Raw genomic sequence first — 57671 nt, 5'->3', positions numbered from 1 at the left:
TGGAGCTGGACTATGATATCATCACGGAGATCGATATCCTGCAACAAACCCATCGCCCGGTTTCATGTGACGAAAGGTGTAAGGATACGGTGCCAAACCCGGGAATATTCCAAAAAGAAATACGTATTGTCGCAGACCGGTTTATGGACGATAAGGCCAGAAACGAATACTTACATAAGCTGGATTTTGATTATATGCAAAAGCGGTTAGCTGACGATGACACTTATTCCTTTATTGTGGAAATGAAAAATACGAAAGACGAATTGAGGGTAAAGCGGTATCAGCTTTTTTATATCAGCAAAGAACTGAAGCGGGTGTGCCTGGCAAGGAACGATGTGACTGATGTGGTACACAAGGAACAACGGCAGAAGGATGAACTGGCTGCGGCGCTGATTGCCGCGGAACAGGCCAACGCAGCCAAATCGGATTTTCTTTCACGCATGAGCCACGAAATCCGTACGCCCATGAACGCCATCATTGGTATGAGCGCGATTGCCGCACAATCGATTGGGGATGACGCCCAGGTGCAGGATTGTATTTCAAAAATTGGGATTTCTTCAAGGTTCCTGCTGTCGCTTATCAATGACATTCTTGATATGAGCCGGATTGAAAGTGGAAAGATGCTACTGAAAAATGAAGAAATTCCGACCGAAGAATTCCTTAACGGCATTAATTCGATCTGCTTTGGACAGGCGGCGGCAAAGGATGTGGAATTTGAATGTATTGTCGATCCGATGCTGGATGATTGTTATATCGGAGATGCAATGAAGCTGCAGCAGGTGCTTATCAATATCCTGAGCAACGCAATCAAATTTACGGGCGAAGGCGGAAAGGTCACCTTCTCTGCGGAGCAGCGCAATAAGAACAAAAAAGACGCTTCCTTGCGTTTTATTATAAACGATACGGGCGTGGGGATGAGCGAAGATTTCCTGCCTCATATTTTTGAGCCGTTTTCACAGGAATCGGACGGTGCGACGGCTGTGTTTGGAGGAACGGGCCTTGGGCTTGCGATTTCTAAAAACATCGTTGATTTGATGGATGGTAAAATTTCGGCGCGTTCCATCAAGGGAATCGGAACGGAATTTACCGTGGACGTAAAGCTTGGCATTACAAAAGAGGCACAGCTGCGCCATAACCAAAGAAAGCAAAATTATAATTTTACGCATTTGAAAACGCTGGTAGTGGACGACGATGTGGCGATTTGTGAAAGCGCAGTCGTCACGCTTCATGAGATAGGGATTAAGGCCGAATGGGTTGACAGCGGGCATAAAGCCGTTGGCCTGGTACAAAAAATGTTTGCAGAGGGCAAATATTTTGATATGATACTGATTGACTGGAAGATGCCGGAAATGGACGGAATTGAAACAGCCCGGAGAATCCGTAGTATTGTGGGACCGGAGGTTACCATTATTATTATGACGGCATATGACTGGGCGGCAATCGAGCATGAGGCGAAGCTTGCGGGAGTCAACCTTCTGATGAGTAAGCCGATGTTTAAAACGTCGATTATCTCGGCGCTGACAAAAGCGCTGGGAGAAAAAGAAGAACAAATAAAAAAAGCAGAAGAAATCGATTATGACTTTACAGGAAAGCGGTTGCTGTTGGTGGAAGATAACTTTATGAATACGGAAGTGGCAAAAAAGCTTCTGGAAGGAAAAGGCTTTACAGTGGACACTGCGGAAAACGGCCTGCGCGCGATGGAAATTTTTGGAAAATCTGCAAACGGATATTACGATGGGATTTTGATGGATATCCGAATGCCGGTGATGGACGGCCTGACCGCTGCTGCCAATATCCGGCATCTGAGCAATGACGATGCTAGGACAATCCCTATTATTGCAATGACGGCAAATGCGTTTGACGACGACATTGAGAAGAGCAAAGCCGCAGGAATGAACGCCCACCTGACAAAGCCAATCGATCCCAAAAGGATGTACCAGACACTTTATGATTTTATATTTGAAAACGAGGCCTGAGACGATGCAAACTTTCAAAGAAATATTTGAAGCCTATGGCGCAGATTATGAGACCACGATGGAACGTTTTATGGGGAGCGAGGAGACATACCGGGAATTTCTCGATATGTTGTTTGACGACGACAACCTTGCCAATTTGGGTGAAGCGATTGAATCCGGAAATCTTGATATGGCTTTTGAAGCGGCGCACACGCTCAAGGGCGTGGCGGGGAATATGGGGTTAAAGCGTCTTTATGAGGCGGTTTGTGATATGGTTGATCCGCTTCGCAGGCGGGAACAGCGTAATGATTACGACGTATTGTATGAATCGGTCAAAACGGAATTTCATGAAGTGGATAAGCTTCGGCAGTCTTTGAAAAAAGGGGAGCGGATATGACACAGGGCGATAGACTTCGTGCGTTTTGCGCGGAGCAAATCACAGATATGCTGGATGGTGCGCCGGTTGCGGTTTTTATCAGTGAGGCGGACGGCGGGAAGCTTCTGTATGCAAACAGGCTGGCAAAAGAAGTTTTCCTGAAAAACAGGGAGGAAGACGATTGTTTTTGTTACAATGTGGCAGGCTATGACAAGCCATGCGGTTTTTGTAATGCCGGGCAAATGACCGATAAAAAATCTGCAACCTGCGATTTTTTATTTTGCGGCGGGAAGCAAACTTTTCGTCTCAACGGAAAGCTGATCGACTGGAACGGAAAGCCTGCGCGCATTGAATATATGTTTGCTGTACCGGACGGCGAAAAAGAAAACGAGTCGTTAAAAATACCGGAAGAAGCGAGGTTATTCAGGGAAATTGCAAATGATTCTGCAGATGGGATTTATGTGATTGGAAAAGAGAATTACAATTTACTTTATGTCAATGAATCCAGAAACATGTCTCGGGTGGGGAACATCCGGAAGGGAGAAAAATGTTATGCTGTACTGCACGGCAAAGACGCGCCGTGTTCATTTTGCACTTTGAAGGATCACCAGCCTGACGGCAAAGAACATGAAATGAGTATTCCCGGCACCAATCAGTTCTATGCTACGCGGTTCAGGGAAACTGTCTGGGATGGAGTTCCGGCATACATCAAGTATATCAGGGATATTACGGAAGAGGTGAATACCCGAAGGGAAAAGGAACGTCTGGAGCAATATTTCCAAACGATTGTAAAGCATCTTCCAAGCGGGATTGCAGTTGTCCGTTTTGAAGAAGACGGTAAGATGACACCGGAATATTTATCTGACGGATTTGCCGCTATGACGCATATGACAATCGATGAAGCATGGCGGTTATATGAAGGAAACGCAATGGACGGCGTGCATCCGGACGATAAGGAAACCGTTGCGTCGAAAATCGCTGAGTATATTGCAAGCGGAGAAAATCAGTACCAGATTACATATCGGCTGAAAAGAGGCGACGAAGGCTACATATGGGTTAAGAATACTTTGACGATGATTGAAAGCAGGGATGGGGAGCGCAAGTTTTACGCCGTATACCACGATATGACAAAAGAGCTGCAGGAGCAGGAACGTATCCGGCAGAAATACAACGAATTGATTGTCCAGCACTACCGTACGCCGGGGGCTAACGCGGTGGTGATTGGGCATTGTAATATCACAGAAAACAGGATATACGAGATTATTGACCATACAGGCTCCGATTTACTGGAAACCTTTGGGATGGTCCGGGAGGATTTTTTCAAGGGGATTGCAAGCCTTATCGTCGAGGAAGAAGAGCGGCAGATGTTTTTAAGCAAATATCTGAATGCGCCGGCGCTGGCTGCGTTTGAACGGGGTGATACGGAGCAGGTTTTGAACTGCTTTGTGAAGCTGCCGAAGGAAACCCGCGGACGTTATATCCGCTTTGAGATGAATCTCGTTGAGACGCCTGATACCGGCGACATTACGGGTATTTTGACAGTAACGGATATTACGGAGCAGACGATTACCGATAGAATCCTGCACCAGCTATCCGTTGCCAGCTGCGATCTGGTTGTGGATGTTGATTTGGCGGAGGACCGGTATACGATTCTTAACAGCGGCAAAGATGCTACGGACCTTCCGGAGAAGAGCGGAAGGCATTCTGAAAAGATTGAGCATATGCTCAAGGAACAGGTGATTTCAAAAGATAAAAAACGCGCAGAGCAAATGCTGAGTGAGGAATATATGCTTGCCCGTCTCGAAAAAGAGGGCACATACTCCTTTCCGTATTCTATTGTAAGTGAGAAAGGGGATATCCTTACCAAAAATATGACGGTCTCGGCGGTTGATCTCCGGCTTGGCCGTATTTGCCTCATGCGCTCGGATATTACAGATTCTGTCAGGGAGCAGCAGGGGTTGCTTAATATGATTGCCTATACCTTTGAGCTTGCGGCATTCATCGACAGAAACGGCGGTAATCTGACAATTTATACCAGACAGACGGTTCTGGAAAACCTGGCGCCTTTTTCGGCTGAGGATTTTGATGTTTCGGTTGAAAGCTTTTCAGAGTATTATGGGCTGGAGGAAGAAAAAGACGAAGTAAAGAAGCAATTCAGTTTGGAAACGATGCTTAGCCGGCTGGAAGAAAGGCCGGCGGGATATGACTTTGTATTTCCATACTGTAAGGACGGAGATCTTCGGTATAAGCAGGTTAACGTACTGTGGGGAGACGAGAACCACAGGACGGTGTGCATAGTACGGGCGGATGTAACCGATATGCTGGCTACGGAGCGGGAAACAAAGGATGCTCTGGAAAAAGCTCTGGTGCTCGCTAAAAAAGCAAACCGCGCAAAGAGTGATTTTCTTTCTGCCATGAGCCATGATATCCGTACGCCAATGAATGCGATCATGGGAATGACGACGCTTGCGACAGCGCATCTTGACGATAAGGAAAAGGTTGCGGATTGCCTGAAAAAAATATCGGTTTCATCCAACCATCTGCTGAGCCTCATCAATGATATTCTGGACATGAGCAAGATAGAGCGTTCGCAAATCACATTGAACAAAACGGCGATCGTGCTTCCGGAATTATTGGAGCAGATTTCCGGTATGATAGGCCCGCAGGCGGAGCAGGCGGGGATAAGGCTTGATATCCACGCGGAAGGCATCGAGCACAAGTATTTTTGCGGAGACGCTTTGCGTATCAATCAAATATTGATCAATATACTGAGCAATGCCGTTAAATTCACGCCGGAGGGAGGGCGGATCGATTTTCTGGCGGAGGAAGCAGGGTTCGATCCTGATAAAAAAAGATTTCGTTACAGGTTCACGGTCAGCGACACAGGGATTGGCATGGAAGAGGAAACGCTTCTGCATATATTTGATCCCTTTACACGCGGAGACAAGGTGGAGGAGATTGAGGGGACAGGCCTTGGACTCAGTATTACAAAAGGGCTGGTGGAGCTCATGGGTGGAACGATTTCTGTTGAAAGCCGGATTGGGGAAGGTTCTTCTTTCTGTGTGGAGCTGGAATTTGAGGAGGCTCAAAAGGGGTGCGGAGCAGAAGATAAAAAAGAAACGTTAAGTGCCTCGGCACGAGCGGAAGAAAGCCTGGCGGGACGGCGCTTCCTTATTGCGGAGGACAATAAACTCAATACGGAAATTGTATGCGGGATACTCAGGATGTTTGGGGCAGAAGCAGTGGCAAAGGCGAACGGCCTGCAGGCGGTAGAGGAATTCGGCAAAGCGCAGCCGGGAACCTATGACGCTATTTTGATGGATATCCGTATGCCGGAAATGAACGGCTATGAAGCAACCCGGACGATACGAAGGATGCAGCGTAATGACGCGGGCACAATACCAATCATAGCGATGACTGCAAACGCTTTTGCCGAGGATGTGCAGGAATCCGTTGACGCAGGTATGACGGCACATATCGCAAAACCAATCGATGTAAAACTGTTGCATGCAACATTATGTGAGGCGATTGACGGGAATAAAAGCAAATAAGGCGGCATGGTCAATATTTGAAAAAATATGATTGCAGCTTTGAGTCAAGAGTAGTATAATGATGACTCCGGGGAGGCGATAGCGATGGTGGAACAGATGAAATTTAAATTGAAATCAGGCGAGGACGGCGCAGACAGACAAAACGAGATGGATGAGAGAAGCGCTGTTTTGAAAAGGATTGCACGCGGAATACCTGTCGCCTGTGCGGATGAATGCGGGAACGCATATTTAAGATATTTGGACGGCAGCAGGAAATATGTAAACTAACGGCAATTATTTTATAGGATAGCATACGGGCCATGACCGCCAGGAATCGGCGGTTATGGCTTTTTTGTATACAGTAGATAAAAGAGGAACAAATCGTTATTTTAGTGCGGGGCTTCGGGAGGCCCGGGCAATATCAAACCGCCGTCTACGCGCAGCGTGACGCCCGTCACATAGGAGGCTTTATCCGATGCAAGCCACACGACGGCCTGACCGATATCCTCAGGCATCCCCGGCCTTCGCAGTGGAATCTCTTTGGATAATTCTTCAAGATAGTCTGGCTGTCCTTTTGCTTCAATTTCCGCTTTGCTGTTTACACGCGTCGCCCCGGGCGCAACGCCGTTTACCCTGATGCCATATGGGGCTGCGTCAAGTGCAACTGACTGGAGGGCGCGGTTAAGAGCGGCCTTTACGCCCCCATAGACCGCATCTTTCGGATAGGCGCGTTCCCCGCGTGTGGAAGTAATATTGACAATGCTTCCGCAAACGCCTTTTTTACGCATAAAAAGGCAGGCCTCGCGCATGAGTATCATATAATTACGAAAATCAACCTTCAGGACCGTGTCCATCGTTTCTTCCGTAAGGTCAAATATGCTTTCGAACCGTGTGATCCCGGCATTATTTACCAAGAGATCGATGTTGCCAAGAGCTGTTACGGCTTGGGCAAAAAAACGTTTTCCGGCTCCATCCTCCACGTAATTGGCCTGCATGATATGGCATTCGCGTCCATAATGCTCCCGAACCTCGGACTGAATCGCTTCGGCGCCTTCGCGATATGAATGATAGCTGAGCGCAATATCATACCCGCTTTCCGCAAGGCAACGCACAATGCCCAGACCGATTCCATTGCTCCCACCCGTTACAACTGCTTTCTTATTCATCATTGATTTCTTCGATTTCCTTTGGTTTATATTATCGTATATATAAAACAGATTCGAGACATCTAATCATAGAGTTTGCATTGGAGGATAGGAATGGACATCCTGATCGGATTGATACCGGCGGTCAGTTGGGGATTGCTGCCCCTTGCAGTGAGCAAGCTGGGGGGAAAGCCCATTAACCAGATACTTGGCACGACGCTGGGCGCGTTGCTCGTCGCCCTGATTGTGCAGGCTGCCAGCGGTCAGTCGGCTTCCGGCACCGTTTTTTTATTTTGTTTTATTTCCGGTGCGTTCTGGGCGTTTGGACAAATGCTGCAATATACTGCATATACGGAAATAGGCGTCTCAAAAGCAATGCCGCTTTCTACCGGGATGCAGCTTCTTGGCACATCCCTGCTTGGCGTAATCGCGTTTGGCGAGTGGGCATCGGCACAATCAAAGCTGATCGGCTTCGCTTCTGTTACGATTGTAATCGTCGGCGTAATTATCACATCTTATCAGGAAAACAAGAAAAAGAACGACAACGCCAACATGAAAAAGGCGGTTATCGTCTTGCTGGTTTCGGCGGTCGGATACGTAGGGTATTCCGGTTTTCCCCGTTTTGTCAGCGCAAATGGCTGGGCGGAATTTTTGCCTCAGGCAGTCGGTATGTTTTCCGCATCCGTTATTTTTTCGCTTTTTATGACAAGGGGCAGTGCGCTTGGGCAAAAATCGTCTTACAAAAATATATTGCCAGGGCTTGTTTTTTCTATTGGGGCGCTCACTTACCTGCTGTCAACCGCCCGCAACGGTGTTGCGATCGGTTTCACCCTGTCGCAAATGAATGTAGTAATCGCAACGCTCGGGAGCATATTCCTGCTCGGTGAGAAAAAAACGAAAAAAGAGATGAAGGCTGTTGTGGGTGGATTGGCGCTTGTGGTAACAGGGGGGATATTGATCAATCTTGCAGGAACGTAACGCAATAACAACACAACCTGTATTCATGGTATAATAATGCTGTAAAGCATGGATGATATCGCTTTACAAACGTGAGGCCTGTCTTGAAAAGGAGTAAAAAGCATGGACATTGAAATCAAATACACAACTATGATTGTGAAAGACATGGATGAGTCGGTTGGTTTTTACAGGGATATTATGGGCTTTGAAGTAGACAGCCAGTATAATCCTCCACCGGGAGGGAGAATTACCCTCATGCGCGGAAAAGGGGATGCAATGGTTGAGCTGATCGAAAACAGCGCGTATGAAACCGGGCTTTATTCTGTGGGCATGAATGTGGACGATTTGCCGCAAACGTTGGACGAGCTTCGAAACAGGGGAGTAACGGTTACGATGGAGCCTGTCAGGACACTTGTGGGCAGTATGGCTTTTATTGCAGATCCAAACGGAGTCCGCATTGCACTCATACAGCATGACAAATAAAAATAACAGGTAAGGCCGTTTTTATTCCGCAGGATATTCCACCAGCTTTTTGGCGGTATATTCATCTGTGATGAGAATGTTGAACAGCTTTGCGCGTGCCGCGCCGATGATGGATGGAACTTTATATTCTCCTCCTGCCGCGCCGATGACTGTCGGGGTATTCCGAAGGTTTTCCGGGGAGACGGCAATAATGTTCTCCTCAAGGCTGAGCGTTGCAAGCTCCCCTTTTAGATTGTAAAAACGGGAACAGATATTTCCCACATATTGCTTTTGCTGCAATTCATAGTAAATAGACTGCAGGTTTTTTTCAAGCTTTACAGTTGTGGAATGAGCGGGATCTCCGTCAATTCCCACGATTGCGATATCCAGATGTTTCATTTTATCAAATATGGAGGTTACATCCTCGGAGGCGAGAAGCGTTTTCGCAATTTTACGGTCCTGGGCGATGAGAGGCGTATACAGCATGGAAACGGAGGCGTCCTGAAAACGGGAAGCTACGGTTTCGCACAGGGAATTGGCAAACATGGTGTAGCTGTCGCTGCCGGTGCTGCGCAATCCGCCGAGGAGGGGAATAATGTCCAGGCCTTTGACCGAAAGATCGGGACGCATAAAGTTTGCCATGGTTTGCAGGGTATTGCCCCAGCCAATGCCAATGGTCATGCCGGAGCTGAGCGCATTCACAAAATAAGCCGCCGCCGCTTCGCCGATACTGCTGTTAACCGCTTCCTGTGAAGCGCTTCCCACGCCTACGATTTTAACATCCTTCAAACCCAGCTTTTTACATAACTCCTGCTCCAGCTCGATATATTGGCTGCCCATACGGATATCATGGATTTCAATCGTTACGATGCCTTCTTTGCGTGCATCATTGAGCAGCTTTATGAGCGTTGGTCTGGAAATATGGAACAGCTCGGCGATTTCCGCCTGCGTTTTGTTTTCTTTATAGTATAAATACGAAGCCTTCAGCTTGATATAATACCGTTCTTCAGAAGAAAGTGGCATATTTATGTGCTCTCCTAATTTTTACATAATAAAAGTAATATAATTTTTGTAAACTACTACTATAATCATAATTGTTTTTGATTGGAATGTCAAATCCTTTGTAAATTTTCCGTCCTCCGTCATTCGGTTTTGCAATACGGAGGAATTTTTATTTGCATTTTTTCCTGTATAAAAGCTTTTATCAATGATTTATCACACAACAAACGAGAGGATTCCAAAAAAGGTTATTGACAGAAAACCTGCTTGGCGTTATAGTAGCAGTAAAGGTTACAAAAGATAAAATAGTTTACAAATGTAAACAAACGAAATGCAACCAATCATTTTTGAGAAGCAGGTGAAAAAATGGAATTAACAAGAGAGCAAATGCAAAAGATCTATTATCAGATGTATAGTGCGCGTACGTTCGAAGAACGCGTAAACGAGATGTTTATGAAGGGGTTGATCCACGGTACAACGCATCTTTCCGTGGGGCAGGAAGCCACGGCGGCGGGAGCGGTTAACGCGATCCGCCCGGATGATTACATCATGAGCTGCCACAGGGGGCATTCGCACTGTATTGCAAAGGGAGCGGACTTGAAGCGTATGATGTGCGAGCTGCTTGGAAAAAAGGACGGCTTTTGCAAGGGCCTCGGCGGTTCGATGCACATTGTGGATATATCGGTGGGCAATTTTGGCGCGAATGGAATCATTGGACCGGCAATACCGATTGCAACGGGTATTGCGCTTGCAATCAAAAAAGATAAGAGCAACAAGGTAATCCTGGATTTCTTTGGGGACGGAACGACAAATTCAGGGATGTTCCACGAGGCGCTCAATATGGCGGCGCTTTGGAAATTACCGATTGTCTATTTTTGCGAAAATAATCTGTATGGAATGTCCACGCCGGTTTCAAAGAGCGTATCGGTTGAAGATATTGCAACACGGGCAAAAGCTTATGGCATCCCGGGCGTAATCGTAGACGGAATGGATGTGCTTGCTGTGATGGACGCTGTGGCCGAAGCGGCGGAGCGTGCGCGCAGAGGGGAAGGGCCTACGCTGATCGAAGCAAAAACGTACCGCTACCTTGGACACTCCAAGAGCGATAAACGCGCATACCGGACACGTGAAGAGGAAGCGGAATGGAAGGCGAGGGACGCGATCAAATCCTTTGGAGCTTATATGCTGGAAAACGGCTTCACGGAAGAGGAACTGGCGGCAATCCGCAGCGGGATCGAGCAGGAATGTGAAGAGGCTGTGGAATACGCACAGAATGCGGAAACACTGAGCCTTGACGAAGCAAAAGAACTGATTTTTGCATGAACGGGAGGAATACGATGGAAATGACATTTTTACAAAGCGTATCCGACGCTTTGCGGGAAGAAATGCGCAGGGATGAAAAGGTATTTCTGCTGGGCGAAGATATGGGCGTATATGGCGGGTGCTTTGGCGTGACACGCGGGTTTCTGGATGAGTTTGGGGAAGAGCGGGTGATGGATACGCCGATTTCCGAAGGCGGGTTTACCTCTGTCGCGGTGGGCGCAGCGATGGCGGGCTACAGGCCGGTTGTGGAATATATGTTTTCTGACTTTGTAACAGTGGCGATGGATCCTATTTGCAACCAGGCTGCAAAGCAGCGGTTTATGCTTGGCGGGCAGGTAAAGATGCCGCTTGTGGTGCGTACGCCTGCGGGCAGCGGAACCGGAGCTGCGGCACAACACTCACAGTCTCTGGAAGCATGGTTTTGCCACGTGCCGGGGCTTAAGGTTGTAATGCCTTCCACCCCATATGACGTGAAGGGACTGCTGAAGGCGGCAATCCGTGAAGACAATCCGGTGCTGTTTTACGAGCATAAGCTGTTATATGGCACGAAGGGTGAAGTACCTGAGGAAGAATATACGCTTCCCATTGGAAAAGCAGACGTCAAGCGCGAAGGCGGGGATATTACGATGATCAGCTATTCGCTGACATTACTGAAAACGCTCGAAGCGGCAAAAATGCTCGAGAAGGACGGGATAGATGCGGAGGTTATAGACCTGCGGACGCTCTCGCCAATCGATCGGGATACGCTGATTGCATCGGCGAAAAAAACAGGAAGGGTGCTGGTTACGCACGAAAGCGTAGAAAAATTTGGCGTAGGAGCTGAAATTTCCGCTATGCTGTCGGACAGTGACGCGTTCTTTTACCTCGACAGGCCCATCAGGCGGTTTGGCGGCGCAGATATGCCGATTCCGTATTCGCCGCAGCTTGAGTCTATGGTGGTGCCGCAGGCAGATACGATTTACCAAGCTGCAAAAGAGTTATTGAAATAGGGGGACGCGAATATGGCAAGCATCAAGTCCACGCCTGCGGCGCGAAGGGCGGCGCGGGAAAGAAAAATAGACCTTGCGAAAGTCAGGGGTACGGGAATTGGCGGATATGTGCAGCTATCCGATGTGCTGGCAATGAAAGGCGGAAGGGTTACATTCCTTGCCCGCGCGGTTGCGGGGCATTTGGGGATGGATATCGAAGCTGTGGAAACGGCAGAAGGCATAGTTCGCAAGGAAGATGTACTGGCGTATAAAGCGCGGCTGGGCGAAGACAGGATCATTCCTCTCGATGGTATGCGCAAAACGATAGCGGCGCGCATGTGCGAAAGTCTTTCAACGGCGGCGCAGTATACCATTATGGGCGAGGCAGAGTGTTCCAGCCTGAAAGCGCTGATGCGCGAATACACTGCGGAGTGCGTGGAGAGCACTGGAATTAAGCCAACGTTTTCCGATTTGTTTATCAGGGCCTGTGCGCTTTCCTTGCAGAAAAATCCATTGCTGAACGCATACTTTATGGACGACCACGTTCTAGTGAAGGGCGAGATCAATATTGGGCTTGCGGTTTCGCTTGGAGAGAATGGGCTTATTGTTCCCAATATCAAAAACGCGCATATGCTGTCGCTCGAGGAAATTACAAGGCAGCGTGACGACCTTGTGGCGCGTGCCCGGGCAGGAAAGCTGAAGCCGGATGAATATACGGGAGGAACATTTTCGATATCGAATTACGGACGAACGCCCGTACAGTATTTTACGCCGATTATCAACCAGCCGGAAAGCGCGATACTAGGGGTTGGGAATATGACCAATAAACCTGTTGCAATCGGTACGGATATCGGTATCCGTCCAATGCTGGGGCTGAGCCTGACGCTGGATCACAGGCATATCGACGGAACGACGGGCGAACGGTTTTTGAGGGGCCTGAAAGAAATTTTGGAGCATCCTGAAGGATTGAAGGAAAGGAACTGACATGGGAAATTTTGTTGCAATGCCAAAGCTTGGTATGACGATGACGGAAGGAAAGATTATTCGTTGGTTGGCGCAGGAGGGCGCACAGGTAGAAAAAGGGGATTACATTTTTGAGACGGAAACGGATAAAACTTCGCTTGAGGTGGACAGCCTGTATTCCGGAACATTGCTGAAAATATATTATGGGGAAGGAAGTACGGTTCCGGTAAACGAGCCGGTTGCGTTTATCGGCGCGGAAGGGGAAGAAATTCCGGAGCGTCCTGCCCCGCAGGAACCGGCGAAACAGGCTGAGAAAGCAAAAGAGATACCTGTTGTTACGGAAACGCCCAAGCCAAAACCTGCAAATAAAACTGGGAAAACAGAGCGCCCGGCGGGAAACTTTGATTTTGACCTGATCGTTGTGGGGGCCGGGCCGGGCGGCTATGTGGCTGCAATTCGGGCAGCGCAGCTTGGGGCAAAGGTTGCGGTAGTGGAAAAAGATTCTGTCGGGGGAACCTGCCTTAATCGTGGCTGTATCCCTACCAAGGCATATTATGCAAGCGCCAAACGGTATGAGGACATGAAGCGGGCGGAAGAATTCGGGCTGAAAGGGGATCACATCGGCTTTAGCTGGCAGGCGATCCGTGCCCGCAAAAACGAAATTGTCAGTAAGCTTGTCGCAGGCGTAGCCGGACTCCTGAAAAAAAATAGCATCACGCTTTTAAAGGGCAACGCGAGTGTGAAACACCCTAACGAGGTGTTGGTGGACGAAAAAGCGTATACATGCGCTTATATCCTGCTCGCAACAGGGGCGAAACCCGCATCTGTGCTGAAAACACAGGTGAAACCCATGAACACAAACGACGTGCTCGATCTGGAAGCACTTCCGGAATCCATGGTAATCATAGGAGGCGGGGTGATTGGCTGCGAGATGGCAGGAATTATGAATTCATTTGGTGTAGAGGTGACGATTGTAGAGCTTCTGCCGCAAATACTGCCGATGACCGACGAGGAAGTAGCGGCTGAACTTCACAGGAAAATGGAGGCTAAAGGCGTAAGGATACTGACAGGGACAACCTGCGAGGATATTACGCAGGAAAACAAAGATTACATAGTCCGGCTGTCAAACGGAGAAACGATCCGTTGTAATGCGGTGCTTGAAGCGGTAGGAAGAAAACCGGAGACAGGCGCAGTTGAAGGGCTTAAGCTGGAACGGAACCGGAAAGGCTATGTGGTTGTGGACGATATGATGCGTACGAGCGCGGACTACATTTACGCAATCGGCGATATCAACGGGAAATTCCAACTGGCCCATGCCGCATCCGTGCAGGGAATCCTGGCGGCGGAGCATATGTTTGCAGACAGGCAGGACACGGAAGACCAGGCAATCCCGTCGTGTATTTTTACGGACCTTGAAATTGCGTACATTGGACTGACGGAAGCACAGGCAAGGGAAAAGGGGCTGCCCGTAAGAACATTTAAATTCCCGTATTCGGCAAATGGGAAAGCGTTGACGCTGGGCGAGACGGAAGGATTCGTGAAGGTGATCACAGACGAGCGGTGGGGCGAAATACTGGGCGTTCACATCATTGGCGCGGAAGCGTCCAGCCTGATCGAGGAGGCTGTGATGGCAATGCGCTGCGAGGCGACTGCGCAAGCAGCGGGAAGCACGATCCATGCGCATCCGACGCTTTCGGAAACCCTGATGGAGGCCTTTTTGGGCGCAAGCAGCGGGGCGATCCATTTTTAGAACAGGCAGGAAGGGAGATATGGCAATGAAAGAGCGGAAAACCTGTTTGCTTGGAATCGATATGGGAACCTCCAGCGTGAAAGCCGGATTGTTTGACATATATGGTAATCCGCTCGGTTTTGCGGATGGGGTTTACTCGCTTTATACTCCTCAGTCCGGATGGGCGGAACAAAAAGCAGACGAATGGTGGAATACGGTAGCTGCTACAGTCCGCAGACTCATTGCGGGCAGCGGCGTCTGTACTACGGACATTATTGGCATGAGCGTAGATACTACCTGTTGCACAGTTGTGTTGATGGACGAACATATGAATGTGCTGCGTCCGGCAATTATGTGGATGGATGTGCGCGCATCCGGCCAGGCGAAACGGATTACGGCAACCGGGCACGATATGCTGAAATTCAACGGATACGGAAACGTATCGGCTGAGACCATGCCTGCAAAGGCCTTGTGGCTTAAGGAGAACGAACGGGAAACCTACGACAAAGCCCGCTATGTTGTGGAATGTACGGATTGGCTGATGTACAGGCTGACCGGCGAGATGAACGCAAGCATATCCTGCGCGGCAGCGCGGTGGTATTACGACCGTCCGGGCGGAGGATTCCGGGAGGATTTTTACGGTGCGTTTGGCCTTGAGGATGTTCTTGAAAAATTCCCACCGCAGGTCGTTGATATGGGCGTACGCGCCGGGACGCTGAACAAAGAAGCGGCAGTGGACCTCGGGCTGCCGGAAGGGCTTCCGGTGGGCGAAGGCGGCGCAGACGCATTTGTGGGCATGATAGGCCTTGACGTTGTATCCCCCGGAAAAATCGCTATGATCACGGGATCGTCGCACCTGCATCTTGGTTTGGTGGAAAATGAACTCCATTCACAGGGTATGTGGGGCTCTTATCCGGATGCGATCGTACCGGGACTGCAGCTCATCGAAGGAGGGCAAACCTCTACAGGCTCAATGGTCAGCTGGTTTCAATCCAACTTTTGCAGCGGCGTAGAGAAGGAGGCGCGAGAGCAGGGAAAATCTGTGTATGATTTACTGAACGAAGGCGCGCAAAAGCTGCCGATAGGCGCGGAAGGACTTTTACTGCTGGACTATTTTCAGGGGAACCGCACACCCCACGCCGATCCGGATGTGAGGGGAATGCTTTACGGGCTATCCCTAAAGCATACGCCATACCATATTTACCGCGCAATGATCGAAGGAATTTGTTTTGGTACGGAAAACGTGATGCAGGCATTCCGCAAAAGCGGAACAGGGCTGAAAGGAATTTATACCTGCGGCGGCGCTGCGGCAAGCCGGTTCTGGATGCAAACACACGCAGACGTGTGCAACCTGCCGATTTATGTGCCGGCAGTGACGCAAGCGCCCTGCCTGGGAGCCGCAATCCTCGGTGCGGTGGCTGCAGGGGTATATCCGGACATCAAAAAAGCCTCCGCGCAAATGGTAAAGATCAAAGAAACAATCGAGCCGGATTCAGGCAGGCATGAGGAATATCGGTTTTATTTTGAAAAATATATCGAGGCATATGACACATCGAAAAACTGGATGCACAAAATGACTGAAAAGGCGTCAAATATCGTTTAAAAAACTGACGACGGCTTTGGCTGTATTTTCATCTGTGATAAAGTGGTTGATGATGCCCGTCCGCAGGCCCGCAATGATAGAAAGGATTTTGTGCCTGCCGGCGGCGATGCAAAAAACGTCCTTGATGCGTGTCAGTTGCTCTGGCGTTGCCGCGACAAGGCGGTTATTGAAGCTTGAGGACAAAAATTCCCCGTTCAGGTTGAACCGTCGTGCAATGATATCTCCTACAGGTTTGGCTGGATTATCCTTATACTGCTGGAGCACCTCGTAAGGATTCTCAATATCATTGTTGATGTAGTAGTCCGGCGGAGCACCGATACTGACAATGGCAACATCCAGATGATCCCAGAGGTTTACAATGTTTTTCATGCCTGCGCTGTTCATATAGAGCTTTTTATCCTCTTCGGAATCGGCATAAGCAGGGGCATAAATAAACGAAGGGATACCGTTGGTCTTTTCAGAAAACATACGCACCATTTCGTTAAGCTGATATTCGAAGGCGGCTGACGCGCTTCCACCAACAAGCGGCACTACGGTGATATTGGAAATCATGGAAGAGGCGGGAAATATGTGCATAAACTCATAACAGGTTGTTCCCCACGCAACGCCCACTGATTTGTGGGGACGAAAATAGCCCTTCACAAGATTTGCGGCCTGTGAAGAAACAATACGGTTGAGGATTTTGAGGGAGGTCGCCATGGTTGGCACGACAACGCAGTTTTTTAAGCCAAAATGCTTTTTGAGCACATCAGAAAGCTCTGAAACGTTTCCGGCCGGGTTTTTGATCTTGATTTCGATGAGCCCCTTTTCCTTCGCCTCGGAAAGCATAACGGAAATCATCGAGCGGGAACAGGAAAGCATCTTGGAAATTTCAAGCTGGCTCATGTCTTCCAGATAATACATTTCCGCGACCTGGGCGAGAATTTGTATGTCGTATTTGGCGTTTCTGATATCCATATTAATGTTTCCTTTATCTGCCGGGGTGGTAAAATAATGTATATGTTTCTTGATTACTATCACTATAATACGGAGCGAAAATTTCGTCAAGACAAAATTCATAAAATATGTCTTGACAAATTTTACAAACAAAACTACAATAAGATTATACAAGCATGATACCATGCTCATCATTTTATAACATCGGTCTGAAAAAAAGAATCCAAATGTAATTTTAATCTGAATAAGCGCCGGAATGGTTGAAAAATCATAGCAGGGATATACATTGCGGGCGCAATCCTTATATCCAAAAACGGGAAAATCTGCAGGAGGTAAAAAATGAGATTTGTAGATGAAGTAACTGGCAAATTTGTTGACACGGGAATCACGGTAGGAGGCAAAAAAATTTACAGGAGCAAACGAATAGAAGAGCTCCGTAATTATTTGCTTGGCTTTGAGCCGGTGCTGTGCCCGCAGCGAATGGAAGCCTACACACAAAGCTATCAGGAAACGGAAGAGCAGCCTGTTTGTATCAGACGGGCGCTCGCCTTTAAAAAGACTGTGGAAACGATGACGATCATGATACTTGACCACGAATTGCTTGTGGGAAACCTGGCTTCTTCGCCAAGAGGCGTGCCGCTGTTCCCGGAATTTTCTGTCAACTGGCTCATCGAAGAGCTTGACGGGAATCCGGTCCGCCCGCCGGACAGGCCGGGGGATTCCTTTGATATTTCGGCGGAGGATGAAAAAAAGGTGCGTGAGCTTACAGAGTACTGGAAGGGCCGCACTCACGAGGACAGGTGCCTTGCGCGTATGCCGGAGGAAGCGTGGAAGGCGCATGAGCAGGGCGCGTTTAGCTCCTATTGGCTCATGACCGGCGGGGAAGGACATCTTACGGTAGGCCTCAAACGCGTTGCATACGAAGGGCTAGAATCCTTCCGCAAACAGGCGGAGGAAAAGATCGCGTCCCTCGATCTGCAGGACAGGGAGGAATCCCAGAAGCTGTATTTCCTGCAATCTGTGCTGATTTATATTGAAGCAATCGTAAATTTTGCTCACCGCTATGCTGCGCTTGCACGTGAGAAGGCAGAAAAAACACAGGATGAGCAACGTAAAAAAGAGCTTTTGCTGATTGCGGATATTTGTGAACGGGTACCGGAAAAACCTGCGCGCAGCTTTCATGAGGCGCTGCATGCTTATTGGTTTACGAATCTGTGCCTGGAGCTTGAAAACAACGGTTTCGCGGTATCCCTTGGCAGGATGGATAAAAACCTTTATCCGTTCTACAAGAAGGATATAGAATCCGGAGTGCTCACGGAAGAGGATGCGAATGAACTGTTAAGCTCCTTCTTCCTGAAAATTTTCCAGTTGAACCGAATCCAGAACTGGGACAGCACGCAGTATTTCGGCGGTTATCAAACCTTCCAGAACATCACGATCGGCGGACAGGACGAGAACGGGGCGGACTGCACGAACGACCTGACGTTCCGGCTGCTTGAAACACAGGCAAAAATCAACCTGCACCAGCCCTCGCTTTCCCTGCGCTATCACGACAGGATGGGAAACAAGGTGCTGATGGCTGCCATTGACTGTATCCAGCTTGGCGGCGGACAACCTGCGATTTATTCGGATGAAAGCTACATTCCCGCACTTGTAAACAGGGGAATTTCTTTGGAAGACGCTTCGGATTATTCAATCGTTGGCTGTGCGGAGGCGATTGTGGAAGGAAAGCAGGGTAATCGTCCAAGCGGAAGCGCGTTTGTCAATCTTGGAAAGATTATGGAGATTGCCGTGAACGGCGGAACCGATCCGGCGACAGGAACCCGGTTGATTTCGCAGAAGGGGCTTTTGAAGAGCAAAACGTTTGAGGAATTCTATGAGGATTTCAAAGAGGTGTTTGCTTATTATACCAAACAGCAAATGATCGTTGACACGTTTCACGACGTTGCTACAGAGGAAGGAATTGCCGATCCGCTCGTATCCATGCTGGTAGAGGATTGCATCGGACGGGGTAAAACGATCAAACAGGGCGGCGCTAAATATGACTTCCTTGCCCCACAGTTTGTAGGCGTTGCAAACATAGGAAACAGCCTTGCGGCGATTAAAAAGGTGATTTTTGAGGAAAAATCACTCACAAAGGACCAGCTGTTACATGCGCTTAAAACCAATTTTGAGGATGAAACGACAAACCCGACAGGAAAAGAGATCAACAAAATGCTGTCGGAAGCGCCAAAATACGGTAATGACGAGGATTATGTAGACTCGCTGATGACAGCTTCCTTCCGGTTTATGTGCGACGAGGTATGCAAATACAAAACCACGCGCTACGGCAGGGGGCCGATTGGCGGCGTATGGCAGCCGTCGGTCAGTTCGGTATCCTCAAACGTACCGCACGGCATGAAAGTGGGCGCGCTTCCGGACGGAAGATATGCGAACAGTCCGCTTGCGGATACCACTTCGCCCATGCACGGTACGGATCGCAACGGGCCTACGGCGGCGCTGAAATCGGTCAGCAAGCTTCCCTCCATGCTGGTGGCGGGCGGACAGCTCCTGAATATGCGTTTGAACCCAACCTCCATCCAAAAGGAGGGCGGAAAGGAAAAGCTGGTGTATATGCTCAGGACATTCCTTGGAGACCTGAAAGGAATGCACATCCAGTTTAATATGATCAACAGTGAAACGCTGCGCGACGCACAGCAGCATCCAGACGAATATAAAGACCTGATGGTGCGTGTGGCAGGGTACAGCGCGCTCTTTACGCCGCTCGATCCGGAGCTGCAGAACGATATCATAGCGCGCACGGAGCATGTGCTGTAGCAACCGGTACTTGCAGGAAGGCTGCTTTTCGGGGAATCCCAAAGCGGCCTGAGAAGCAGATGCTTTGCGGGGAAACAGGCAGTAGGTGAGACAATGAACAAGAACGAAACGACTGGTATGGTTTTTAATATTGAGCGCTACCGGATCCACGACGGCACGGGAATCCGTACCGCTTTGTTCCTCAAGGGCTGCAATCTGGTATGCCCGTGGTGCTGCAACCCGGAATCCCAGCATGGCACGGGAGAGGTCGCAATCCATAAAAACCTTTGCAGGGAATGCGGAAGTTGCATCGGCGTTTGCCCGCAGAAGGCGATTTCGCCTTCCGTACGGGGAAATGTAATAGACAGGCAGGCGTGCATCCTGTGCGGCGCCTGCAAGGAGAAATGCACATACGGGGCGATCGAGATTTACGGTGAACAAAAGACGGTTTCCGAAGTGATGGAGCCACTTACAAAGGATATGGCGTTTTTCATGCGCTCGCAGGGAGGCGTTACGGTGAGCGGAGGCGAACCGACGTTGCAGGCGGATTTTGTAAACGCGGTGATGCGCGAATGCAAAAACGAGTGTTTGTATACGGCGCTTGAAACGTGCGGGCTTGCTACATGGGAAAATATGTGGAAGTGTTGTGAATATTGCGATGAAATACTGTTTGACATCAAAACGCTGATACCGCAGCAGTTTGCAGAAATAGTTGCGGGTGGTATCGATATGAAGGCGAATGCGCTTGAAATGGTAAAAAACAATGTGCGCGAACTGTGCAGGCTTGGCAAAAAAGTGGTGTTCCGGTGCGTGATTATTCCGGGCTTTAACGATAATGCGGAGCATATTGCGCGGGTGGTGGCATTTGCAAAGGAAAACGGGGTAAAGCAGATCGATTTGCTGCCGTTCCACCAGTATGGCAAGCATAAATATGCGTCGCTGGGGATGGACTACCGTTACAGGGACGAGCAGGCCATAAAAGATGAAGAAGTGGAAGGATTTGTACGGCAAATTGAGGAGAACGGAATCCTTTGCACGATTGGCGGGTAGGAAAAGCGGGGAAAATGGAATGAAGGATTATTTACTAGGAATAGATAACGGCGGATCAAACGTGAAAGCCGCGCTATATGACCGGGAAGGCCACGAAATCGCCGTTGCGGGAAAACCCCACGCAAGCACGGAAAAGACCGCTAAGGGATTTACGGAACGCAGCGGGGAAAACGTATGGAAGAATAACTGCGAAGTTATCTGCGAGGTATTGGAAAAAGCGGGAATCACCGGAGAGCAGGTTCGTGGGATTGGCGTGAGCGGATACGGGAACGGGCTTCATCTGGTGGACGGAGGAAACAACAGCACGTATCCGCATATCGTATCCACGGATTCAAGAGCGGCGGAATATGTCCGGTGGGCATATGAAACAGGAAAAAGCGAGCAGATATACAGGGAAACCTACCAGTCCACCTGGGCAGCGCAGCCGCTCCTGCTCCTCAAATGGATGCAGGACAACAAGCCGGAGGTACTGGAAAAAAGCACGGCGTTTTTGAACATCAAGGACTATATCAGGATGAAGCTGACAGGCGTTCAGTGTATGGAACAAACGGACGCGTCGGCTGACGGGTTTACGAACATCAGGGATGGCAAAGCAGAAAAGAAGGTGTTTGAAATTCTTGGGATCGGGGATTTGTTCCGGTTGGTGCCTGAAATTAAATTGAGCTCGGATATCTGTGGTTATGTGACTCGAGAAGCTGCCCGGGAAACAGGACTTTCGGAGGGCACTCCCGTCGCGGGGGGCATGATCGACATTGAAGCGTGCGCGTTTTCGAACGGGCTTCAGGACGGCAGGGACCTTGCCATCATAACGGGCACATGGGGAATCGTGGAATATCTTTCCCCGGATCTTGTGGACGATAAAGACCTTTTTATCAATGCGTTTTCCTATTTGCCGGATTATTACATGATTGCCGAAGGAAGCTCCACATCGGCAAGTAATTTAAACTGGATGATGGACAACGTACTCGGCGCGTGGGTGCAGGAGGCCGGAGGCAAAGCGGAGTTTTACAGGCAGTGCGATGAGATACTGACAAAAATACCGCCGGAAGAATGTTCGTGTATTTTCCTGCCGTATCTTTATGCGTCCAATACCAATCCTTTTTCACGCGGTGCGTTTTTCAACATCAACGCCTTCCACACAAAGGAGCACTTTATTCGCTGTGTTTATGAGGGCATTGTATTCTGTACGCTGTACCATCTGGAGAAGCTGAAACGGCACAAGGATGATTTTCGTATGGTAAGAATGAGCGGAGGTATGACAAATTCGGTTCCGTGGACGCAGATGATGTGCGACGCGCTGCAAATGCCGGTTGAGGTTGTAAATGGAAAAGAGCAGGGGGCCAAGGGCGCGGCGATGTGCGCTGCCGTGGCCTGCGGAGAGTTTGGATCGATGCAGGAGGCTGCGCGGCAAATGACAATCGTAGACCATACGTATCTGCCGGACCGTACCAAAGCGGAGATATATCATAAAAAATATGAAAGCTATAAAAAGGCTGCGGAAGCGGCCAATATATTCACGGAATCCGTAAAAGAGGACTGCGGGAAAACATCTGCGCAGTAAGCGGCAAAAGGAAGGAAACGATATGTATACGGAAGAAAAAAGAGAAGTAATCAAAGCAGCCCTTGAAATCAAAGAAAGCGGACTGATTATGCTGGCGGGAGGGAACGTATCCATACGGATGCCAAACGGCGATATTCTGGTTACCCCGTCCGGAACGTATTATGAGACAATGGAGCCGGACGACATTCTGGTGATGGATAAAGGCGGTGAAATCATAGAAGGGATGATGAAACCGTCAGTCGATTTCATTGCCCTGAAGTATGTGTACGACAATATGCCGGAAGTAAATGCAATCATCCATACCCACCAGCCGTATGCAACGGCAGTGGGACTTGTTGCAGACGAGCTGCCGGTTTGCGTAACAACGCTTGCCAATGCGACGCTTGGCGCGGTGGCGGTTGCGCCCTACAGCTCGGCGGCGAGCCTTGAAATGGGAATTGCAGCGGTGGAAAACCTCAATGGAAAACGAGCGGTGATCCTAAAGCACCACGGCGTACTAACCGTTGGCGGGACGCTGAAGGAAGCGCTGTATGCCGCGGTATATATGGAAGAGGCGGCAAAGGTTTACCTGCTTGCGAAAAACGCGGGCGGCGAGGTTCCGGTACTGGATGAAGCACAGATAAATGAAGCGGTCGAGGCCTTCAGGAAATGCGGGCAAAAAGGGAAGTAAAGGGGCGCACATGAGAGAATTATCGAGTTTGCAGCTGGGCGTTTACGAAAAAGCGATTCCAATGATTTTACCGTGGAAGGAAAAGTTTGCCGTCGCACGGGATGCGGGATACGATTTTATGGAGCTCAGCATCGATCCCACGCCGCAGCGCCTTGTGCGGCTCGAACCGGACGACGAAACGGCGCTTGAACTGAGGCGCGCGATTGATGAAACAGGGTTTCCAGTCCTTTCTATGGCGGTGAGCGCGCTGCGTGCGTATCCGCTTGGCGACCTGTGCGGGCATGTGCGCGCAGCGGGGGTGGACATCGTAAAAAAGTCTGTGGATTTTGCCTGCAAAACAGGCGTGAGGCTGATACAGCTTTCCACATACGATACTTATGAAGGGGTGAGCAATCAAAAAACCAGAAGACTGTTTCTGGAAAACCTCAGGGAATGTGCAGACTATGCACAAAGCCGCGCGGTGATGCTTGCGCTTGAAACAATGGATACGAGCTTTGCGGATTCACTGGAGAAGACACTGGAACTGGTGGAGGATATCAATTCGCCTTATGTACAGATTTATGCGGATGTGGGCAATATTGCCGCGGCTGGTTATGACTTTTGCAACAAGCTTGGCGATATGGACGGACATGTCGTGGCAATCCATTTGAAGGACGCTAAAAAAGGCGAGGTGCGAAGGGTAAATTATGGGGAAGGAATCGTGGACTTCGAGGGCGTTTATGCTTCCCTGTTAAAGCATCGGTTCAGCGGGCTGCTGGTTGCGGAAATGTGGGGAGATGAAAAATGTGCGTTTCTTCCGTATGTGGAGTTGTCAAACCGCTTTTTGCGCGAACGGATGGAGAACGCGCAAAGGGCGTATGTTGCCCAAACGCAGGAGGATTCTGCGTTTGTGGTCTGAATTGAATGAACGAAAAATGAAGGCCTGTTCCTATCTGGGGAACAGGCTTTTTTGCAGCAAAAGCGGGATAGAAAAATTATTTTGAAAAGCTGCAAAAAACCGGAATGATGAGGCACACTACAAACAGTCAGGATAAGGTTTTTGGTACAACGAACAGGCAAATTTTAATGAATGGTTTAAAAAAGCCGCGGTGAAGGCTTTTTTTGTTTTATAAAAGTATTTTTAGGGCATTGGTCATGTTTAGGGAGCAACAGAAAGTGTAAGAATAAAAAGATTTAGAGACCAAACTAAAATACAAATTTGATTCAGAACTCGAAAGGAGAAGGGATTTGAAAAACTTAAATTTAAAGGCCTTGTTTGTAGGAGATAAGGCAGAGAACAGGGACTTTTATGAGAACCAAATGAGCAGGCTTGTAAACGAGCATATGGGTTGGCGCGAGGACTATATTCCGTCCGACATGGCAGCGATTTCGGAAGAAGACAAAGAGCAGCCGGACTTTATTGCGACCAAGGACCACGTGCTCGACGTACTGGACGACCTGAGCCAGCGCATGCGCTCGGGTTCTATCCCATGGCAGAGTGCAGGGCGCTACTGGGGCCAGATGAATTCAGAAACGCTGATGCCCGCGCTTCTTGCATATAATTACGCAGTGCTTTGGAATCCGAATAACGTTGCCCTTGAGTCTTCCATGGCTACATCGCAGATGGAAGCGGAAGTCGGAACGGATTTTGCAAAGCTGTTCAGCTTCAAGGACGGCTGGGGACACATCGCTGCGGATGGTTCTATCGCAAATCTGGAAGGGTTATGGTATGCACGCTGTTTTAAATCGATACCGCTGGCAATGAAGGAAGTTTATCCGGATAAGGTTGCGGGGAAATCTGACTGGAAGCTCCTTAACATGAGCGTTGAGGAAATATTGGATGCTGTTGCAAAGCTGTCTTCAGACGAGATCGACGCGGTTAAGGCGGCTTCCTCGCGCAGTGGAAAGTTTATCAATCAGCTTGGCAAGTGGATCGTTCCCCAAACCAAGCATTATTCGTGGGAGAAAGCCCTCGATATTTCCGGCGTAGGGTTAGACCAGATGGTTTCAATTCCCGTACGCAGCAATTACAGAATGGACGTTGATAAGCTGGAAGAAGCCATTCGCGATCTGGCGAAACAGCAGATACCGATTCTTGGAGTCGTAGCGGTTGTAGGGACGACGGAAGAAGGTGCGGTGGACGAGGTAGATAAAATTGTCGCGCTGCGTGAAGAACTCAAAAAAGAGGGAATTTACTTCTATTTGCATGTGGACGCGGCTTACGGCGGATATGCGCGCGCGCTTTACATGGATAAAGACGGCGAATTTGTAAAATACGACGACCTTGCGGCAATGCACAAGGAATATGGCGCGTTCCATTATCCGGTCAAGCTGCAGGAGGACGTTTATAAGGGCTTTGAAGCAATCCAGTATGCTGAGAGCGTGACGGTCGATCCGCACAAAATGGGATATGTTCCATACGCAGCGGGCGGAATTGCGATCAAGCATAAGGATATGCGTAATATTATTTCATATTTTGCATCCTATGTATTTGAGAAATCCACGACGACGGCTCCCGACCTTCTGGGCGCATACATCCTGGAAGGTTCCAAGGCGGGGGCCACGGCGGCTGCGGTATGGGCGGCGCATCAGGTATTGCCGCTTAATATAGAAGGCTACGGGCAGCTGATCGCCTCTTCGATCGAGGCGGCGCAGCGCTTCCGGGATTATCTTGGGAACCTGACCTTTGACATCAATGGAAAAACCATCGAGGTCTATCCGCTTAACCATCCGGATTTCAACATGGTGGACTGGGTATTTAAGGAAAAGGGCAGTACGGATTTGAAGGAGATCAACGCCCTCAATGAAAAGATGTACGATTACTCCTCTTATCTGGATGGAAGCGTATATGCCAACCGGTTTATCTCCTCGCATACCACCTTCAACCAGTCTGATTATGGCGATAGCCCGCTCCCATTCGTAGAGAAAATGGGACTTCCTGAATCGGAATGGGAAAAGGAGAAGCAGGTGACGCTGATGCGTGCTGCCATTATGACTCCGTATATGAACAGCGATAAGCTCTTTGATTTTTATACAAAAGGGATCACGCAGGCCATGCAGAAAAAGCTGACGGAAATCCTTGACAGCGAAAGCAAATAATCCGCAGTAATGCGAAGAGAAAGAAGTGAATCTTATGAATAAGACAAAGCCTATGACAATTTCAAAGGGGACTTCCCTCTCGAAGGTCAGTACGTTTACCTTTATCGGCATGACTTGCGCCCTTGTTGCCAGCGTCCGGAATATTCCGGACGTAGCGGCAACAGGCTGGACAATGTTTTTCTACATAATCGTCGCGGTAGTATTGTTTGGATTACCCATTGCACTCATTTCGGGCGAATATGCGGGAATGTACCCCTCCGATGCAGGCGGCCCTGAGCTTTGGACGTCAAACGCGCTCGGTAAAAAGTGGGGTTTTGTGACCTCGTGGTTGTTATGGGTACAGATGTTCCCCGGCATGGTTATGGTTGGTTCGGTTCTTGCGCCGATGCTTGGCGTGGGAATCGGCCAGGAATCCCTTGGCGAAAACAATGTCGTTATTTTGGTCGTAATACTGGTTGTGTACTGGGGTGTTACGCTTCTGAACATGAAGTTTGACATGGCAAAGATCGGCGGCAAATGGGGCATATGGTTTATGCTGTATATCCCTATCATTATGATATTCGCCCTTGGCATTGCCGCGACGGTCAAAACGGGGATCGATCCCAAAAGCACGCTTGGGGCTTTTGACGCGCAGGCACTATTACCCACGGGGAAATCATTTAACACCATGCAGTACTTTGCGCCGATTATATTCATCTTTGTGGGGATTGAAATGTCCTCGGTATACATCAAGCGTCTGGAAAAACCTGTAAAGCAGTATACTGCAGGAATATTTGCAGCACTGGCGATCATGCTGATCGTCAATACGCTGAGCGCATTCATCGTTGCAAATGTCGTACCTGCCGGAAAGCTTGACCTCAATAATATAGCGCAGCCGATTGTGATGTTCTGCCAGATACTTGGCATTCCAACGGTAATTGGAAATATTTTTGGCATCCTTGTGTTTGTAGGCGTTATGGTGCAGCTGTCCGCGTGGATCACAGGCCCGTCAAAGACGATCACGCAGAGCGCACGCAGGGGACAATACCCGCCCAAATTCAATTTTTGGAAAACCAATAAGCTGGACGTTTCCAAAGCGGTACTGGTTACGCAGGCCGCGGTCATTTCGATTTTCTCACTCGTATATCTTCTGATACCCGGCGCAAACAGCGCGTTCCTGACGCTTGTAAATGCAACGACAATCATTTATTGCTTTGTGTATATCATCATGGCAGTCGGTATTTTGAAGCTGAGAAAAACGCATTCCCAGCTTGAGCGTCCGTTCAGGGTTGGTAAGAAGGGAAATGGGCTGTTGTGGACGATTGTCGTAATACTCATCGCTGTTATCTGCGTTGCGTGTTTCTTCTCGGTCTATTACAGTTCGCCGATGAGCGCTATCTTTACGCTGGTGGTAGCGTTTGCGTTCCTGATCATTCCGTTGATCATCAATAAAAAGAGCAATCCGGACTGGGCGGCGCAGGTTCAGAAGCTGATGGAAAATGAACCGCATAATATTCCGAAGGAAGCGCATGCAGACCAGCTTGCAGCAGCGCAGAAGACGGCAAAAGCAACTGGTAAATAACAGTATCATTAATCGGAACGGGAAAGCCTTTCCTCTGGAATGCGTAATCAGGGGAAAGGCTTCCATTTTCATTTCAGGAAAGGGAATGGGAGTATGAAAGAACAGAAAGGACTCACAAGGTCGTTATCAAACTTTAACCTGCAGCTCATTGCGCTGGGAGGATCGATTGGAACCGGGCTGTTCCTGGGATCTTCGACGGCAATCAAGCTGGCGGGGCCGTCTATATTGATCGCGTATATCATTTCTGGCGTTGTGGTATTTTTATTTATGCGGGCCATGGGTGAAATATTGCTTTCCGACGAGACGTTCCGGTCGATCGGAGATTTTGTGGGAGCCTTTCTTGGACAGCGCTGGGAATTTCTTGTTACGCTAACATACTGGCTTTGCTGGGTAACGGCAGCACTGGCGGAATTTACGGCGATCGGAATCTATATCAGGTATTGGTTTCCTGAAATACCTTCGCTGGTCTCGGGCTTGATAGCCCTTGGTTTTCTGATCGTAATCAACCTTTCAATCGTAAAGACGTTTGGGAATCTGGAATCGGGTTTTTCCATCATCAAGATATTGGTTATTGTCCTTTTTATCGCTTTTGGAATCGTACTTGCATTCCGTCATCCCACTTATGAAAGCCAGACGCACGGGCAGGTAACCGTAAGCGTTGCAAACCTAATAGATTATGGAGGCTTTTTCCCCAATGGCATAAAGGGCTTTCTTATGTCCTTCCAAATGGTATTGTTTGGTTTTGCCGGAATTGAAATGATCGGCCTTACAGCAGGTGAAACCAAGGATGAGGGCAGGAACCTGAAAAAGGCGATCAACGCTCTGCCGGCCCGTTTATTGCTGTTCTATTTTGGCGCGATTGCCATTATTTTGATCTTAGTGCCGTGGAACGAAATCAGCCAAAGCCAAAGCCCGTTTGTCTCTGCGTTTAACCTTGTTGGAATTCCGGCGGCAGCAGGCATTATTAATTTCACCGTGCTGATTGCATCGCTTTCGTCGTCAAATACCGCGCTGTACAGCACCAGCAGGATTTTGTATACTGGCGCGCGAAACCACTTGCTGCCGAAATTTTTCAATCATGTGTCCAAAAAAGGAATACCAACGCACAGCCTCCTCTTTTCCTGCGGGATATTCCTGATTGGCCTGCTCGCGAACTTTCTGGTGCCGGACGCGTCCAAATTGTTTGAGATCATTGCGAGCATTACGACGGTCTGTTTCCTGTTTGTGTGGAGCGCCATTGTGCTATCGCACCTTAAATTCAAGAAAATGCAGCCGGATGCAAAAAGCACGTTGAAAATGCCGTTTTATCCGGTGTCGAACATATTGCTTTTGATCTTTTTTGCAGCGGTTGCGGTATTACTGTTTGTGAATCCATCCACCAGGTTCAGCACATTGCTTGGCGCTGCATGGTTTGCCGTTCTTCTGATCGTATACCAGGTCATCAAACGTAAAAAAGCATTGCAACAACCGGATCATAAGTAAATAGTCCTCCGCACCTAAAATAATTTCCTTCCTATATTAATACGATTTGGCAGAATATGCTAAAGTTTTCATTAAAAATGCCGATATTAATATTGATTTGTTTTAGAAAATGATTAAGGGGGATAAAAAATGGAGCATTCAGAGTTTAAATGGAATCAACTGGGGGACGTTTCAAAGGGGCGCATCAATCTGGGGGAAGAGATGCCGGTGATGGTTTACCGCCTGTTCCAATACACAATGCGCGACGTTTTAAGCAGGCGCTATGGAAAAGAAGAGATGATTGACCTGTTCCGTACGGCAGGCGAGCAGGCAGGACATGAATTTGCAACAAATAATCTGGACCTGACACTGGAGCTGAATCCGTTTATCGCCCAGTTACAAAGCGTGCTTGCCCAGACCAAAATAGGAATCCTGCGGATTGAAAAATTTGATACGGAAACAGGAAATGCAATCCTGACCGTAAGCGAGGACCTTGATTGCTCGGGTTTGCCTGTTACAGGAGAAACCGTATGCAATTATGACGAAGGATTTATCGCGGGGATTCTTGCGGAATATACAAAGAAAGATTACATCGTAACGGAAATTGATTGCTGGGCAATGGGAGATCGTGTGTGCCGGTTTGACGCACGAGTGGCAGCTAAGTAAATTTCAACTATTACAATCACCTTGGAGTAAATTGGTATGAGCAATCAGGACGCTAATATTTTGTTGCGCTTTATTCGTGACATTCTGGAACAGGATAACGTGCCGCCACTCAATACGATGCTGCTTTCATCCGGATTCCGGGAGCTTGGCGATAACCTTAATTACCTGAACCGGTATATTATGGAAATGGAACAATATGCAGGGGCTATTTCCCAGGGGATTTTTCCGGAAAAGGCTCCTGACAGGGCAAACCGCTTTTGCTGGCCCCTCAAAGCGCTATGCTCAAACCTGATGCACCTTGCCTGGCAGACACAGCAAATTGCACATGGAGATTATGAACAGCACGTAGATTTTTTGGGCGAGTTCTCAGAGTCGTTTAATATTATGGTCGAGCAGCTCAAACAGCGGGAAGTCAATTTAAAACTGGAGACAAGCAGGGCTGCGAAAAAAATTGATACTTTAAAGGAAGCCAATGATCTGCTCTATTCCATTATGAATAACATCCTGGGATGGGTTATTGTAATTGGAACCGAGACAGGAGAGATATTGTTTGTAAATCAAACCGCCAAGGATGAATTCAAGAAGCATCCGGAGATTTCGGAAGAGGTCTGTAAAAACCTGTCTCAGAATACGATATCTGCAGGAAAAAGGCACCATAATATTTCGCTGCTTGTCCATGACAAAAGCGAAATCCAGAAAATGTACCAGGTGAATATGTTTCATGTTTTCTGGAAAGGAACCGAAGCAAATGCCTGCATTATCTACGATATTACCCAGCAGCAGAATATAAAAATACTTGAGCAGGACGCCTACACGGATTCGCTTACCGGTATCTACAACAGGCGTTATTGTATGGACAGCCTGGAGCGGAATTTGGAAGGACATAAGCAGTTTTCCGTTTGTTTTCTGGATATCGACCACCTTAAGTTTGTCAATGACTGCTTTGGACATCTGGAAGGGGATCAATACATTAGGCTCGTGGTGCGTGCGCTGCAGCAGGTTTTCGGGGAAGACGATATTATCTGCAGGATCGGCGGGGATGAGTTTGCGATTATTTCTGGAGGAGATGACGCAGGTATCCTTGAAAAAAACATGGAAAAGACAGAAAATGCCCTGTTGCGGTTGAGCTTAACAAAAAAGTATGCAATGAGTGTAAGCTATGGCATTATTTCGATCGGGCACAACTCGACGCTGACAACGGAGGACATCCTGCACAAGGCGGACGAGCAAATGTATATTTTTAAAAAGGCGCAGTATAAAGCTTTTGCGTCGAAAATCCCGCCAACGCCAAACCACAGCGCCATTCAATATGATACAATCACAAAATTCCCCGTCTATTCATCCTTTGAAGGAGAGCTCGCGAATTATTTCATCGAGGGAGAATACCTGCATCAGCAGGACAAAAAAACTGCGATTATGTATCTTGACATCCTGGATTTTAAAGCACTGAACGAATATTACGGATATGCGGAGGGAGACAGGGAATTATTTGAAATTGCAGAGTTGCTGCGGGAAAAATTAGACATATATACAGGTACCAGGATATTTTCGGATTTTTTTATTCTATTGTTTTCCATGGACAAAAAGGATACGCTTGAGCAACTGGCAAAAAAACTTGTGAGAAGCTTTAGGATATTTCTGAAGGACCAGCGCGTCTATCATCCGAAGTGCAAGATCGAGATAGTTGCGGGACTGTGCGAGGTTGAAGATGGATTTAACGGGCTTAACCAGGCCATCGACAATGCAAACGAAGCCCGGAAAATCGCCAAGGCAAGTTACCGTACCGAATGCCTCGTATTTAACAGCGCAATCAAGCGCAAGAAGAACGAGGAGGCGCGGCTCAACGCGGAAATCAAGACGGCTCTGGCCAACAGGGATTTTTCATTTTGCCTGCAACCCAAGGTCAGCTTAACAAGCGGGAGGATCGTAGGCGCTGAGGCGCTCGTACGGATGTCCGAAAATAACGCGATGATTTATCCCGGGGAGTTTTTACCGTTAATGGAACGCGACGGCAGTATTACGGAGCTGGATTTCCAGGTATACGACAAGGTATGCCATTACCTGTACCAGCGGATACGGGAAGGGCTGCCGGTTGTTCCGGTTTCGATCAATGTTTCGCGGTTACATTTGCGTGACGAAACGTTTGCAGATAATGTCCACAGCCTGATTCAGTCGTACAACATAAAGCCTCCGCTAATTGAATTCGAACTGACAGAAAACATCTTTTTTGACGAAGTGGTAGACCGTGCACGCCACATTATCACGAAGCTGCGAAGTTATGGTTATCAAATTTCCATCGATGATTTTGGAGCTGGCTATTCCTCTACAAATCTTTTGCTTGATCTTGATTTTGATGTTTTAAAGCTGGATAAAAGCCTGGTCGATTATACGATAGAGCAGACTCGGAAAAGCGAGGTTATCATATCCTCTTTAATTTCCATGGCAAAGCGGCTTGATATCAAAGTGGTATGCGAGGGAGTAGAGACGCTTGGACAGTTGGAATTTGTGAAAAAAATGGGTTGCGATATTGTGCAGGGGTATTATTTCCTGAAGCCTGTGGAGCTGCGGTCGTTCGAAAAAATGCTTGAACAAAAAGGCGGGTATTGCCCATTGCCATGGGATAATGAGGTTGTCGGACAATAAAAAAGCTAAACAGATACACCTGATGTAACGATATAGAAAGGTGAGGTGTATTTATCATGGAGGGGCAAAGCGGGAATCATATCAAACGACAGGATTTTATTGACGAAATACTTGAGGAATGCAGTGAAATTTCCCAGATAGATAAAGGGGATATCAGTAAAAAGGAAGTTGCCGTACAACTGGCGGGCGCAGAAGAAAAGCTTTTGGACGACAGTTGGATGGATGTTTTTGATAACCAAAATCTGGTAAAAAAGGTGTTGGCTGATATCAAAGCAGGCGCTGCGCCTGAGCAGCAAAGGGATAAAGAAAAGGATGCGAAGGTTAAAATAACAATCGCGCAGGACAAAATGTCGGCGCGGATACGGATATCTCCTCCCGCAGAAGGCGGAAAAGGCATTACTGAAGACGACATCCTGGAACAGCTGCGTGAAAAACGGATTATCAAAGGGATCAAATTTGAATATATTTACAGGCTTGCCAATCATACGGTCTACAATAAAACATTCAAAATAGCCCAGGGCGAAGAGAAAATTGACGGGACCGACGCGCAGCTTAAATGTCATTTTGAGACAGAGCAGGAAGCTACGGCGTTCTACAGCAAAGAGGATTATGCCCGTATTCAGTTTCAAAAAGTGAAGGCGGGCGATTTGTTGTGCGAAATATTGCCTTCCACTTATGGAAGGTCGGGATGGAATATTTTAGGGCAGACGTTGCCTGGCGAGGACGGAGACGGAATTGGCGACGTTTCCGGCATGAATACGGTATTGACAGGAACTCTGCTATACGCGACGTGCGACGGGCTTGTGAGTTTGCAGAACGGCATGGTAAACGTATTCAGCGCGAAAACGATTGTGATGCTGGAAAATGCGTGCCTGGAATATGACGGGACTGTATTTGTTGAGGGGAACGTTACAAACGGAAGCCGGATCAAAGCAAGCGGTGATATCATTATCAAGGGTTCCGTGCAGAACGCCGTGCTGGAGGCGGGAGGCAACATCACCCTGTGTAAAGGGATTACAGGTAAAAACAGCAATATCAAGGCAGGAGGAAATATCAGGAGTTACTTCATCGAGAAGGCGCGAGTCCATGCGGAAAAGGACATTGTATCTGACGTCGTTATGCTTGCAAACATACGGTGCGGAGGGACGCTGACGTTGTCGGGCAGGCGCGCGGCGCTGATCGGAGGTTCGTGCCAGATTGGGAAAGACCTGAACGCCAAAAATATTGGAAATGATGCAAATGTTCTTACAGAAGTTGCGCTGATTGGCCAGAAGAGGCTCCAAAAAGAAAAGGATGCGGCTCTGACAAGGATCGAAGAATGCCGCGCCGCAATCGATCAGATGCTGCGGGCGATGAAAGCAGCGATGAACAAAGCAAAAAACAAAGAAGAAATAAAGACTCTGGCGATACGGATCACCTACGCCAAGAAGAAACTGGAGCAGGAGATCGAAGAACAGAATGCAGTAATTGAAGAAATCAACGCAAGAGAGGGGTTGAGTCCCAGCGGAAAAATCACCGTGAGCGGAAAGCTTTATCCGAATGTGGCGCTCAATATTGATGAGGTACATTACACAAATATGCAGGAAAAAAATTATTGTGTGATCGCGAAAAACAGAAGCGAACTTAACTTTAGTTCTATATAGAAAAGAAGAGGAAGAAAAATGGCTCTATTTAAAACGCAAAAAAGTGCAACTGATGTCCGCAAGGAACAGGACCGTTACATAGGGGTAAACATGCCGTATGATTCGGTAACCGGTTTGCCGACAAGGGAAGGAATGGAACGCTTTTTTGAAACGCTGCCCGCGGGCGGCGCAGGATATGCGTACATGACAATTTGCATGGAACGTTTTTTCCAGTTGTATGATTTGTTTGGCTACGACGCAGGGCACCTTAATGTGGTTGCTGTTGCGGATGCGATTCGTGAAGACCTGCATGAAGATGAAAGCGTGTGCAGGGATATGCTCGACCATTTTGATATTCTGTTCCGGTATCATGGGGAAAACGAACTGTTGCAGCGCGTAGAAGGGCTCCTGAAAATACTCTCATCCATAGAGATCACGGATAGAACCTCAAAATATGAATATCCGCGCTGGTTTACATGCGGCGTATTTGAGATAACAGGCGAGGGAGAGAGCTTTGACGACATCAGGGATATGGCGGAGCTTGCGCGAAAAAAAGCACGTCAGCAGAACAGCGCGTTTGGTTTTTTCAAAAAGGATATGCGCGAGGAGATAAACCGGATGAGAAAACTGATGCAGGACGCGGGCGGTGCAATGCAAAAGCAGGAGTTTGTTCCGTTTTTTCATCCAAAGTACGACCTGAATACAAAGCGCATCGTGGGCGCGGATGTGCTTGCACGCTGGCAGCATCCGGATCAGGGGATCGTAATGCCGCAGGTGTTTATACCAATGCTTGAGCAAAACGGACAAATCATCGAACTCGATATGTATATGCTGGAGCAGGCATGTAAATTGGTGAAAAAATGGACTGAGCGGGAGGAAATGCCGGTGCCGCTTTCGGTTAATATTTCACCGCTTAATATTTACAAAAAAGGATTTATCAAAAGGATTATTGAGATTACCGAAAAATACCAGGTCCCGCCTTGCCTGATTGAGCTTGAAATGAGTGAATCTGCAATTATGAAGAACAGCAGGAATATCAGTCAGCGTATGCGGGAGCTTAGCGAGGAAGGGTTTCGGGTTTCGGTGGATAATTTTGGAGCGGGATACCTTTCATTGGGGCTGTTCCAGGAATTGCCGATTAATTTGATTAAGCTTGACAGGAGCTTTTTAAAGGATGCAAAGCCGGAGAAAAGTATTGCCGTCATTATGGAAAATATTATTCGGGCGGCCCACGAACTTGGCATTATGGTCGTTGCCGAAGGAATTGAGACACAGGAACATACCGAGCTTCTGAATCAAACAGGTTGCAACTTCGGTATGGGATTCTTATTCTCAAAGCCGATGCCGCTTTATGAATTCGAACGGCTGACGCTATAAAGAAATTGCAACGTTGGAGAGAAAATGGGAGAAAAAATCGCCATCAGAAATTTGAATGAGGACTTCGTTGAACTGTATGTGGACGAATGTATGGAAAAACGTGGGATGTGCACTTGTGAAATCTGCAAAGCCGACGTGCGTGCCTTTGCGCTCAACCAACTACCGCCGCATTATGTTTCGACTGAAGTGGGCGACGCTATGGTAAGGCATGTAGCCCAGACCACGCAGGGACAGGCCGATATTCTTGCCGCAATCATGGAAGGCGTTAAAGTGGTTGAAGACAATCCGCGGCACAAATAGTTCTATCCTACCTTGGCGCTGCGAATGGCGTCTTCTTCGGAAATTTTCTGGAACGTTTTTATGATCGTTATGTTTAAATTCTGACTGTCGTTATAAAGGTCAAGCGTTGAAAAGGGCTTTTCCAGCAGGCGGACCACCGGACGCAGGGATTTTTTGCTTTGTACTACAACCGCCAGTTTTCCCGTGCTCAGCTTTACAAGCGTACCGATAGGATAGAATTCCATTTTATTCATGAAGACTTTCACAATTTCATAATCAAACGCAATATTGCTGTTGCCCATAATGTATTCCGCAGCATCGGCAGGAGACATAGGATCGCGATAGGGGCGCTTTGAGGTAAGCGCGTCAAATACGTCGGCGATTGAAATAATGCGCCCAAAAAGTGGAATATCCTCGCCGGAGAGCTGTTTTGGATAACCCTTGCCATTGTATTTTTCATGATGGCTTATAATGCCGGAATAAATTTCTTCACCGTCAAATTTGTGCTGCTGGAGATATTCGATTCCAAATTCCGCATGTTGCTTAACGACCGTAAATTCGTCGGACGTAAGCTTACCGGGCTTATTGATCAGTTCCTTTGGAATCTCTATTTTGCCAATATCGTGCAAGAGCGCACACAACGCAAGCTGATGCAGCTTTTGCTTTGGAAGCTCCATCTCTGTACCAATAGCAATCGATATTACGGCAACGCTTACAGAGTGGTGGTAAGTATAATCATCATAAGATTTCAAATCGAAAATATTGACAAGTACATTTTTATGATTGGTAATGGTATCGACAAGCTCGCCGGCAACGCTGCCTAATTCACCGATGGGCGGCGCGTCGGTTGTCTCAAACATATTTTGAAGGGCCACAAGCGCTTCTTTTTTCAGCTTGTCACTGATCAGCGGTTTGGGTATCTTGACGCCTTCAGGGACAATGTCTTTCATGTACACGCCCGGCGCATCATGCTGCCTGAGGCGATCGATGATTTGCGTTGTGATTTTCTGTCCTCTTTTGAGTAGCGCAAGTCTGGCGACGTGAAAATAATACACATCCTCCTTCAAAACGCTTCCAACTTCCAAATCGTCGACAGGTATAAATATCATAACGCAATCAATCCTTATTTTGATATGTATTGTATTATAAACCATTTTATTGGAAGTGGATAGTACTTTTTAAATGTGAATAATGAATTAATTAAAGCAGGGGAATGAATAACGACTGCGGAAAGGAGGTATTTATATAGTATGAAAAAAAGTACGGTACTAATTATGGCCGTAATCTTGCTGTTGATTGCAACACTGTTGATACAGGCACTGCCAATGGAGCAATCGAGATTGCAGGACGGCATTGATACATATTCTGAAAAAGACTGGCTGGTCAGGCTGGAAGGGGATGGACAAAGTTGGGAAACCGAAATGAAAGGGGAACGGATTTACAATCCTGACAACAAGAAAGTTTACCTGAGCAAAAAGCTTGAAGAAAACGGCAAGAATGATCTCTATCTGATGATACTGACATCGAATCAGGAATATAAGGTTTACATCGACGGAGTGGAGTATGATGAGGAACTGGATAAGGACGAACTGGAAAGCACCTCCGGAAACCGGCTGACACTGATACCTTTGGCTGAGGCTGCGGAAGGGAAAGAAATCACCATAATGCTGGACACCTCTACGGGGCTGAAGGCAGAAAATGCGCCGATTGTATATATGGGGACAAAGGCGCAACTGGTTTTAAACATGGTGACGGCACAGCTTCCGATTTTTACAATGGCGGTTATACAATTTGCCGTGGGAATCACGCTGCTGATTTTTTATATTGTATCAAATGCGCTTTATTCCCTGCGTAAAAAAACAGTGCTCTATCTATCGCTGCTTACGATTTGCCTTAGCTTTTGGCTCATTTCGGAGTCTTATATCTGGGGAATTATGTATAATAACAATGCGTTTTTTTTCATACTTGAGAACGTATGCAGACTTTTGATATCGATTTTATTTTTGCTTGCAGTTTACCACTTCCTTCCATCAAGTGAAAACAGGCCGGTACTGATTCTGATCTATGTGCTGGCTGGCATGTTGCTTTTTGCCATGATCGGTCAACTGACACAGGTGTTTGACTTCAGTCATAGCTATCAGTATGCAATTTTTTCAATCATAGGGCAGACAGTGGTTCTTTTAGTTGTATTGGTTCGTGCGGTTTTGCATAAGGCAGGAGTACAATATTTAATTTTGCTTGTAGCGGTTTTGTTGACGCCGGTAAGCATCGTGATAACCATATTTCAATCCGGCGTCCGGATAGACCGGTTTGATATCGCACTGCCAGTGGCTGCCGTTATCAGCGTACTTACAACGCTTACAATCATCAGTTTGTCAAAGGCCCATCAGGAAATGATAATGACTTATTCGATTCGCAGGCAAATGACAGTACAGACGGAGTATTGCAGAAATTTGGAGAAAATGAACGATGAGATGGAGCTTTTTCGGCACGATGCAAAAAACCATATGCTGGTGCTGGGCCAGTTTCTGCGGGATGACAAAATAGAAGAAGCAAAGAGCTATGCCGCTTTGACTGCCGGCGCGTATGCAAACAGGGAGGATCTTTTGGCTACGGGTAACCTGGTGCTTGATTCCCTGTTGACGGAAAAAATGAGGATGGCGAAGGAACTGGGAATTGATATGCAACTGGAACTGTTGATTCCAAAGGAAATTCCCGTTCCTCTTGCTTATTGGATCGTATTGATGGGCAATATCATGGATAATGCAATAGAGGCGTGCGAACGGTCTGAAAAAACACAGCGTTTTATTTCCGTACGGATAAGAATGGAAGGGAATGTGCTGTTTGGCAGTATTGCGAACACGTCGGACGACGATAAGATTATCAGAAGGGGCGATTCCATGCAGACGACAAAAAAAGATAAACGGTTTCATGGAAGGGGAATGCTTGCCATCCGATGGGCAGTCGAACAATATGACGGGGCGCTGGAATATGAGCAAAAGGACGGCGTGTTTACCCTGAGTTTTACGCTTTACGGCATTGATTGCGATTCCAGGGACGGAGGGTTGCCAAACATATGATTAAAATAATGCAGGATTGATCGCCTGATTTCTTTTGCATATTTATTGCCAACAGGAATTTCACCCTGACCGCGCAGCATAATTTTATGACTTGATACACGTTCAATATAACGCGGATTGACGAGAAAGGACTTATGCGTGCGGATAAAGCCGAAAGGCGATAAGCGTTCCGAAAGGCTTTTCATCGAGGAATAAAACCGGTGCGGGCCGGCGCTGGTGTGAAGCGTCACGATACGGCCGCAAATTTCTAAATAAATAATATCAGGCACAGGAACACATACGAGCTCCTGTTGGAACTCGTAATAAAATATGTCCTGTGTCTTTTTTTGTGCTTTTTTTACAGCGGCAAGGAAAATATGCTCGAATTTTTCCGAAGCAATATCATCTTTCAAAATATAGTGCAAGGGGGAAGTATCAAAGGATGCGATCGCATGATGCTTGCTGTTCGTAAGGTACAACAGTTGCGCCTCGCATCCGAGCGCCCTGATCTTTTTTCCGGCCTCAATCCCGTTACAGGAATTCATCAGAACGTCCAGATAAATGATATCCGCTCCGTTTATATGATCTTCCAGATCGAAGATTAACCGTCTCGCATCTTCATAACAAGACAAACAAATTTCCAGATTGTTTTTTTGCGCAATGCGACTGATAAACCCGGAAAGGTATTTCAGCACGGAAGGCTCGTCATCACAGATATAAATTTGTAACATATCGTAAACCTATCGTTTTCCCTGCAATCTTTTGTTACACGAAAACAAGCGTTTGTTACACCATGCGTATTTTAGCGATTATTAACGATAAACTGATCCAATCGATGAAATATCGTAAAAAAAATTCGTAATATATTGTATATTACGAAAAATAAGTAAAATACGTCAAAATTTAATAGCTTCGTAAGTATGTTATCAAAAGATCACACATGTGTCAATGACTTTCATGCCAATGGCTATATGATTTTAGATACCTGTGAAATGCTTTGTTACCACAAAATTTGTAGCAAGTACGGAGAAACGGAAAACATTAAATTTTACGTAAATTTTACGCCGTCAGTTACGCCGTCAATAAAAGTCGAAAAGGAGATCATACTATATGGCACGACATGGAGAAAATATCTATCTGCGCAAAGACGGAAGATGGGAAGGCAGATATGTGAAGGGGAAGGATGAAAAAGGCCGTACGAAATACGGATATGTCTATGCGAAAAAGTATACAGACGTAAAACGCAAGCTTACGGTCTTGCGTGCAAAGTGTTCCGGATCGAATTGTGTAGTCCAGGCGTATGGGAATGGCACGGTTCGGGCATGGCTGGACTATTGGCTGATGGTTTCCACGAAGCCTTACGTCGGCCAGTCTACTTTTAACTCTTACCAGAGCCTGATCGAAACCCATATCAATCCGGCTTTCGGCGCATTATATCTCAGGGACCTCAGCAGGGAAAAAATCCAGGACTTTGTGAACGAACTGAGCAGCCGGCTAAAGCCAGGAACGCTGCATAATGTTTGCAGGTTGCTTCGATCCGCCCTGACAAAAGCGCAGGATCATGGATTGCTGCGCGAAAACCCTTACCGGGACATCAAGAAACCAAAGAATAAGACGCGCGCGCCGCGCGTACTCCTTCTGTCGGAACAGGCAAAGCTTGAGCGCGAGGCCCTCGCAACAGGGAATCTTGAATATATACTTTGCCTGTATACAGGTTTGCGTCTTGGCGAGGTCTGCGCCCTCAAATGGAAGGACATAGACTTTGACAATAAAATTATTTTCGTAAACCATACGGTGAAGCGCGTTAAATGCGAAGGAAGAAGCACGCGAACAGAAGTCATATTGGGAAAACCGAAAAGCGATGAATCCATCCGGGAGATACCTGTCCCTCTTTTCATTTTAGATAAACTATCCCGGAAGTTCAAACAGGGCGGTTGCCAAAGTGAAAACTTTGTTTTCCAAAACCGCACCGGAAGCTACCTCGATCCAAGAACTGTCCAAAAACGTTTTTCGCAGTTCATGGAAAGGCTTAGGATAGATAACGTACATTTCCATACGTTACGCCACACGTTCGCGACGCGTTGCCTTGAACAGCGCATTGGGATAGAGACGCTCAGCGAGCTGCTGGGGCACAGCACTCCGCAAATTACGCTCTCACGGTATGCACATTGTACGCGTGAAAATAAAATGAAATCGATTAAAAAGCTCAAAAAGGTCGCTTGTTAAAAAGTTTAGACCGTCAGCCGCCGTCAACAGGGTACGAAAAAAATGCAGGGCAATACTCTTAAAACAAAAAATTCGTAATATACAATATATTGCGAAGAGTAAGCGCGGAGACGGTACTTAATTTGGAAACAAACTGATTGGTGTTTCCAAAGCCAATACCCGTATCCGGCGTCGTCCTGCCGCAGGTAGTAGGCCTACGATATAATGATACCAACTATGGAACGTTGGTAACATTAAGGATCACAGCAATGGCATTAAAATTTTGTCCGTCAGGTAAAAGCGGGGGACAGAGAATGAAGGACGGAAAAATGGGTTGTATTGTTGCAAAGGAACGTATCGTTCCAGTGAGGCGGGGGAATTATCAGATACAGGTATACACAGGGGATGCCTGTATTTTGTGTTGTTTTTCATTAAACAATACCTGAAAAGAATAGTTAAATTATAACACAAAAAAATACCGGACAAATACAACATTGTTTCATGAGGGAAGAGGATAAAGTATGGAGATTGGTGCGGCAGATCTGGATTTGCTCAAAGAAATCGGGAATATCGGTGCAGGAAACGCTGCCTCCGCGCTGTCGGAGATGACGGGGCTGCCGGTTAGCGTAAACGTTCCAAAATGTGAAATGATTGGCTATTCGGAAATTGCGGATAAAATGGGCGGTGCAGAAAATGTGATCCTCGGGATGCTTGTCCAGATGAGCGGTGATATTGATGGGTTCATTTTGCTTGCGCAGGAGCTTCATGATGCGAGAAATACGATTAAGGTATTGATGGGCCAGGAAATCAGCGAGTCAGAGGAATTCAATATCGAGGTCTATGAACCAATGCGCGAGGTATGCAATATTTTGGTTGGAACGTATCTTTCAGCGATTTCTTCCATGATGCAGCTGAATATTATTCCAACAGTGCCGGAGATGACGATCGATATGGCAATGGCCATTATGAACGTACCGGTTCTGGTATATGGCGAACTTGGCGAATCCGTATTGATGCTGGATACAAAATTTGGCGGGGCGGCGGAGAATATCAATGGCAACTTTTTCCTGATGCCGACGATGGAGTCGCTCGAAGTATTGAAGAAAGCGTTGTATATATAAGCTATGAAAACGATGGTGATTGGTATGGCGGAGCTGGGGGTTGTGAAATGCCCGCAGCATATAACGACGCTTGGGCTTGGATCGTGCGTAGGGGTTGTATTGTTTGACAAGATCAATAAAATCGGCGGGATGGTCCATATCGTACTCCCGGAAAGCAATGGCAGGACAGATGCTGCGCGGGCAAAATTTGCCGATACCGGCGTTGACGAGCTCTTGAAACAAATGCTGAAAGCCGGCGCCAACAAGCAGGCAATGGTAGCCAAGGTGGCGGGAGGCGCACATATGTTTGGCGGGATCAGCAAAAGCAATACGCTTAAGGTTGGGGAACGCAACGCATTCAAAAGTAAAATAGCGGTGCTGAAACTGCGTATACCAATCGCGGCTGAAGATTTGGGCGGAAGCTATGGGCGCACGATCGAGCTCAATACAGAGGATGGAAGCCTGATGGTTAAAACCGTTGGCAAAGGAACCAGGACGATTTGATGAATTGATATAAATTATGGAAAGAAAAGCAATTATATTGTTAGGAGGAAAATTATGAACAAGGTAATGGTTGTAGACGACGCTGCTTTTATGAGGCTTACAATTAAAAATATGCTGTCGAAAAATGGCTTTGATGTAGTAGGCGAAGCAGAGAATGGTGCGCAGGCAATCCAGAAGTGTACCGAATTACAACCGGATATTATTACAATGGATATTACGATGCCTGAAATGACGGGAATCGACGCGCTAAAAGAAATTATGAAAATAAATCCAAAGGTAAACGTTGTTATGGTTTCTGCCCTGGGGCAGGAGGGCATGGTAAAAGAAGCTGTCATGCTTGGGGCAAAAGGATTTGTTGTAAAGCCGTTCAAGGAAGATATCATTGTTCAGGCGCTCAGTAAATTCAAATGATTATTTGTATGCAGGCGCATACAAATGAGGGGGTGAAGCCAAATGGGCGAGAATGATTCCATGCTGACCATGTTTGTGCTGGAAAACGGCCAACTGCTCGAACAGCTGGAGGAATTGCTGCTGGGCGGCGAAAAAAATGAAAAACTTGGCAAGGAACAAATAGATGAAACGTTCCGGGTTATGCACACCATCAAGGGCTCTTCGGCAATGATGGGTTATGACGCGATGACGACGCTTGCACACGCCGTTGAGGACCTGTTTTCCAAAATAAGGGAAAAGGAACCTCAGGATTCCGATTGGGAGCGTATTTTTGATGTTGTTCTGGAATCTATCGATTTTTTCAAAAATGAAATTGAAAAGCTGCAACAGGGAGATTTGCCCGATGAGCAGGCGGACGAGCTGTGCAAGGAGCTTGGCGATATCCTCAATGCCTTGATTGAAGGGGAAAAAGAAGGAGAACCGGTAAACGAAGAAATGCAGGCTGGCGAGGCAGAAGACGGAGAAGACGCTGCGGGAGAGGACGCAAAGATTCTCAGGGATCTGATTTCCCGGATAAAGCAGCAGGAGCAGGAGAAAATCTATTGGATCAGGATGTTTTTGGATAAGGGCTGCCAGATGGAGACTGTTCGCGCTTATGGGGCGCTGATGTCCATCGAGGAGCTCTATTCGGCGATTGCGACCTATCCGGAAGAGGTGGAAGAAAACCACGATGAAGAAATTGCAAACCATGGTTTTTGGATTGCGGTATCCACCACGGAAGAATGCGCGGAAATGATCAAACAGAAAATTTCTGAAACGATGTTCCTGTCCACGATGGATTTTGAGGAATATGCGCCGGAGGCGGAGCAAGAAGGGCAATCGCAGGAACCAAACGGCGCGGCAGAAGCGCAGGGAACGCCTGCAAAGAGCAAGGAGGCTCCGGCTCAGGATAAGCCATCCACCGTCAAAAAAGCGGCGAAGGAAGAAAAAGCCCTGAAACAAAGCTTTATCAGCGTAAATGTCAATAAGATCGACAAGCTGATGAATCTGGTGGGGGAAATTGTAACCACAGAATCCATGGTGACGAAAAATACGGATATTGCAGACCTGCATCTGGAAAATTTTGAGAAACAGGCGAGACAGCTTCGTAAGCTGACGGACGAGTTGCAGGATATTGTTATGTCGATCCGTATGGTGCCGATTGCAACCACGTTTCATAAAATGCAGCGTATTGTGCGCGATATCAGCAAAAAAACAAAGAAACAGGCTGAGCTGGTGATTATCGGCGAGGATACGGAGGTTGACAAAAATATTATCGATAATTTGTCCGATCCGCTTATGCACCTGATTCGTAATGCAATGGATCACGGCATCGAAACGCCACAGGAACGTCTTGCGGCAGGAAAAAGCGAAAAGGGCACTGTGACGCTTGAGGCGTGTAATCAAAGCGGCGACGTAATCGTACGCGTCATGGACGACGGTGCGGGTATGGATCGGAATAAAATTATCCAGAAGGCAATCGCGAACGGGCTGACCACAAAAACGGAGAATGAAATTTCCGATAAGGAAGCTTATGGATTTACCTTGCTTCCGGGATTCTCTACAAATGATGAAGTGACGGAATATTCCGGCAGGGGCGTCGGCATGGACGTAGTCCATAAAAATCTTGATAATGTCGGGGGTAGTATTTCTGTAGACAGCGAACCGGGCAAGGGAACGACGATTACGATGCACATTCCGCTCACGCTTGCAATTATGGACGGAATGAAAATCACGGTTGGGAAATCGATCTATATTGTGCCCACGCTTGTGATAAGGGAATTTTTAGAACCCAGATTATACGAAATTATAGTTGAGCCAAACGGCAACGAAATGATCATGATTCGCGGGGTATGCTATCCGATCATAAGACTGCACAGGGTATTTGACGTCGCAAATGGAGTGGAAGATTTTAACAGCGGCATTATGGTGCTGGTGGAGAGCGACAGCGGGGCGGCCTGCCTCTTTGCGGATACGCTTTTGGGAGAACAGCAGGCGGTTGTGAAGCCAATGCCGCCTTACGTAGTGAAATCATTTGGGAAAATAAAAGGGATTAATGGCTGCAGCATCATGGGTAATGGCGGAATCGCGCTTATCCTGGATATCAACAATCTTTTGGAATAGCAGACCTGAAGTGCCGGTGCAAGGAGGAATGGCTTTTGGATGAACAGGAAATGAAGCAGGAAAATGAGGCGGAAAACAAAGAAAAATACCTCACGTTCTTTATTAATGGGCAGTGCTATGGAATACCGATAGCACTTGTTATTGAAATCATCGGAATGCAGGATGTTGCGGAGGTGCCGGAGTTCCCACCCTACCTGAAGGGCGTTATCAATCTGCGGGGGCTTATCATACCGCTGATCGATGTGAACCTGAGGGTAGGTTATGAGGAGAAGGAATACACCGATAAAACCTGCGTTATCGTCGTGAATGTGAATGACATGGAAATTGGACTTATCGTGGACGAGGTAAACGAAGTGCTCGATATTGACAAAAGTACAATTAATCCGCCGCCGCACAGCACCGGTGCCCAAGCGGATCAATATATCAATGGGATTGCGGTGCAGGAAAACAAGCTGATATTACTGATGTCCTGCGAAAAGGTCATTGGGGATCAAGATTTTGAATAGGAAAGAAGAAATATGAGTAAAGTGGGAGGACAAATAAGATGCTAAAGAAGATGAAGGTTGGAACGAGGGTGCTCTTCGGCTTCCTGATTGCGATTATCCTGACGATCATACTGGGCGCTGTTTCGATCATCGGATCGAATATGATGAGCGGGAAAATCAACGGACTGTATGATGGGCCGTATGCCGCGCAGCAGGAGATCGCCACGATCAAGGTGGACATCAACCAGGCGACGCAATATATTTACGGCGCAATGATGACGTCAGACCAAGCGCAGCTCGAGGACGTCAAAAAAATGGTCGAAAGCAAGAACACTGAGATGATGGCGGCGTCCGCCAAATTAAAAGAAATCTATCCGGAGGCGGCTTCTACGGTCGACAGCTTTGAATCGATCGTCGGGGAAGCGGCTCCGCTTATCAACCAGATGCTGGAATCACAAAGCAAAGGCGATACGCAGTCCGCGCTGCAGATGATGAGCAACCAGTTTACGCCGCTACTTGATAAGGCGCTCGGGGTGATCAACCAGATGCAGGATACGATCAATACGGAAGCGTCCACCTTCAAGGCGGATGCCGACCAAATGGCGTTTGTCGTCCTGATTGCGATCATTGCTCTGATCGTCGTCGAGGTTGTCGTTGCGATGCTCCTTGCGATCGCGATTACGAGAAGCATCCGCAAACCAATCGAGGAATGTGCGAATGCGACGACGGAAATTGCCAAAGGCAATCTGGACGTGGGAGTCGGATACAGCTCGAATGACGAACTCGGCACGCTTTCCGGCAATATCAACTCCATGGTCGGCACACTGAAAAGCTATATCGGCGAGATTTCCGACGTGCTGAGCGAAATGGCGGATGGCAACCTCGCGGTTGAGACAAAAGAAAACTATCTGGGTGATTTTACGCAAATCGGCGAATCGCTCAATAAGATGATACTTTCCCTGAACGCAACCTTTGAATCTATGGATCAGTCCGCAGGGCAGGTTGCGATCGGTTCAAACGAGGTGTCAAGGGGCGCACAGGCGCTCGCACAAGGCGCTACGGAGCAGTCAAGCTCCGTACAGGAGCTCTCTGCTTCGATCAACCAGATTTCCGACCAGGTGCAGCGCAATGCGGATAACGCAAAGGAAACACAGGGCCTGATTAAGGAAACAGCCGATCAGGTGGGGGCATGCAATGTCCATATGCAGGGAATGCTGGAATCTATGGATGCGATTGACAAAAGCTCTTCGGAGATTGCCAAGATTATCAAGGTGATCGACGATATTTCCTTCCAGACGAATATTCTTGCACTGAACGCAGCGGTTGAGGCGGCACGTGCAGGAAGCGCGGGAATGGGCTTCGCGGTCGTTGCGGACGAAGTCAGGAATCTGGCAACAAAGAGCGCGGAGGCGGCAAAGGAAACATCTGCGCTTATTGAAGGCTCTGTGCAGAAGGTACAGATTGGAAACAAGAATGCACTGGATACGGCCGACGTACTCAAGAGTATTGTGGAAAGCTCTGTGAAGATCAGCCAGAACATCGACGATATCGCAAATTCGTCAGATGAGCAGGCGCGCGCAATCGGCGAAGTAAACCAGGGCGTAGAACAGATTTCTACTGTTGTTCAGACAAATTCTGCGACAGCCCAGCAAAGCGCTGCCGCAAGTCAGGAGCTTTCCGGCCAGGCAGATATGATGAAGCAGATGGTAAGCCGGTTCAGGCTTAAAAACCAGTCGGTTGATTCGATCAATATGTACGACAGCGGGAGCTATTCTGATGGAATGGACGATTCCATGGATTTCTCCGGAGAAAAGTATTAAGGCAGGCTGAGGGGTTGAAATATCCGGCCTTATAGGCCGGATAATCGCTTTGAAGGCAGGACAACGAAGGAGGAAATTCCGCTGAATAACGCATTCGCAGATATGGGCAAGAAAATGCTCGCATCGTGGCAAAAGACAAAAAAATCACAGAAAATACTGATTATTGCAGTGATCGCACTCACCATAGTTGCGTTATGCGTTGTCGTTACAATGGCTAATCAGGTGGAATATGAGACATTGTTTACAGGTCTTAACGATGAGGAAGCCGGAACCGTGGTGACCGAACTCGAAACAATGGGGATTGATGTAAAATCTCTTCCGGGGGGCACTCTGATGGTGCCCAAAGGCCAAAGGGACGAGTTGAAGTACAAGCTTCAGGCTCAGGGGATACCCGCGGGCGATACGCTCGATTACGACCTGTATTCCACAAATGCCGGAGCGTTTGGTTCTACAGATAAGGACAAGGCTTATTACGAGCAGGCGCAGCTCCAGCAAAACCTGTCGCTGATCATCAATCAGATGGATAAGATCAAGAGCAGCACGGTTTTGCTTTCCCTTGCGGACAAAAGCGGGTTTGTACTGTCGGACGACTCCAATCCAAACTCTACGGCTGCCGTCATGGTTGTGTTGAAATCAAGCTCGGATATGCTTTCCCAGAGCGATGTGGATGCGATCCGTGCGATTGTAACAAAATCGGTTCCATCGCTTACGGAGGAAAATATTTCGGTTGTTGACCAGAATATGCACTCTTATGGATCGGGTTCGGCTTCAAGCGGTGTGAACCAGGTGGATACGCAGGTAAATCTGCAGCAGAAGGTTGCAAGCGACCTGGAGCAGCAGATTGTCAATCTGCTTTCGCCGGTGTTTGGGCCGGAAAATCTCTCTGCAAGCGTCAACGTTACGTTGAATTTTGATAAGACGACGACAAATTCCCTGACTCTGACGCCTCCCACAAATGATGCGGAAAATATGGGAATTATCACCAGCATGAAGCAGACGGAAGAACGGCTGCAAAATGGCGGTACAACGCCTGAAGGGGAACCGGGACAGGATCCGAACGGAGGAGCGCCAACCTATCAGGAGATAGATGATGCGGCGCAGGACAGCACCTATTACCAGACGGTAAATGAGGTCAACGCCGAAGTGAACGAAATCAGCCAGCAGATTGAAGAGGCGCAGGGGGACATTACGGAACTTTCAGCAACCCTCATCATAAACGGGGACGACTCTATCGCCGATGTGCTGCCGCAGGTGCGCCAGCAGATTGCTACGGCGATTGGCGTATCGGAAGATAAAATCACTGTATCCAGCATGCCTTTTACGCAAAATACGCTCTACCAGCAGGCGTTGGAGGAACAAGCCGCGGCAATGGAACAGCAGCAGCGCAGTGAGATGCTTCAAACGCTGATTCCGCCGATTGCAATCGTTGCAGGAATCCTGATTCTCCTGCTCGTGATTATGTCGAACAGGAGAAAAAGGCGCGAGCAGGAGCTTGAAGAGCAGAGAATGCAGGAATGGAGCGGGGATACGACAGGGCAGCATATCGATGTTGCCGTGGATGACGAACTGTCGGTTGAGGAGCTGCTCAAAAAGGATGACAACACGCTCGGACAGATACAGGGACTGGTTGACAAAGATCCGGACGCGATTGCACAGCTTTTGCGCAACTGGCTTTCCGACGACTTTTAGGGGGGATTGCTTTGACTGAAAATTTGATGCCCAAGGAAAAAGCGGCGATCCTCATGGTGGCTCTGGGGAAAGACTTTTCCTCAAAAATATATAAACACCTGACCGATGATGAAATAGAGCAGTTGACGCTGAGCATTACAGGCTTGCGCGCCTTTGACAAGGAAACGCGCGATGAAGTGATATCGGAATTTTACGATCTTTGCGTCACACAAAAATATATTTCGGAAGGCGGGATCGATTATGCGCGCGACGTTCTTGTAAAAGCGGTTGGCGGGGACAGGGCGGACGAGTTGATCGGCAAGCTTTCGGCAGCATTGCAGGTAAGGCCGTTTGACTTTGTAAGACGCGCCGATCCAACGCAGGTCAGTAATTTTATCCAGAACGAGCATCCGCAGACCATTGCGCTGATCCTTTCCTATTTGGAACCGGAAAAGTCTGCAAACATTCTGGCGCTGCTGCCTGAAGAAAACCAGGCGAAGGTCGTTGAGCGGATCGCGAATATGAGCGTTGTTTCCATGGAATATATCCGGGAAGCAGAAAAGATACTGGAATACAAAATCAGCAGTATCGGGCAGGAAGAGAACACTTCGGTTGGCGGCGTGGATACGATTGTTGAGATGCTTAACGCAATCGACAGGAGTACGGAGAAAAGCATACTCGACAAAATTGAGATGGATAATCCCGAGCTTGCCGACGAAATCCACCGGAAGATGTTTGTATTTGAGGATATTGTCAAGCTTACGGACGTGGATCTGCAAAAAACGCTCAAAGAGATCGACAACGATGTTCTCACCATGGCGCTCAAGGGAGCGAGCGAGGAAATCGCAGAGAAGATTTTCGCGAATATTTCCAAGCGCCTGCACGATATGATTGTGGAAAATATGGAATACATGGGACCTGTACGCGTACGCGATGTAGAGCAGGCGCAGCAGACGATTGTAAATGCGATCAGGAAGCTCGAAGATGCGGGCGAGATCGAGATTGCAAGAGGCGGAGCGGAGGAAGAACTCATTGTTTAGGATTGATAAGCATTCTCTGACGGCAGAGGATACATATTCGGCAGAGATGGTTGAACTGCCAAAGCTGGAGGACCTCGTGGAGTTGGTTTCCACTTTTCAGGAGGAAGAAATAACGCAGGAGCAGGAAGAACCGGACGCTTCCCCGGCAGAGAAAAAACAAAGCGAGCTTGCGCGGCTTGAGGCTGAAATACAAAAGGCAAAGAAACAGGCGGAACTGATCATCGCGGGGGCGCAGGAGCAGGCTGAACAAATACGCAGGGACGCCCAGGCCCAGGGATATCAGGACGGGCTTTCCGGCGCGGCGGAAGCTGCGGCAACGGAACGACAGAAGGAAAAGGAAGCCGCGGAGCAGGCGTTGATGACGCTTGTGCGTGCAAAGGAGCAGATGATGGACGGGGTTGAAGAGAGCGTGCTCGATATCAGCCTTTACATTGCGGAGCACATCGTAAAGCAGAAGCTTGACCAGTCTGAGGAAGCCTTCCTGAATGTACTTAACGATACGCTTTCCAGGGTACAAAGCGATAGCGATATGATTTTAAAGGTCAGCAAGCACGAATATGAGTATCTGTTTGCAAAAGAAGAAGAATATGTGACAGAGCTGAGAAATTTCGGAATTACGGTAAAGCAGGATTTATCCCTGCAAAAGGGAGACTGCGTAATCGAAACAGAGTACGGGACAATACGTTCCGGCGTAAGGACGCAGCTTAAGAGAATGGGATACGCGCTGCGTGAAGTAGGCTGAAAATGCTGGAAGACAGAATCAAAAAATTGAAGCAGGTGATCGACCACGCGAATCTTTTGGAGATGAGCGGCACCGTAAAAAAGGTAGTCGGCATGACGATAGAGTCCAAAGGCCCTATGGTCAAAATGGGGGATATCTGCAAAATATTTCCACACAGCGGCGGCGAAGAGGTTCTGGCCGAGGTGGTTGGATTTAAGGATGAGAATGTGGTGCTGATGCCCTTTGGAAATGTTTCGGGCATCGGCGCGGGAAATAAAGTGGTTGCAACAGGCACCGAATATAAGGTGGCGGTAGGAGAAGGCTTGAGGGGAAGAGTGCTTGACGCACTCGGAAGGCCGATGGACGGAAAAGGCCCCGTCGTGACAGACGGGCATTATCCGGTTGAGAATATGCCGCCCAATCCGCTTGAGCGGGTACGCATTAAGGAAATTCTGCCTCTTGGCGTACGGGCGATTGACGGGCTTCTTACCATGGGGCAGGGGCAGAGGATAGGGATATTCGCGGGAAGCGGCGTCGGGAAGAGCACTCTGCTGGGAATGATAGCGCGGCGCGCAAGTGCGGATATCAACGTAATTACTCTCGTGGGAGAACGTGGCAGGGAAGTCCTTGACTTTATGGAAAAGGACCTGAAGGAAGAGGGGCTCAAAAAGTCTGTACTGGTAGTGGCAACCTCGGACCAGCCCGCTTTGCTCCGTTTGAAATCCGCACTCGTAGGAACGGCGATCGCCGAATATTTCCGCGATATGGGATATAAAGTGATGCTGATGATGGATTCCCTGACGCGTTTTGCGATGGCGCAGCGTGAAATTGGAATGACGGTGGGCGAGCCGCCGGTATCGCGTGGGTTTCCGCCTTCCGTGTATTCGATGCTTCCAAAGCTTTTGGAGCGGTCGGGTACGTCACAGAAGGGCAGTATTACGGGGATTTACACGGTACTTGTAGAGGGCGACGACCTCAACGAACCGATTTCAGATACGGTGCGGGGCATTCTGGACGGACACTTTGTACTTTCCAGGAAGCTCGCAAACAACAACCAGTATCCGGCGATTGACATATTGGCGAGCGTAAGCAGGCTTATGACGGATATCGTTACGCCGGAGCACCGGAAGATGGCGGGATATGTCAAAAACATGATGTCGGAATACAACGCGGTGCAGGACCTGATCAGCATTGGCGCCTACAAGCAGGGAGCGAACCCAGGGATCGATACGGCGATTAACCTGCACGAACCGATTCTTGGATTTTTAAGACAGGAGATCGGGGAAGGTTCCACATTTGAGGAAACGATCGAGAGGCTGCGGGAGATAACGGCAGGCACGATGGAGTAATGCGATGAAAAAATTTGTGTTTACACTACATAAGCTATACGACGTAAAGCAGTCGGAGGAAAACCAGAAAAGGGTTGAACTGAAGGGGCTTGACAAGGTGATGACCGGACTGCAAACGCAGCGGGTGGACATGCAGCAAACCTACGATGGACAACAAGCGGTTTATTGCAGGAAATGCAAGACTGGAATGAGTATGACGGAAGTAAAAATGTTTGGGGAATATTTCCAGTACCTGAGCGTTGAAATGAGCAGGAAAGACCGCGAAATTGCGGACTGCAATATAAAAATAGAGGAATGCAGGAAGCAGCTTGCGCGCCTGATGAACGAGCAGAAGGTGCTCGAACGGATGCGCGAGGAGCAGCTTGAGGAATATAAGGCGGAGATCCAGAAGGATAATGATAAGCTCATAGAAGACTTCATGCAGGCAAAAGCGGAAACACTGGCGATTTAAGCGGGGAACGGAGAAAGACGTGGCGGTGAATAACAGTCGTGCAGCGGCGCAGGAAAATAACAGAATACAGGGAATACCGCAGGAAGAGGGGCCGAAAGGCAAAAAGAAAAAGCTGAGCGGGAAAGCCGTAGCAGCGATTATTGTGGTCATACTGATAGCGGGTGGCGGCGCGATGTACTATTTTAACCTTCTTGGCGTGAAAACAAAGGTTATTTCGTTTTTTATTTCCCAGGATTCGCAATACGAAATGATGCTGAGCGAAAAGACGGCGTACGAGCAGGGGAAACAGGAGCTTGAGCAAAAGCAGCAGGAACTTGTTACCAGGGAAAAGCAGTTAAACGAGCGGGAAGCGGCGCTTACGACGCAGGAGGCCGCAAAGAGCACCTCGACGCAGGGAGCGTCCGGCAAAGAGGTTGCCTCCGTTTTTGAAAATATGGACAAGAACGCGGCGGCGGGGATTTTTAACAATGTCGCCAGCGACCAGTGGATTGCAAGCGTACTGGGCGCGATGGACCAGAAAAAAGCAGCTGAAATCCTGGGCGCTATGGATTCCGCAAAGGCGGGCAGCGTGGCGCAGCAAATGAATCAATGATTCTCATTGAAATAAAAGAAGTAAGGAAAGGAGGTGAGAAAGGATGATGAAGATAACAAACGTAACGGAGCTTGTAGTGAACACTGCGACCGTTCCGGAAAACGGAAAAACAGACGATGGATTTGCACAGGAGCTCGATAAAGCCAACAGCTCGAAAGCGGAAACCGTAAAAGATGATTCCGTTGCAGCTCAGGAGCCGGAAGAAACGGAAGATGACGTCGTGCAAAAGGCGCCCGGTGAAAAAGCGGAACCTGAAGAGAAACAACCCGACGCCGGTCAGGCGGGCCTTGTTGCAACAGCCGTAGCGTTGCCGCTGGAAAGCATACCGGCGCAGGACGCGCAAACGGTGGAGTCAACGCCAATGCCTGCTGCTGAAGCAGTGGACCGGACCGGACCGTTGCCGCAGCAGATACAACCTGTTTTGCAGGAAGCGGTTGACGTGTTGGACGGTCAGGCGAATGCAGCGGTTGGAAAGCAACCGGAGAAAGCGAGCAGCGAGCCTGAGCAGGCTGCGGTTTTGGTAGACCGCGAGGCGGAGCCGTTTGTACGGCAGGCGCTGAGTGAAGCGGACGCGATTGTACGACAGCAAGCGGGAGGCTCCGGAAAAACAGATCAAACATTTGCCGTCCCGGCATTGCAGCCTGAGGAAACGGTTTCAGGAGAAAGCGAAGAAGCTGGCAGCAAAGAAAAACAGGGCGGCGGTGAAAAAACTGCATTGCAGTCTCCAATGACCGCAAACGTCACAAAAGAAGGCAAGGTCGAGTTCCAGCTTGCAGGAGAGCAGCAGCCGGAGTACCAACAGGTGCAGCAAAAGGAAGAATTGCTGCCAAAGCTGATTGACCAAATCAAGAGCACGGTAACAAAGGAAAAAACGGAATTTTTCCTGCAGTTGAAGCCGGAGCATTTGGGCGGACTTTCGATTCTGCTTTCGGCAGAGGATAAAGGTATTGTGGCAAAGCTGATGACTTCAAGCAAAGATGTGCAGCAGGTGATGCAAAGCGATATGACGGCAATGCAGGAAGCATTGCGGGATAAGGGCATCAATGTGGTTCAGATGGAAGTGATCTACGGTCAGATGACGGATTCTGCTTCCAAGGATAACAGCGGATCGCGGCAATGGAACGAAACAAAGGGAGGCGGCCACGGAGGGGCGCAGGAAAGCATCGAGAGTGCAACAGCGTTTTACGACAATCTGTCTTATTACGATGTACTTGCAGAGCAGGGAGGTTCTGTGGAATTTAGTGCTTAGAAACGCAAGAAAACAGTAATTTTGAAAGGATTGTTTGAGTAATTATGGCAAATACGAGTGCAGTAACACCAACGACGGGCGGAACGAACGGTCCCGTAAACGCGAACAAGAGAACGCCTTCAAGCGAGCTTGGGGAACAGGAATTTTTGCAGCTGATTGCAGTACAGCTCGCAAACCAGGATCCGCTCCAGCCGATGGAGGATACGGACTTTATCGCACAAATGGCTCAGTTTAATTCATTGACACAAATGCAGAATTTGAACCAGTCGTTTTCAAGCTCACAGGCATATTCCCTGATTGGCAAATATATTCTTGGGAATGTGACAGATGAAAACGGCACGCAGCAGCAGGTCTACGGAAAAGTGGGCGGGGTAGCCAGCCAGGGAGGCAAGGAATACCTGATGGTTGGCGATTTCTATGTGCCGCTCAGTGCGGTAACGGCGACGTACGACAATGGAATGGATTCCAATGCGCTTACTTCGCAGGCGGCGAACCTGATCGGCAAAACGGTCGAAGCAACGATCGTAAAAGATGTGAAGGATGAGGCTACAGGCGCAATCACACCTCAAAAGGTAACCGTAAAGGGCGAGGTAGAGTATATCACGATCAAGAACACAGGTGAACTCTACGCGAAGCTCAAGGATACGGTGGATGCGGATGGAAATACCGTTAAGGGAGAGGAAGTCCCTGTTTCATATATCACAAAAATCGGTTAATAGACTGACGCATACGGATGTGACGGATATATGGAAGTACAGCAGGTACCACATTATTTGCAATGATGGCAGGGATAATAATGATGGATACAACAATAATTGACATAGAGACAGCATACTAAGGAGGCAGCTCATTATGATGAGAGCACTTTTTTCGGGCGTAACTGGTTTGAAGACACACCAGACCCGAATGGACGTAATTGGTAACAATATTGCAAATGTAAACACACTTGGTTTTAAGAAAAGCGCGGCGAATTTCGCAGACCTTTACAGCGAAACGGTAACCCCAGCGTCTGCGCCTTCGGCAACGCAGGGCGGTATTAATGCACAACAGGTAGGGCTTGGCGTAAACGTTAATTCGATCGTAATCAAGCATACCCCGGGCGCGGCGCAGTATACAGGAAATACGCTGGACCTTGCAATCAGCGGGGACGGATATTTTGTGCTTCGTACCGGCGCGGGAGAGCGGTATTCGCGTGCGGGCAACCTGTCTGTTTCAAGCAACGGCAGCCTCGTAAGCCCCAGCGGATATTTTGTTCAGGGATATAACGCGATCTATCAGCAGGGCACGGCCGGGGACGCATCGACTACGGTGGGCATAACCAACGATACGCAGGTTGCAGGGAAATATGACACCTTCAAATGGACGCCGGATGCGGCAACGGCAAAATCACAGCCTGCCGGAAGTTATACGTTTGAAGCGCAGGCGGACGGAACCGTCAATATGTATAAAAACGGTATCCTGCAGAGCAACCTGAAAATCAAGGCGGCGGACGGAACGGATGCGACAGCATTGACCGCGGGAGATACCTACCATCTTGATACGGGTTTCGGAAAGCTTGAGTTTAACGCCCTTGCAAACGTGGCCGCAGGAGACTTCAACACGTCTGTTTATTCAGATCTCAGCACAGTGATTGACAATATGCGCGTTGAGGTAAAGAACAACGATACGTTTACTGCGGGAAACCGCCTTGGGGATATCATCATTGACCAGGACGTGTATGAAAACGTAACGATCAACGAGGAAGGAGCGGTGATTGCACAGCTCAAGAAGGAAGGGATTCCGATTGGCCCTGACGGACAGCCGATTCCCGGCGCACAGACGATGGCAAAGGGAGAAAAAGTAGTGCTTGGGTATGTGGCGCTTGCTAACTTCCCAAATGTGGAGGGGCTTGAAAAGGTCGCGACGAACCTCTACGCATCTACTGCGAATACGGGCCGCGTATCCTATAACCTCGCGGGCGCGGGCGGCACGGGCAGCATCACGCCTTCGTCCCTTGAAATGTCAAACGTAGACCTTTCAGAGGAGATGGTCAATATGATCACCACGCAAAGGGGATTTCAGGCGAACTCAAGGATCATAACCACCACGGATTCCATGCTGGAGGAACTGGTAAACCTGAAACGGTAAAGGAATAAAGTATGATTGAGGTTTCTAAAATAAGTGGCGAACACTTTATGGTAAACGCGGAAGCCATTGATTTGATCGAAACCATTCCGGACACGCTGATTACTCTGGCATCAGGAAAAAAAATCCTGGTGCTGGAGAAGCCGTCCGAAATTGTAGATGAAATCGTGGAGTACAAACAAAGGATCTATTTGGGTTTGCCCAGGGTAGTGGCGAAGAATTTGGAACAGGAAGGGTAGCAGACCTTAGAACAAACACAGGACTGGCAAGAGGTGTATAGGCTTGAACATTACGATTATTTTAGGCATCGTTATAGGATTTGTAACAGCGGCAATCGGTATGACCAACGGTGGCTCGGTTGGAAATTTTCTGGATCTTGGATCTTTTGCAATCGTTGCGGGCGGTACGATCGGAGCTATTATTGCAGCATATCCGATGGCGGATATGAAAAAAATACCGACGCTGATCAAAATTGCGATCAAAAAAAGCGATACCGATTATTCCAAGCAGGTTGCGGAAATTATTGAGATGGCGAATATCGCGCGAAAAAACGGACTGCTGGCACTGGAGGATAAGCTTGCCGATATCAATGATCCGTTTATCAAAAACGGTGTGATGCTGATTCTTGACGGTACTGATCCGGAGCTTGTCAAAAGCATGATGGAGACAGAGTCGTATTTTATGGACGAGCGGCATTCCAACTATATTTCGATTTTTGAAACGGGATCAAAAGCAGCTCCCGCATTTGGAATGGTTGGTACGCTGATTGGACTGATCAATATGCTTAAAAACCTGACCGGCGACATGGACACCATCGGGCCTTCTATGTCTCTGGCGCTGATCACGACGCTGTACGGCGTGCTTTTTGCAAATCTTGTGTTCAATCCGATTGCGTCGCAATTACGTGCAAAAAACCAGGAAGAGCAGGTCTGCAAAGATATTATCATCGAAGGTATCCTTTCAATTCAGGATGGTGAAAATCCACGCGTCATCGAGGACAAACTCAATGCTTTCATTGCGGACGCGGACCTTAACGGCGGG

Annotated in this window: 48 protein-coding genes (1 of these 48 running past the window's edge); 43 read left to right on the top strand and 5 right to left on the bottom strand. The window is 48.2% G+C overall.

Features of this window, described 5'->3' with window-relative positions; translation table 11 throughout:
- From CHK_RS04885 to CHK_RS04870, 4 genes are all read left to right on the top strand, one after another.
- Window positions 1-1976, top strand: partial view of a response regulator gene (locus CHK_RS04885; protein ID WP_046442912.1) — the 3' portion only. 1615 nt of this gene lie to the left of the window's left edge; only the last 1976 of its 3591 coding nucleotides appear in the window; the start codon falls outside the window, past its left edge; it ends in the stop codon at window positions 1974-1976.
- Window positions 1977-1980: 4 nt separating this feature from the next.
- Entirely contained in the window at window positions 1981-2352 is a 372-nt protein-coding gene (locus CHK_RS04880; RefSeq protein ID WP_046442911.1) for an Hpt domain-containing protein, read from the top strand.
- A complete protein-coding gene (locus CHK_RS04875) occupies window positions 2349-5882 on the top strand; it encodes a PAS domain-containing hybrid sensor histidine kinase/response regulator (protein WP_046442910.1) in 3534 nt (1177 codons plus the stop codon). Before CHK_RS04880 ends, CHK_RS04875 begins: the two co-directional genes overlap by 4 nt.
- Before the next feature lie 84 nt (window positions 5883-5966).
- Window positions 5967-6149 (top strand): hypothetical protein, encoded by a 183-nt coding sequence (locus tag CHK_RS04870; protein ID WP_046442909.1) that lies wholly within the window; start codon window positions 5967-5969, stop codon window positions 6147-6149.
- 101 nt (window positions 6150-6250) lie between these two features.
- On the opposite strand, the gene CHK_RS04865 is transcribed toward CHK_RS04870, so the two are convergent.
- Entirely contained in the window at window positions 6251-7030 is a 780-nt protein-coding gene (locus CHK_RS04865; protein WP_046442908.1) for an SDR family NAD(P)-dependent oxidoreductase, read from the bottom strand.
- Between the two features lie 90 nt (window positions 7031-7120).
- Here CHK_RS04865 and CHK_RS04860 point away from each other — a divergent pair, with 90 nt between their 5' ends.
- Window positions 7121-7984 carry a GRP family sugar transporter gene (locus tag CHK_RS04860; RefSeq protein ID WP_046442907.1) on the top strand — a complete coding sequence of 288 codons (864 nt, stop codon included), beginning with the start codon at window positions 7121-7123 and terminating at the stop codon, window positions 7982-7984.
- Between the two features lie 102 nt (window positions 7985-8086).
- On the top strand, window positions 8087-8446 hold the full coding sequence (locus CHK_RS04855; RefSeq protein ID WP_200896519.1) for a VOC family protein: 360 nt from the start codon (window positions 8087-8089) through the stop codon (window positions 8444-8446).
- 21 nt (window positions 8447-8467) lie between these two features.
- On the opposite strand, the gene CHK_RS04850 is transcribed toward CHK_RS04855, so the two are convergent.
- Window positions 8468-9448: a sugar-binding transcriptional regulator gene (locus CHK_RS04850; RefSeq protein ID WP_046442906.1), complete on the bottom strand. Its 981-nt coding sequence runs from the start codon at window positions 9446-9448 to the stop codon at window positions 8468-8470.
- 342 nt (window positions 9449-9790) lie between these two features.
- Here CHK_RS04850 and CHK_RS04845 point away from each other — a divergent pair, with 342 nt between their 5' ends.
- From CHK_RS04845 to CHK_RS04825, 5 genes are read left to right on the top strand one after another with little or no spacing between them, the layout of a single operon-like run.
- Complete coding sequence (locus tag CHK_RS04845) at window positions 9791-10747, top strand: thiamine pyrophosphate-dependent dehydrogenase E1 component subunit alpha (RefSeq protein WP_046442905.1); 957 nt, start codon at window positions 9791-9793, stop codon at window positions 10745-10747.
- 14 nt (window positions 10748-10761) lie between these two features.
- Window positions 10762-11736 (top strand): alpha-ketoacid dehydrogenase subunit beta, encoded by a 975-nt coding sequence (locus CHK_RS04840; protein ID WP_131924824.1) that lies wholly within the window; start codon window positions 10762-10764, stop codon window positions 11734-11736.
- Window positions 11737-11748: 12 nt separating this feature from the next.
- Window positions 11749-12699 (top strand): dihydrolipoamide acetyltransferase family protein, encoded by a 951-nt coding sequence (locus CHK_RS04835; RefSeq protein ID WP_052740339.1) that lies wholly within the window; start codon window positions 11749-11751, stop codon window positions 12697-12699.
- A 1-nt stretch (window position 12700) separates the two neighbouring features.
- A complete protein-coding gene (lpdA, locus tag CHK_RS04830; protein WP_046442903.1) occupies window positions 12701-14428 on the top strand; it encodes a dihydrolipoyl dehydrogenase in 1728 nt (575 codons plus the stop codon).
- A gap of 25 nt (window positions 14429-14453) precedes the next feature.
- Window positions 14454-16010, top strand: coding sequence for an FGGY-family carbohydrate kinase (locus CHK_RS04825; RefSeq protein WP_046442943.1), 1557 nt, complete (start codon window positions 14454-14456; stop codon window positions 16008-16010).
- Here CHK_RS04825 and CHK_RS04820 read toward each other — a convergent pair.
- The gene (locus tag CHK_RS04820; RefSeq protein ID WP_160295592.1) at window positions 15996-16967 is read right to left on the bottom strand and encodes a sugar-binding transcriptional regulator; all 972 of its coding nucleotides are present in this window, start codon (window positions 16965-16967) and stop codon (window positions 15996-15998) included. The two genes, CHK_RS04825 and CHK_RS04820, sit on opposite strands and share 15 nt — an antisense overlap.
- Before the next feature lie 318 nt (window positions 16968-17285).
- Here CHK_RS04820 and CHK_RS04815 point away from each other — a divergent pair, with 318 nt between their 5' ends.
- The 13 genes from CHK_RS04815 (at window position 17286) to CHK_RS04755 (ending at window position 35731) form a co-directional block, all read left to right on the top strand.
- The gene (locus CHK_RS04815; RefSeq protein ID WP_052740337.1) at window positions 17286-19763 is read left to right on the top strand and encodes a glycyl radical protein; all 2478 of its coding nucleotides are present in this window, start codon (window positions 17286-17288) and stop codon (window positions 19761-19763) included.
- A 93-nt stretch (window positions 19764-19856) separates the two neighbouring features.
- Entirely contained in the window at window positions 19857-20792 is a 936-nt protein-coding gene (locus CHK_RS04810; protein ID WP_046442901.1) for a glycyl-radical enzyme activating protein, read from the top strand.
- Entirely contained in the window at window positions 20725-22353 is a 1629-nt protein-coding gene (locus CHK_RS04805) for an FGGY-family carbohydrate kinase (RefSeq protein ID WP_082103400.1), read from the top strand. The genes CHK_RS04810 and CHK_RS04805 overlap by 68 nt, the downstream gene beginning before the upstream one ends.
- 22 nt (window positions 22354-22375) lie before the next feature.
- A complete protein-coding gene (locus CHK_RS04800) occupies window positions 22376-23023 on the top strand; it encodes a class II aldolase/adducin family protein (RefSeq protein WP_046442900.1) in 648 nt (215 codons plus the stop codon).
- A 10-nt stretch (window positions 23024-23033) separates the two neighbouring features.
- Window positions 23034-23921, top strand: coding sequence for an L-ribulose-5-phosphate 3-epimerase (locus CHK_RS04795; RefSeq protein WP_046442899.1), 888 nt, complete (start codon window positions 23034-23036; stop codon window positions 23919-23921).
- 329 nt (window positions 23922-24250) lie between these two features.
- Window positions 24251-26101: a tyrosine decarboxylase gene (gene tdc / locus CHK_RS04790; RefSeq protein WP_046442898.1), complete on the top strand. Its 1851-nt coding sequence runs from the start codon at window positions 24251-24253 to the stop codon at window positions 26099-26101.
- A 34-nt stretch (window positions 26102-26135) separates the two neighbouring features.
- Window positions 26136-27662 carry an amino acid permease gene (locus tag CHK_RS04785; protein WP_235843830.1) on the top strand — a complete coding sequence of 509 codons (1527 nt, stop codon included), beginning with the start codon at window positions 26136-26138 and terminating at the stop codon, window positions 27660-27662.
- Between the two features lie 93 nt (window positions 27663-27755).
- The gene (locus CHK_RS04780) at window positions 27756-29144 is read left to right on the top strand and encodes an amino acid permease (protein ID WP_046442897.1); all 1389 of its coding nucleotides are present in this window, start codon (window positions 27756-27758) and stop codon (window positions 29142-29144) included.
- 129 nt (window positions 29145-29273) lie between these two features.
- Complete coding sequence (locus tag CHK_RS04775) at window positions 29274-29789, top strand: V4R domain-containing protein (RefSeq protein WP_046442896.1); 516 nt, start codon at window positions 29274-29276, stop codon at window positions 29787-29789.
- 36 nt (window positions 29790-29825) lie between these two features.
- The gene (locus tag CHK_RS04770; protein WP_046442895.1) at window positions 29826-32432 is read left to right on the top strand and encodes an EAL domain-containing protein; all 2607 of its coding nucleotides are present in this window, start codon (window positions 29826-29828) and stop codon (window positions 32430-32432) included.
- 56 nt (window positions 32433-32488) lie between these two features.
- The gene (locus CHK_RS04765) at window positions 32489-34075 is read left to right on the top strand and encodes a DUF342 domain-containing protein (protein ID WP_046442894.1); all 1587 of its coding nucleotides are present in this window, start codon (window positions 32489-32491) and stop codon (window positions 34073-34075) included.
- A gap of 18 nt (window positions 34076-34093) precedes the next feature.
- The gene (locus CHK_RS04760) at window positions 34094-35431 is read left to right on the top strand and encodes a putative bifunctional diguanylate cyclase/phosphodiesterase (protein WP_046442893.1); all 1338 of its coding nucleotides are present in this window, start codon (window positions 34094-34096) and stop codon (window positions 35429-35431) included.
- 24 nt (window positions 35432-35455) lie between these two features.
- Window positions 35456-35731 carry a late competence development ComFB family protein gene (locus CHK_RS04755; RefSeq protein WP_046442892.1) on the top strand — a complete coding sequence of 92 codons (276 nt, stop codon included), beginning with the start codon at window positions 35456-35458 and terminating at the stop codon, window positions 35729-35731.
- A 2-nt stretch (window positions 35732-35733) separates the two neighbouring features.
- On the opposite strand, the gene CHK_RS04750 is transcribed toward CHK_RS04755, so the two are convergent.
- Window positions 35734-36819: an HD-GYP domain-containing protein gene (locus tag CHK_RS04750; protein ID WP_046442891.1), complete on the bottom strand. Its 1086-nt coding sequence runs from the start codon at window positions 36817-36819 to the stop codon at window positions 35734-35736.
- 141 nt (window positions 36820-36960) lie between these two features.
- Between CHK_RS04750 and CHK_RS15585 the strand changes: the two genes are divergently transcribed.
- Entirely contained in the window at window positions 36961-38790 is a 1830-nt protein-coding gene (locus CHK_RS15585) for a sensor histidine kinase (protein WP_052740333.1), read from the top strand.
- Here CHK_RS15585 and CHK_RS04740 read toward each other — a convergent pair.
- Window positions 38742-39500 carry a LytR/AlgR family response regulator transcription factor gene (locus tag CHK_RS04740; RefSeq protein ID WP_046442890.1) on the bottom strand — a complete coding sequence of 253 codons (759 nt, stop codon included), beginning with the start codon at window positions 39498-39500 and terminating at the stop codon, window positions 38742-38744. The two genes, CHK_RS15585 and CHK_RS04740, sit on opposite strands and share 49 nt — an antisense overlap.
- Window positions 39501-39879: 379 nt before the next feature.
- On the opposite strand from CHK_RS04740, the gene CHK_RS04735 reads away from it, so the two are divergent.
- From CHK_RS04735 to CHK_RS04650, 18 genes are all read left to right on the top strand, one after another.
- Window positions 39880-40995 (top strand): tyrosine-type recombinase/integrase, encoded by a 1116-nt coding sequence (locus CHK_RS04735; RefSeq protein ID WP_046442889.1) that lies wholly within the window; start codon window positions 39880-39882, stop codon window positions 40993-40995.
- 500 nt (window positions 40996-41495) lie between these two features.
- A complete protein-coding gene (locus CHK_RS04730) occupies window positions 41496-42095 on the top strand; it encodes a chemotaxis protein CheC (RefSeq protein ID WP_046442888.1) in 600 nt (199 codons plus the stop codon).
- Between the two features lie 3 nt (window positions 42096-42098).
- Window positions 42099-42578: a chemotaxis protein CheD gene (locus CHK_RS04725; protein ID WP_046442887.1), complete on the top strand. Its 480-nt coding sequence runs from the start codon at window positions 42099-42101 to the stop codon at window positions 42576-42578.
- Window positions 42579-42632: 54 nt separating this feature from the next.
- Window positions 42633-42989 carry a response regulator gene (locus tag CHK_RS04720; protein ID WP_046442886.1) on the top strand — a complete coding sequence of 119 codons (357 nt, stop codon included), beginning with the start codon at window positions 42633-42635 and terminating at the stop codon, window positions 42987-42989.
- A 42-nt stretch (window positions 42990-43031) separates the two neighbouring features.
- A complete protein-coding gene (locus CHK_RS04715; protein ID WP_046442885.1) occupies window positions 43032-45131 on the top strand; it encodes a chemotaxis protein CheA in 2100 nt (699 codons plus the stop codon).
- 35 nt (window positions 45132-45166) lie between these two features.
- Window positions 45167-45637, top strand: coding sequence for a chemotaxis protein CheW (locus tag CHK_RS04710; RefSeq protein ID WP_235843829.1), 471 nt, complete (start codon window positions 45167-45169; stop codon window positions 45635-45637).
- A gap of 38 nt (window positions 45638-45675) precedes the next feature.
- Window positions 45676-47436, top strand: coding sequence for a methyl-accepting chemotaxis protein (locus CHK_RS04705; protein WP_052740331.1), 1761 nt, complete (start codon window positions 45676-45678; stop codon window positions 47434-47436).
- Between the two features lie 21 nt (window positions 47437-47457).
- On the top strand, window positions 47458-49125 hold the full coding sequence (fliF, locus tag CHK_RS04700) for a flagellar basal-body MS-ring/collar protein FliF (protein ID WP_330379188.1): 1668 nt from the start codon (window positions 47458-47460) through the stop codon (window positions 49123-49125).
- Between the two features lie 26 nt (window positions 49126-49151).
- A complete protein-coding gene (gene fliG, locus CHK_RS04695) occupies window positions 49152-50144 on the top strand; it encodes a flagellar motor switch protein FliG (protein WP_046442936.1) in 993 nt (330 codons plus the stop codon).
- A complete protein-coding gene (locus tag CHK_RS04690; RefSeq protein ID WP_046442883.1) occupies window positions 50137-50886 on the top strand; it encodes a FliH/SctL family protein in 750 nt (249 codons plus the stop codon). The genes fliG and CHK_RS04690 overlap by 8 nt, the downstream gene beginning before the upstream one ends.
- 2 nt (window positions 50887-50888) lie before the next feature.
- The gene (gene fliI, locus CHK_RS04685; RefSeq protein WP_046442882.1) at window positions 50889-52214 is read left to right on the top strand and encodes a flagellar protein export ATPase FliI; all 1326 of its coding nucleotides are present in this window, start codon (window positions 50889-50891) and stop codon (window positions 52212-52214) included.
- Window positions 52215-52218: 4 nt separating this feature from the next.
- Window positions 52219-52665: a flagellar export protein FliJ gene (gene fliJ / locus CHK_RS04680; protein ID WP_046442881.1), complete on the top strand. Its 447-nt coding sequence runs from the start codon at window positions 52219-52221 to the stop codon at window positions 52663-52665.
- Between the two features lie 25 nt (window positions 52666-52690).
- Window positions 52691-53257, top strand: coding sequence for a MotE family protein (locus CHK_RS04675; protein WP_131924818.1), 567 nt, complete (start codon window positions 52691-52693; stop codon window positions 53255-53257).
- 43 nt (window positions 53258-53300) lie between these two features.
- Entirely contained in the window at window positions 53301-54506 is a 1206-nt protein-coding gene (locus tag CHK_RS04670) for a flagellar hook-length control protein FliK (RefSeq protein ID WP_046442879.1), read from the top strand.
- 44 nt (window positions 54507-54550) lie between these two features.
- Window positions 54551-55222, top strand: a complete 672-nt coding sequence (locus CHK_RS16045) for a flagellar hook capping FlgD N-terminal domain-containing protein (RefSeq protein WP_082103395.1) — start codon at window positions 54551-54553, stop codon at window positions 55220-55222.
- Window positions 55223-55358: 136 nt separating this feature from the next.
- Window positions 55359-56633, top strand: coding sequence for a flagellar hook protein FlgE (locus tag CHK_RS04660; RefSeq protein ID WP_046442878.1), 1275 nt, complete (start codon window positions 55359-55361; stop codon window positions 56631-56633).
- A gap of 11 nt (window positions 56634-56644) precedes the next feature.
- Window positions 56645-56869, top strand: a complete 225-nt coding sequence (locus CHK_RS04655; RefSeq protein ID WP_046442877.1) for a flagellar FlbD family protein — start codon at window positions 56645-56647, stop codon at window positions 56867-56869.
- Between the two features lie 43 nt (window positions 56870-56912).
- Window positions 56913-57671: motility protein A (locus CHK_RS04650; RefSeq protein WP_046442876.1), on the top strand; the 759-nt coding region annotated here is incomplete at its 3' end.

It is taken from the genome of Christensenella hongkongensis (assembly GCF_000981035.1).
GTDB lineage: Bacteria > Bacillota > Clostridia > Christensenellales > Christensenellaceae > Christensenella > Christensenella hongkongensis.
This window is presented reverse-complemented; position numbering and strand designations above follow the sequence as displayed.

What these genes read in the sequence shown, in the direction of transcription:
- CHK_RS04880 (WP_046442911.1), top strand. Translation starts at nt 1,981, where the DNA reads ATGCAAACTTTCAAAGAAATATTTGAAGCCTATGGCGCAGATTATGAG.
- CHK_RS04875 (WP_046442910.1), top strand. Translation starts at nt 2,349, where the DNA reads ATGACACAGGGCGATAGACTTCGTGCGTTTTGCGCGGAGCAAATCACA.
- CHK_RS04870 (WP_046442909.1), top strand. Translation starts at nt 5,967, where the DNA reads ATGGTGGAACAGATGAAATTTAAATTGAAATCAGGCGAGGACGGCGCA.
- CHK_RS04865 (WP_046442908.1), bottom strand. Translation starts at nt 7,030, where the DNA reads ATGATGAATAAGAAAGCAGTTGTAACGGGTGGGAGCAATGGAATCGGT.
- CHK_RS04860 (WP_046442907.1), top strand. Translation starts at nt 7,121, where the DNA reads ATGGACATCCTGATCGGATTGATACCGGCGGTCAGTTGGGGATTGCTG.
- CHK_RS04855 (WP_200896519.1), top strand. Translation starts at nt 8,087, where the DNA reads ATGGACATTGAAATCAAATACACAACTATGATTGTGAAAGACATGGAT.
- CHK_RS04850 (WP_046442906.1), bottom strand. Translation starts at nt 9,448, where the DNA reads ATGCCACTTTCTTCTGAAGAACGGTATTATATCAAGCTGAAGGCTTCG.
- CHK_RS04845 (WP_046442905.1), top strand. Translation starts at nt 9,791, where the DNA reads ATGGAATTAACAAGAGAGCAAATGCAAAAGATCTATTATCAGATGTAT.
- CHK_RS04840 (WP_131924824.1), top strand. Translation starts at nt 10,762, where the DNA reads ATGGAAATGACATTTTTACAAAGCGTATCCGACGCTTTGCGGGAAGAA.
- CHK_RS04835 (WP_052740339.1), top strand. Translation starts at nt 11,749, where the DNA reads ATGGCAAGCATCAAGTCCACGCCTGCGGCGCGAAGGGCGGCGCGGGAA.
- lpdA (WP_046442903.1), top strand. Translation starts at nt 12,701, where the DNA reads ATGGGAAATTTTGTTGCAATGCCAAAGCTTGGTATGACGATGACGGAA.
- CHK_RS04825 (WP_046442943.1), top strand. Translation starts at nt 14,454, where the DNA reads ATGAAAGAGCGGAAAACCTGTTTGCTTGGAATCGATATGGGAACCTCC.
- CHK_RS04820 (WP_160295592.1), bottom strand. Translation starts at nt 16,967, where the DNA reads ATGGATATCAGAAACGCCAAATACGACATACAAATTCTCGCCCAGGTC.
- CHK_RS04815 (WP_052740337.1), top strand. Translation starts at nt 17,286, where the DNA reads ATGAGATTTGTAGATGAAGTAACTGGCAAATTTGTTGACACGGGAATC.
- CHK_RS04810 (WP_046442901.1), top strand. Translation starts at nt 19,857, where the DNA reads ATGAACAAGAACGAAACGACTGGTATGGTTTTTAATATTGAGCGCTAC.
- CHK_RS04805 (WP_082103400.1), top strand. Translation starts at nt 20,725, where the DNA reads ATGAAGAAGTGGAAGGATTTGTACGGCAAATTGAGGAGAACGGAATCC.
- CHK_RS04800 (WP_046442900.1), top strand. Translation starts at nt 22,376, where the DNA reads ATGTATACGGAAGAAAAAAGAGAAGTAATCAAAGCAGCCCTTGAAATC.
- CHK_RS04795 (WP_046442899.1), top strand. Translation starts at nt 23,034, where the DNA reads ATGAGAGAATTATCGAGTTTGCAGCTGGGCGTTTACGAAAAAGCGATT.
- CHK_RS04785 (WP_235843830.1), top strand. Translation starts at nt 26,136, where the DNA reads ATGAATAAGACAAAGCCTATGACAATTTCAAAGGGGACTTCCCTCTCG.
- CHK_RS04780 (WP_046442897.1), top strand. Translation starts at nt 27,756, where the DNA reads ATGAAAGAACAGAAAGGACTCACAAGGTCGTTATCAAACTTTAACCTG.
- CHK_RS04775 (WP_046442896.1), top strand. Translation starts at nt 29,274, where the DNA reads ATGGAGCATTCAGAGTTTAAATGGAATCAACTGGGGGACGTTTCAAAG.
- CHK_RS04770 (WP_046442895.1), top strand. Translation starts at nt 29,826, where the DNA reads ATGAGCAATCAGGACGCTAATATTTTGTTGCGCTTTATTCGTGACATT.
- CHK_RS04765 (WP_046442894.1), top strand. Translation starts at nt 32,489, where the DNA reads ATGGAGGGGCAAAGCGGGAATCATATCAAACGACAGGATTTTATTGAC.
- CHK_RS04760 (WP_046442893.1), top strand. Translation starts at nt 34,094, where the DNA reads ATGGCTCTATTTAAAACGCAAAAAAGTGCAACTGATGTCCGCAAGGAA.
- CHK_RS04755 (WP_046442892.1), top strand. Translation starts at nt 35,456, where the DNA reads ATGGGAGAAAAAATCGCCATCAGAAATTTGAATGAGGACTTCGTTGAA.
- CHK_RS04750 (WP_046442891.1), bottom strand. Translation starts at nt 36,819, where the DNA reads ATGATATTTATACCTGTCGACGATTTGGAAGTTGGAAGCGTTTTGAAG.
- CHK_RS15585 (WP_052740333.1), top strand. Translation starts at nt 36,961, where the DNA reads ATGAAAAAAAGTACGGTACTAATTATGGCCGTAATCTTGCTGTTGATT.
- CHK_RS04740 (WP_046442890.1), bottom strand. Translation starts at nt 39,500, where the DNA reads ATGTTACAAATTTATATCTGTGATGACGAGCCTTCCGTGCTGAAATAC.
- CHK_RS04735 (WP_046442889.1), top strand. Translation starts at nt 39,880, where the DNA reads ATGGCACGACATGGAGAAAATATCTATCTGCGCAAAGACGGAAGATGG.
- CHK_RS04730 (WP_046442888.1), top strand. Translation starts at nt 41,496, where the DNA reads ATGGAGATTGGTGCGGCAGATCTGGATTTGCTCAAAGAAATCGGGAAT.
- CHK_RS04725 (WP_046442887.1), top strand. Translation starts at nt 42,099, where the DNA reads ATGAAAACGATGGTGATTGGTATGGCGGAGCTGGGGGTTGTGAAATGC.
- CHK_RS04720 (WP_046442886.1), top strand. Translation starts at nt 42,633, where the DNA reads ATGAACAAGGTAATGGTTGTAGACGACGCTGCTTTTATGAGGCTTACA.
- CHK_RS04715 (WP_046442885.1), top strand. Translation starts at nt 43,032, where the DNA reads ATGGGCGAGAATGATTCCATGCTGACCATGTTTGTGCTGGAAAACGGC.
- CHK_RS04705 (WP_052740331.1), top strand. Translation starts at nt 45,676, where the DNA reads ATGCTAAAGAAGATGAAGGTTGGAACGAGGGTGCTCTTCGGCTTCCTG.
- fliG (WP_046442936.1), top strand. Translation starts at nt 49,152, where the DNA reads ATGCCCAAGGAAAAAGCGGCGATCCTCATGGTGGCTCTGGGGAAAGAC.
- fliI (WP_046442882.1), top strand. Translation starts at nt 50,889, where the DNA reads ATGCTGGAAGACAGAATCAAAAAATTGAAGCAGGTGATCGACCACGCG.
- fliJ (WP_046442881.1), top strand. Translation starts at nt 52,219, where the DNA reads ATGAAAAAATTTGTGTTTACACTACATAAGCTATACGACGTAAAGCAG.
- CHK_RS04670 (WP_046442879.1), top strand. Translation starts at nt 53,301, where the DNA reads ATGATGAAGATAACAAACGTAACGGAGCTTGTAGTGAACACTGCGACC.
- CHK_RS16045 (WP_082103395.1), top strand. Translation starts at nt 54,551, where the DNA reads ATGGCAAATACGAGTGCAGTAACACCAACGACGGGCGGAACGAACGGT.
- CHK_RS04660 (WP_046442878.1), top strand. Translation starts at nt 55,359, where the DNA reads ATGATGAGAGCACTTTTTTCGGGCGTAACTGGTTTGAAGACACACCAG.
- CHK_RS04655 (WP_046442877.1), top strand. Translation starts at nt 56,645, where the DNA reads ATGATTGAGGTTTCTAAAATAAGTGGCGAACACTTTATGGTAAACGCG.